Annotated in this window: 54 protein-coding genes and 2 pseudogenes; 10 read left to right on the forward strand and 46 right to left on the reverse strand. The window is 42.8% G+C overall.

Annotated features, from left to right (window positions below; all coding sequences use genetic code 11):
- Window positions 1-27: 27 nt before the first annotated feature.
- The 34 genes and pseudogenes from NBH01_RS20650 to NBH01_RS20810 form a co-directional block, all read right to left on the reverse strand.
- Window positions 28-825 carry a polysaccharide biosynthesis/export family protein gene (locus NBH01_RS20650; RefSeq protein ID WP_221647449.1) on the reverse strand — a complete coding sequence of 266 codons (798 nt, stop codon included), beginning with the start codon at window positions 823-825 and terminating at the stop codon, window positions 28-30.
- A gap of 19 nt (window positions 826-844) precedes the next feature.
- Entirely contained in the window at window positions 845-1,921 is a 1,077-nt protein-coding gene (locus NBH01_RS20655; protein WP_250700258.1) for a GDP-L-fucose synthase family protein, read from the reverse strand.
- A gap of 2 nt (window positions 1,922-1,923) precedes the next feature.
- Window positions 1,924-3,012, reverse strand: a complete 1,089-nt coding sequence (gmd, locus tag NBH01_RS20660; RefSeq protein WP_029425586.1) for a GDP-mannose 4,6-dehydratase — start codon at window positions 3,010-3,012, stop codon at window positions 1,924-1,926.
- A gap of 204 nt (window positions 3,013-3,216) precedes the next feature.
- Window positions 3,217-3,459 carry a hypothetical protein gene (locus tag NBH01_RS20665; RefSeq protein ID WP_250700259.1) on the reverse strand — a complete coding sequence of 81 codons (243 nt, stop codon included), beginning with the start codon at window positions 3,457-3,459 and terminating at the stop codon, window positions 3,217-3,219.
- Between the two features lie 245 nt (window positions 3,460-3,704).
- Entirely contained in the window at window positions 3,705-4,289 is a 585-nt protein-coding gene (locus NBH01_RS20670) for a WbuC family cupin fold metalloprotein (protein WP_250700260.1), read from the reverse strand.
- 134 nt (window positions 4,290-4,423) lie between these two features.
- Window positions 4,424-5,737 carry a DegT/DnrJ/EryC1/StrS family aminotransferase gene (locus tag NBH01_RS20675; RefSeq protein WP_250700261.1) on the reverse strand — a complete coding sequence of 438 codons (1,314 nt, stop codon included), beginning with the start codon at window positions 5,735-5,737 and terminating at the stop codon, window positions 4,424-4,426.
- Between the two features lie 19 nt (window positions 5,738-5,756).
- A complete protein-coding gene (locus NBH01_RS20680; protein WP_250700262.1) occupies window positions 5,757-6,167 on the reverse strand; it encodes a hypothetical protein in 411 nt (136 codons plus the stop codon).
- A gap of 214 nt (window positions 6,168-6,381) precedes the next feature.
- On the reverse strand, window positions 6,382-7,602 hold the full coding sequence (locus tag NBH01_RS20685; RefSeq protein ID WP_221647446.1) for a glycosyltransferase family 4 protein: 1,221 nt from the start codon (window positions 7,600-7,602) through the stop codon (window positions 6,382-6,384).
- Window positions 7,599-8,795 (reverse strand): ATP-grasp domain-containing protein, encoded by a 1,197-nt coding sequence (locus NBH01_RS20690; protein WP_048696380.1) that lies wholly within the window; start codon window positions 8,793-8,795, stop codon window positions 7,599-7,601. Before NBH01_RS20690 ends, NBH01_RS20685 begins: the two co-directional genes overlap by 4 nt.
- Before the next feature lie 22 nt (window positions 8,796-8,817).
- The gene (locus NBH01_RS20695) at window positions 8,818-9,885 is read right to left on the reverse strand and encodes an aminotransferase class I/II-fold pyridoxal phosphate-dependent enzyme (protein ID WP_250700263.1); all 1,068 of its coding nucleotides are present in this window, start codon (window positions 9,883-9,885) and stop codon (window positions 8,818-8,820) included.
- 5 nt (window positions 9,886-9,890) lie between these two features.
- The gene (locus NBH01_RS20700; RefSeq protein ID WP_048696376.1) at window positions 9,891-10,484 is read right to left on the reverse strand and encodes a sugar transferase; all 594 of its coding nucleotides are present in this window, start codon (window positions 10,482-10,484) and stop codon (window positions 9,891-9,893) included.
- Window positions 10,485-10,549: 65 nt separating this feature from the next.
- A pseudogene (locus tag NBH01_RS20705) lies at window positions 10,550-11,527 on the reverse strand (aminotransferase class I/II-fold pyridoxal phosphate-dependent enzyme).
- 78 nt (window positions 11,528-11,605) lie between these two features.
- Complete coding sequence (locus NBH01_RS20710) at window positions 11,606-12,247, reverse strand: CatB-related O-acetyltransferase (RefSeq protein WP_053088282.1); 642 nt, start codon at window positions 12,245-12,247, stop codon at window positions 11,606-11,608.
- Window positions 12,247-13,077 carry a hypothetical protein gene (locus NBH01_RS20715; RefSeq protein ID WP_221647444.1) on the reverse strand — a complete coding sequence of 277 codons (831 nt, stop codon included), beginning with the start codon at window positions 13,075-13,077 and terminating at the stop codon, window positions 12,247-12,249. Before NBH01_RS20715 ends, NBH01_RS20710 begins: the two co-directional genes overlap by 1 nt.
- Window positions 13,078-13,081: 4 nt before the next feature.
- On the reverse strand, window positions 13,082-14,257 hold the full coding sequence (locus NBH01_RS20720; RefSeq protein ID WP_221647443.1) for a glycosyltransferase family 4 protein: 1,176 nt from the start codon (window positions 14,255-14,257) through the stop codon (window positions 13,082-13,084).
- A gap of 13 nt (window positions 14,258-14,270) precedes the next feature.
- Window positions 14,271-15,794 carry a murein biosynthesis integral membrane protein MurJ gene (gene murJ / locus NBH01_RS20725; protein WP_250700264.1) on the reverse strand — a complete coding sequence of 508 codons (1,524 nt, stop codon included), beginning with the start codon at window positions 15,792-15,794 and terminating at the stop codon, window positions 14,271-14,273.
- Window positions 15,795-15,960: 166 nt separating this feature from the next.
- On the reverse strand, window positions 15,961-16,974 hold the full coding sequence (locus NBH01_RS20730; RefSeq protein ID WP_250700265.1) for a Coenzyme F420 hydrogenase/dehydrogenase, beta subunit C-terminal domain: 1,014 nt from the start codon (window positions 16,972-16,974) through the stop codon (window positions 15,961-15,963).
- Window positions 16,958-18,076 carry a polysaccharide pyruvyl transferase family protein gene (locus NBH01_RS20735; RefSeq protein ID WP_221647441.1) on the reverse strand — a complete coding sequence of 373 codons (1,119 nt, stop codon included), beginning with the start codon at window positions 18,074-18,076 and terminating at the stop codon, window positions 16,958-16,960. The genes NBH01_RS20730 and NBH01_RS20735 overlap by 17 nt, the downstream gene beginning before the upstream one ends.
- Complete coding sequence (locus NBH01_RS20740) at window positions 18,066-19,274, reverse strand: hypothetical protein (RefSeq protein ID WP_010538357.1); 1,209 nt, start codon at window positions 19,272-19,274, stop codon at window positions 18,066-18,068. The genes NBH01_RS20735 and NBH01_RS20740 overlap by 11 nt, the downstream gene beginning before the upstream one ends.
- On the reverse strand, window positions 19,274-19,807 hold the full coding sequence (locus tag NBH01_RS20745) for an acyltransferase (RefSeq protein ID WP_250700266.1): 534 nt from the start codon (window positions 19,805-19,807) through the stop codon (window positions 19,274-19,276). The genes NBH01_RS20740 and NBH01_RS20745 overlap by 1 nt, the downstream gene beginning before the upstream one ends.
- 6 nt (window positions 19,808-19,813) lie before the next feature.
- Window positions 19,814-20,854, reverse strand: coding sequence for a nucleotidyltransferase family protein (locus NBH01_RS20750; RefSeq protein ID WP_221647439.1), 1,041 nt, complete (start codon window positions 20,852-20,854; stop codon window positions 19,814-19,816).
- A gap of 5 nt (window positions 20,855-20,859) precedes the next feature.
- Window positions 20,860-21,567, reverse strand: coding sequence for an acylneuraminate cytidylyltransferase family protein (locus NBH01_RS20755; protein ID WP_221647438.1), 708 nt, complete (start codon window positions 21,565-21,567; stop codon window positions 20,860-20,862).
- 21 nt (window positions 21,568-21,588) lie between these two features.
- Window positions 21,589-22,686 carry a UDP-N-acetylglucosamine 2-epimerase gene (gene neuC / locus NBH01_RS20760; protein WP_048696359.1) on the reverse strand — a complete coding sequence of 366 codons (1,098 nt, stop codon included), beginning with the start codon at window positions 22,684-22,686 and terminating at the stop codon, window positions 21,589-21,591.
- A 1-nt stretch (window position 22,687) separates the two neighbouring features.
- Window positions 22,688-23,698 (reverse strand): N-acetylneuraminate synthase family protein, encoded by a 1,011-nt coding sequence (locus tag NBH01_RS20765; protein WP_250700267.1) that lies wholly within the window; start codon window positions 23,696-23,698, stop codon window positions 22,688-22,690.
- Window positions 23,698-24,342 carry a PglD-related sugar-binding protein gene (locus NBH01_RS20770; RefSeq protein WP_157998592.1) on the reverse strand — a complete coding sequence of 215 codons (645 nt, stop codon included), beginning with the start codon at window positions 24,340-24,342 and terminating at the stop codon, window positions 23,698-23,700. Before NBH01_RS20770 ends, NBH01_RS20765 begins: the two co-directional genes overlap by 1 nt.
- Window positions 24,343-24,357: 15 nt before the next feature.
- Window positions 24,358-24,764: pseudogene (gene mce, locus NBH01_RS20775) on the reverse strand (methylmalonyl-CoA epimerase).
- 24 nt (window positions 24,765-24,788) lie between these two features.
- On the reverse strand, window positions 24,789-26,003 hold the full coding sequence (locus NBH01_RS20780) for a LegC family aminotransferase (RefSeq protein ID WP_250700268.1): 1,215 nt from the start codon (window positions 26,001-26,003) through the stop codon (window positions 24,789-24,791).
- Window positions 26,004-26,059: 56 nt separating this feature from the next.
- Window positions 26,060-27,268 (reverse strand): UDP-N-acetylglucosamine 4,6-dehydratase, encoded by a 1,209-nt coding sequence (locus NBH01_RS20785; protein ID WP_221647436.1) that lies wholly within the window; start codon window positions 27,266-27,268, stop codon window positions 26,060-26,062.
- A gap of 225 nt (window positions 27,269-27,493) precedes the next feature.
- On the reverse strand, window positions 27,494-27,715 hold the full coding sequence (locus tag NBH01_RS20790; RefSeq protein WP_221647435.1) for a hypothetical protein: 222 nt from the start codon (window positions 27,713-27,715) through the stop codon (window positions 27,494-27,496).
- A gap of 505 nt (window positions 27,716-28,220) precedes the next feature.
- The gene (locus NBH01_RS26610; RefSeq protein ID WP_260458571.1) at window positions 28,221-28,349 is read right to left on the reverse strand and encodes a hypothetical protein; all 129 of its coding nucleotides are present in this window, start codon (window positions 28,347-28,349) and stop codon (window positions 28,221-28,223) included.
- 34 nt (window positions 28,350-28,383) lie between these two features.
- Window positions 28,384-30,309 (reverse strand): polysaccharide biosynthesis protein, encoded by a 1,926-nt coding sequence (locus tag NBH01_RS20795; RefSeq protein WP_250700269.1) that lies wholly within the window; start codon window positions 30,307-30,309, stop codon window positions 28,384-28,386.
- Window positions 30,310-30,362: 53 nt separating this feature from the next.
- Window positions 30,363-30,716 (reverse strand): UpxZ family transcription anti-terminator antagonist, encoded by a 354-nt coding sequence (locus NBH01_RS20800; RefSeq protein WP_250700276.1) that lies wholly within the window; start codon window positions 30,714-30,716, stop codon window positions 30,363-30,365.
- A gap of 7 nt (window positions 30,717-30,723) precedes the next feature.
- Window positions 30,724-31,302 (reverse strand): UpxY family transcription antiterminator, encoded by a 579-nt coding sequence (locus NBH01_RS20805; RefSeq protein ID WP_008763899.1) that lies wholly within the window; start codon window positions 31,300-31,302, stop codon window positions 30,724-30,726.
- Between the two features lie 350 nt (window positions 31,303-31,652).
- Entirely contained in the window at window positions 31,653-32,609 is a 957-nt protein-coding gene (locus NBH01_RS20810; protein ID WP_008765099.1) for a tyrosine-type DNA invertase cluster 3b, read from the reverse strand.
- Between the two features lie 87 nt (window positions 32,610-32,696).
- On the opposite strand from NBH01_RS20810, the gene NBH01_RS20815 reads away from it, so the two are divergent.
- The 3 genes from NBH01_RS20815 (at window position 32,697) to NBH01_RS20825 (ending at window position 34,500) form a co-directional block, all read left to right on the forward strand.
- On the forward strand, window positions 32,697-33,095 hold the full coding sequence (locus tag NBH01_RS20815) for a DUF4119 family protein (RefSeq protein ID WP_129655178.1): 399 nt from the start codon (window positions 32,697-32,699) through the stop codon (window positions 33,093-33,095).
- A 227-nt stretch (window positions 33,096-33,322) separates the two neighbouring features.
- The gene (locus NBH01_RS20820; protein WP_008765097.1) at window positions 33,323-33,688 is read left to right on the forward strand and encodes an SH3 beta-barrel fold-containing protein; all 366 of its coding nucleotides are present in this window, start codon (window positions 33,323-33,325) and stop codon (window positions 33,686-33,688) included.
- Between the two features lie 26 nt (window positions 33,689-33,714).
- A complete protein-coding gene (locus NBH01_RS20825) occupies window positions 33,715-34,500 on the forward strand; it encodes a DUF4373 domain-containing protein (RefSeq protein ID WP_008763177.1) in 786 nt (261 codons plus the stop codon).
- A gap of 94 nt (window positions 34,501-34,594) precedes the next feature.
- Here the strand turns inward: NBH01_RS20825 and NBH01_RS20830 are convergent, their stop codons facing one another.
- Entirely contained in the window at window positions 34,595-36,046 is a 1,452-nt protein-coding gene (locus NBH01_RS20830) for a DUF3078 domain-containing protein (protein ID WP_011107340.1), read from the reverse strand.
- Between the two features lie 184 nt (window positions 36,047-36,230).
- Here NBH01_RS20830 and pyrG point away from each other — a divergent pair, with 184 nt between their 5' ends.
- The 4 genes from pyrG (at window position 36,231) to dpp5 (ending at window position 43,327) form a co-directional block, all read left to right on the forward strand.
- Window positions 36,231-37,844 (forward strand): CTP synthase, encoded by a 1,614-nt coding sequence (gene pyrG / locus NBH01_RS20835; protein ID WP_008763175.1) that lies wholly within the window; start codon window positions 36,231-36,233, stop codon window positions 37,842-37,844.
- 62 nt (window positions 37,845-37,906) lie between these two features.
- On the forward strand, window positions 37,907-39,763 hold the full coding sequence (gene yidC, locus NBH01_RS20840) for a membrane protein insertase YidC (protein ID WP_008763174.1): 1,857 nt from the start codon (window positions 37,907-37,909) through the stop codon (window positions 39,761-39,763).
- An 85-nt stretch (window positions 39,764-39,848) separates the two neighbouring features.
- Window positions 39,849-41,180: a multidrug efflux MATE transporter BexA gene (bexA, locus tag NBH01_RS20845; RefSeq protein WP_250700270.1), complete on the forward strand. Its 1,332-nt coding sequence runs from the start codon at window positions 39,849-39,851 to the stop codon at window positions 41,178-41,180.
- Between the two features lie 47 nt (window positions 41,181-41,227).
- Window positions 41,228-43,327, forward strand: coding sequence for a dipeptidyl-peptidase Dpp5 (gene dpp5 / locus NBH01_RS20850; protein WP_011107338.1), 2,100 nt, complete (start codon window positions 41,228-41,230; stop codon window positions 43,325-43,327).
- A gap of 145 nt (window positions 43,328-43,472) precedes the next feature.
- Here the strand turns inward: dpp5 and NBH01_RS20855 are convergent, their stop codons facing one another.
- From NBH01_RS20855 to NBH01_RS20875, 5 genes are all read right to left on the reverse strand, one after another.
- Complete coding sequence (locus tag NBH01_RS20855; protein ID WP_172681272.1) at window positions 43,473-44,177, reverse strand: hypothetical protein; 705 nt, start codon at window positions 44,175-44,177, stop codon at window positions 43,473-43,475.
- Between the two features lie 104 nt (window positions 44,178-44,281).
- Window positions 44,282-44,791, reverse strand: a complete 510-nt coding sequence (locus tag NBH01_RS20860; RefSeq protein ID WP_008765093.1) for a flavin reductase — start codon at window positions 44,789-44,791, stop codon at window positions 44,282-44,284.
- Between the two features lie 19 nt (window positions 44,792-44,810).
- Window positions 44,811-45,809 (reverse strand): MBL fold metallo-hydrolase, encoded by a 999-nt coding sequence (locus tag NBH01_RS20865; protein ID WP_008765092.1) that lies wholly within the window; start codon window positions 45,807-45,809, stop codon window positions 44,811-44,813.
- Window positions 45,810-45,962: 153 nt separating this feature from the next.
- Window positions 45,963-47,057, reverse strand: coding sequence for a PspC domain-containing protein (locus NBH01_RS20870; protein ID WP_022471437.1), 1,095 nt, complete (start codon window positions 47,055-47,057; stop codon window positions 45,963-45,965).
- Window positions 47,058-47,078: 21 nt separating this feature from the next.
- Window positions 47,079-47,405, reverse strand: a complete 327-nt coding sequence (locus NBH01_RS20875) for a PadR family transcriptional regulator (protein WP_032813353.1) — start codon at window positions 47,403-47,405, stop codon at window positions 47,079-47,081.
- Window positions 47,406-47,572: 167 nt separating this feature from the next.
- Between NBH01_RS20875 and NBH01_RS20880 the strand changes: the two genes are divergently transcribed.
- On the forward strand, window positions 47,573-48,070 hold the full coding sequence (locus NBH01_RS20880) for a GNAT family N-acetyltransferase (protein WP_250698744.1): 498 nt from the start codon (window positions 47,573-47,575) through the stop codon (window positions 48,068-48,070).
- A gap of 90 nt (window positions 48,071-48,160) precedes the next feature.
- Here NBH01_RS20880 and NBH01_RS20885 read toward each other — a convergent pair whose 3' ends face one another.
- From NBH01_RS20885 to uvrA, 3 genes are all read right to left on the reverse strand, one after another.
- On the reverse strand, window positions 48,161-49,675 hold the full coding sequence (locus NBH01_RS20885; protein ID WP_118201943.1) for a peptide MFS transporter: 1,515 nt from the start codon (window positions 49,673-49,675) through the stop codon (window positions 48,161-48,163).
- A 75-nt stretch (window positions 49,676-49,750) separates the two neighbouring features.
- Window positions 49,751-50,230, reverse strand: coding sequence for a Cys-tRNA(Pro) deacylase (ybaK, locus tag NBH01_RS20890; protein ID WP_008763164.1), 480 nt, complete (start codon window positions 50,228-50,230; stop codon window positions 49,751-49,753).
- Window positions 50,231-50,272: 42 nt separating this feature from the next.
- On the reverse strand, window positions 50,273-53,098 hold the full coding sequence (uvrA, locus tag NBH01_RS20895; RefSeq protein ID WP_032813763.1) for an excinuclease ABC subunit UvrA: 2,826 nt from the start codon (window positions 53,096-53,098) through the stop codon (window positions 50,273-50,275).
- Between the two features lie 157 nt (window positions 53,099-53,255).
- On the opposite strand from uvrA, the gene NBH01_RS20900 reads away from it, so the two are divergent.
- Both NBH01_RS20900 and NBH01_RS20905 read left to right on the forward strand, forming a co-directional pair.
- A complete protein-coding gene (locus NBH01_RS20900) occupies window positions 53,256-55,022 on the forward strand; it encodes a muramidase family protein (RefSeq protein WP_250700271.1) in 1,767 nt (588 codons plus the stop codon).
- A gap of 7 nt (window positions 55,023-55,029) precedes the next feature.
- Complete coding sequence (locus NBH01_RS20905) at window positions 55,030-55,752, forward strand: porin family protein (protein WP_054960183.1); 723 nt, start codon at window positions 55,030-55,032, stop codon at window positions 55,750-55,752.
- A 130-nt stretch (window positions 55,753-55,882) separates the two neighbouring features.
- On the opposite strand, the gene NBH01_RS20910 is transcribed toward NBH01_RS20905, so the two are convergent.
- From NBH01_RS20910 to NBH01_RS20920, 3 genes are all read right to left on the reverse strand, one after another.
- Entirely contained in the window at window positions 55,883-56,326 is a 444-nt protein-coding gene (locus NBH01_RS20910) for a DUF4293 domain-containing protein (protein WP_011107333.1), read from the reverse strand.
- 106 nt (window positions 56,327-56,432) lie between these two features.
- Entirely contained in the window at window positions 56,433-56,768 is a 336-nt protein-coding gene (locus NBH01_RS20915) for a DNA-directed RNA polymerase subunit omega (RefSeq protein ID WP_004299989.1), read from the reverse strand.
- A 14-nt stretch (window positions 56,769-56,782) separates the two neighbouring features.
- Window positions 56,783-57,586, reverse strand: coding sequence for an outer membrane protein assembly factor BamD (locus NBH01_RS20920; RefSeq protein ID WP_008763159.1), 804 nt, complete (start codon window positions 57,584-57,586; stop codon window positions 56,783-56,785).
- Window positions 57,587-57,671 lie beyond the last annotated feature (85 nt).

Consider the following 57,671-nt stretch of genomic DNA (forward strand, 5'->3'; position numbering starts at 1 on the left):
ATTTTCTTCCTTCATAACCCTTTCTTTTTATTTCAAGATGTTAAACAATAAACTGGCAATAGAAACAAGGATCGAAGTAGCAGAGAACCACAAGCTTGTACTAGTGCCGATATCCGAATTTCGAGCTTTTGCCTTATTCGGAGTTACGTAAATAATATCATTCTGTTGCAAATAATAATAAGGAGAAAGGATAGTCTCCGCTTTATTCAGATCCAAAGGAATAATTTCCTGTTTGCCATTGGCATTCTCCCGTATCAGCTTTACATCATCACGCAGACCATATACGGTCATATCACCTGCCATAGCCAAAGCTTCCAAGATGTTCACCTTTTCATTGGAAATCGTGAATGTACCGGGACGGGCAACTTCACCAATCACGGAAATCTTATAATTTACCATACGTACCGTTACAATAGGAGTTTCCGTAATATAAGGTTTCAACTTTTCCACAATCATTTGTTCGGTCGCCTTCTTGGTCAATCCGCCTACATGAAGCTCACCTAATACAGGGAAATTTATATTACCGTCATTATCCACTAGATATTGTTGTAGGACTGGCTGAGTAGTCGTATAATTCAAAGCAGCATTACTCTGCGTAGCCACTGTCAGATTAAAAGGCGCAGCCAGTTCAGGACTGGTACACGACACTACAATAGTCAACAAGTCTTTGGGCATGATCTTTGCATCATATAACTGTTCGTTCTGCGTACTATACAAAACGACTTCTGCATCCTGCAAGTAAGGCACCTTTTTATAAGACTGACAAGCTGTAAGAAGCAGGATCAACAACAGTATTAAAACATTCCTTCCGTTTAATTTTTCCATAATATATAAATTATAAAATTTAGACACCTTTCAAATACCATTTATAAAGACGCTCGATTCCTTCATCAATCTCAACCTTATGATGCCAGCCTAAACTGTGTAACTTCGATACATCTGTTAATTTACGCATTGTACCATCAGGCTTTGAACTATCCCAAAGAAGGATACCTTTAAAGCCAATTTCCTTCATAATTATTTCGGCAACTTCACGGATACTAACTTCCTTACCTGTACCAACATTGATATGACAGTTACGAATGTCTCTACTACCTTCCGTATAGGTATTCTTGAAATCAACGTTCAATAATACATGAACACTCGCATCAGCCATCTCTTCGCTCCACAAAAACTCACGCATAGGTGTACCGGTACCCCAAAGTGTAACCGATTCAGGAGTAATACCAAATTTTGCCAATTTATCCAATATTTCAGCATCAGACTCACTACCGGTCACACCTTCCACAGGACGCAAGTCAAGGTCTCTACGAACGGCCTTCCAGTCATCTTCGTTTAAACATTTAGCCAGATGAATCTTGCGAATCATGGCAGGAAGAACATGACTGTTTTCCAAATGGAAATTATCATTCGGACCATAAAGGTTGGTAGGCATCACAGCGATATAGTTCGTGCCATACTGAAGATTGAAGCTTTCACACATCTTCAAACCAGCAATCTTGGCAATGGCATAAGGTTCGTTCGTATATTCCAAAGGAGAAGTCAGCAAAGCGTCTTCCTTCATTGGTTGTGCGGCATCACGGGGATAAATACAGGTACTACCCAGGAAAAGCAGTTTCTGTACGTTATGACGGAAGCTCTCACCTATCACATTCTGCTGAATCTGGAGATTCTGATAGATAAAATCGGCACGATACTGCAAGTTTGCAAGGATACCACCGACGTGCGCAGCGGCAAGGACAACTGCATCAGGCTGTTCTTCATCAAAGAATTGTTTTACGGCTACGCCATCAAGAAGGTCCAGTTCTTTATGAGAGCGTCCTACAAGATTCGTGTAACCACGACGCTGCAAATTATTCCAGATAGCGGAACCCACCAAACCATGGTGTCCTGCTACATAAATTTTCGTATTCTTATCCATTCTTATTCTTCTCTATTCATCAGTTCTTTCATGTGAAGCTTCTTCACAAACTTCATATCATGCGATACCATGATTTTTACCAGTTCGGGGAAAGAAGTCTTGGTAGGATTCCAGCCAAGTAACGTACGAGCTTTGCTAGGATCACCCAGTAACTGCTCAACTTCAGCAGGACGGAAATATTTAGGATCGACTTCAACCAAAACCTCTCCCGTCGATACATCAATGCCTTTCTCATTCACACCTTCACCATCCCAACGAAGTTCAATACCGACTTCTTTGAAAGCCAGTGTCGTAAATTCACGTACAGTGTGGTATTCTCCCGTAGCAATTACAAAATCTTCAGGAGTATCATGCTGAAGGATCAGCCACATACACTCAACATAGTCCTTAGCGTATCCCCAGTCACGAAGTGAGTTCAAGTTTCCCAAATAAAGTTTGTCCTGAAGACCTTGCGCAATACGGGCAGCAGCCAATGTTATCTTACGGGTTACAAAAGTCTCCCCTCTACGTTCACTTTCATGATTAAAAAGGATTCCGTTTACAGCATACATGCCATAGCTTTCACGATAGTTCTTGGTTATCCAAAAACCGTATTGTTTGGCTACTCCATACGGGGAACGGGGATAGAATGGAGTAGTTTCCTTCTGTGGAACTTCCTGGACCAAACCGAATAGTTCAGAAGTGGAAGCCTGATAAATCCTTGTCTTCTTCTCCATTCCAAGGATGCGGACAGCTTCCAGCATGCGAAGTGTGCCGATAGCATCCGCTTCGGCTGTATACTCCGGTACATCAAAAGAAACTTTCACATGGCTTTGTGCGGCCAGGTTATAAATTTCATCCGGTTGTACCTGCTGGATTATACGGATCAAGGAACTGGAATCCGTCATATCTCCATAATGAAGATTAACCAAACGCTCCTTTTTCATGTCACGTACCCATTCATCTAAATAGAGATGTTCGATACGTGCGGTGTTGAAAGAAGAGGAACGACGAAGGATACCATGGACTTCATATCCTTTTTCTATTAAAAACTCGGCTAAAAATGAACCATCCTGACCGGTGATTCCTGATATTAAAGCTATCTTTTTCATTTTATTCATTAATATTTCATTTATAGTATATACATATTTAATCAGCCATACCCCCATTTTTCCTAGCTAATACAGCAAATAGTCCCATTCAAAAGAGTCAAAGTCAACCTTCTCACCATTAAAGCGAACATTACTATAACTCTCCTCAGAACGCTTCAAGAACATATCTTCCTTCTTGATGAATTTATAGAAGCCCTAAACACTTTAACTTAAGAATTGCAATGAAGGTCGCGGACAACCTTCACCAGAATCAGAGATCATTGAATATTTTGTCGTTTGAGAAAGCTTTAGGTTATCATCTAGAGCGTCAGGATCATCGTCATCAAAGTAACCGGCAGTCAGTAGGTCATCATCCAAGATATGCTCAAAAAAGCGTTGGAACATATCATCCGGTGCCATTCCGTCAAAGTCATCTCCATCTATTTTTGAGAGTTGAACAACCGACATATCCGATTACCACCAAATCTCTCTCTTAGCCCTACTTGTGCTGACAGATAAACATTACTTCTTCAATGCTTCGAAAGTTTCAGCGGCATCTTCCTCGGCAATCCGCATGCAGCGAGCGACGTAATCCTGATGTTATTAACTGCATTGAACCCGAACGCTACTCCATTTCAACAAAGTCAGCTACTCGTTTTTTCAATTCTTCTGTAATCATAATAAAGTATCAATTAAGGGGTTAAATTATTCTATCAAAGCTCTTTCATAACTTGCTCACATCTTCGAGTGGGAACATTGAGCATACGAGAAACGTATAAAGGGGGAGTTGCATCCATTGAGCCAGATTGACGTTCCATACCAATGAGATACTCGATGTTTTTCTTTAGGTCACCAAGTGAGTTTGAAAATGACTTGTTATCGGTTGTTTTTCCAGTCAGCTTTGCTCTGTAATCGTCAAGTGTTTCACTGCCATCCTCGCCATACTTACTGTCTTTTGCTTTGTAGATAACAGAAGGGTCAAGAATCTCTACAGTATGCCATGCTCCAGTAGGTACTACACAACCAAAACTTCCTACGGTAGGATTCAGATGAATACGGTCTTTCTCGTTGCCATCATTATCATAGATAATCTCCACAAGCTTGCCACAAATTAAGATATCATTTTCGTTTGAATTGGGATAACGATAAATCGGTACACTGGTTCCTAGCATGAGAGCATTGAGCATACGCTGCCCACTATTATCTGGATTACAAAGATCAAAACTATGACGAAGGCGAGGATTTACCAAAGCCCTGTCAAACAGTTCTGATATTAGTTTCTTATCTATGTGCATCATAGTTATCCGTTTTTTCTTGCAGTTGTACAATCATCGTAACGAGACTTATCTGTCTTTTGAGACCAGAAAAGGTATATGTTAATTTTGCAAATACCTTCCATAAGTTTTTTGAAATTGGGCACAATGCCAATAGCTTACAACGATTTGACGATATCCACGAAATTCTCCATTACATACTCGACATCCTCCATGGTCATGCAAGTGTTGAGCGGGAGGGTGATCTCATTCTCGAACAAGTTATAGGCATTAGGATAGTACTTGATATCGAAGCCGAGAGCCATGTATGCAGTCATCATAGGAAGTGGCTTGTAATGTACATTAGTAGCAATGCCTCGCTCTGCCATCTGCCCAATTACATGGTTAGCCTCTTCACGGGTGCGACCTTGCAGACGCACCAGATACAAGTGATGCGATGAGCAATGATCCTCAGCCTTATGGTTCAGATAAGCTACCTGATGGCTAGTGTCAAGGTTAGCGTTAAGACCATCAATAGCCTTATTCATATAGGCCACATACTCTTCACGCTTCTTCAGCATCTCAGAATAGCGTTCGAACTGTACCAAACCCATAGCAGCCATTATGTCTGTCATGTTGCACTTGTACCATGGGCCGATAATGTCGTACTCCCATGCACCTAACTTAGTCTTAGCCAATGCATCCTTGTTCTGACCATGGAGAGAGAAGAGTTGTGAGAGGCGGTAAATGAACTCATTCCAGCTTTCATCCTCGATAAACGGCACAAGACTTCCGCAATACATCTGCTGACGCTCTACCTTCTCACTACCGAAAGCCAAGTTCCAAGTCATTGCGCCACCCTCTGCTGTCGTGAAGTTCTTCACCGCATGGAATGAGAATGAAGAAAAGTCCGCAATCTCACCTGCCATCTTGCCGTGGCGAGAAGCGCCAAACGAGTGCGCACAATCGTTAGACACCACGATGCGACCAATCAATTTCTGTATATCATTCTTAGGAGTGAATTTTGCCAAAATCTCAGGACGAGTCACAATCTCCTTGATCTTATCCACATCTGCACAAATACCAGCCAAGTCAACAGGAACAATCACCTTAGTGCGTTCCGTGATAGCTGCAGCCAACGTCTCGTAGTCCATCTCAACATTGTCCTTCTGCGAGTCTACCATCACGATGGTAGCACCTACATGCTGAACAACCGAAGCTGATGCTGTATAAGTGTATGCAGGCATGATAATCTCATCGCCAGGCCCCACACCCAACACACGCAACACCATCTCCATGGCAGCCGTAGCAGAGTTCAGACATACCGTCTTATCTGTGTGAACGTATTCAGAAATTATCTTCTCCAGTTTCTTAGTACGAGGACCAGTCGTAATCCAACCACTCAGGATTGCATCACGAACTTCATTAGCTTCAGCTTCCGTCATATCTGGAGGCGAAAAAGGAATATTCCTTCTTCTCAAATTTATACTCATTTGTTATTTGTTTTTTAAGTTATTGATCAAATTTGTTTCTATTCTTATTTCCATCCATTCCGCTTCCGAACTTGTTTTGCAAACGCTCGTTCTTACGATAGTTGAACAGCACTATAGGGCAGAAATACACTTCCACATCGGGGAATATATGATGGTCAATGTGATGGTACTGCATACGGATATAGTCATCCTCCCTGTCTATCAAATACTTAGTCACTAGCTTTCTATCTTCAAACAAACCCTTCGAGGCAATGGGACTGCCCCATATATCAATATTTCCTGAAGTACGTAACTTGGGCTGTGGATAATAGCAGGCATTAGCTTGCTCCTTCAGAATACAACTCCTAAAACTATCCTCCGCTAGCATACGAGTAGTCTCCTCACAACGCTCGTCCACCAACAAGTTTTCTTCCTGAATGTATGCTTCCATTCCAAGCCACTGCATTTTCAGGCCGATGGGCAAATAGACAGTTTGCTCAGAGTATTCCTTATACAGCCTTTGCCTACCATGAAACGAAATACTTGTTAGCCCTTGCTTTTCCGAAAGCTCATTTATCTCCTGCCATTCCATTGCCGAAGGAACATGCGACAATACATCGCGCGTACCTATAGCAACTGGAGTAACTCGAAAAATAATTCATTCATTAGTCTTTCACTACAGACTTTATCACATCCACATACTTCTGTGTACCCACCTCGCGAGTGAGATTATTCAATACGAACTGCCGACCGTTCTTGCCGTACTCTTTACAGAGTTCGCGATTGAGATACAGTGTAAGTATCGACTTTTTAAACTCCTCTTTATCGCCCGCCTTAGTGAAGATGCCACAGCTATTATCTTCAAGGATGCTCTTGAGTTCATTCTCATCGAAATTGGCCAGTACAGGACGACTTGCCGACATGATGCTCCATGTCTTTGAAGGTACAGATGCCGAACCTGTTCCGGGCTTAGAAATCACGAGAGACGCATCACCCAACGAGAATACATGACTAATATCCTCATATGGTTGGAATGGAAGTATATGTACATTATCTATATTTCTCTCAGCCACCATTCTCTTCACCTCGTCCAAATAAACCCCCGTACCCACAAGAACAAAGTGGATGTCAGAATTGGATGTTTTTAACTCCTCAGCCACACTTAGCAGCATATCCATGTTCTGAGACAACCCAATGTTGCCGTTATATGTGACATAGAATTTACTCCTGTCTAATCCATACATCTCGAACAGTTTGTTCTTCTCCCTCGGAATATCTACCACTGCATTCTGATCCACCCAATTATACACCACAACAATCTTCTCCTCAGGAACACCCTTCGCCAAAAGATTTTTCTTGAAGTCCTCAGAAATTACGATAATCTTATCTGCATATTTGTAGGTAATCTTCTCCACGATACGACCAATTTTCCATACAAGACTCCCCCCCTTCGACAGTCCGTTGTTCACTAGGGAGTCAGGAAAAATATCCTGAGCATTATATACCGTTGGCTTTCGCTTCAGCCACTTAATCAGTGGCATCTTTAATCCTTGTATTGGTGGAGTCGAATCGATAAACGCAACATCATATTTCTTCCATATACAGTAGTGAAGTAACATCGCCTCACCTATCACATAGCGCAATGCTCTCAAAATAGGATTTTTACCCTCGCCATACAAATGGAACCGGTGGATGCGCAACTTACCATCCACATCTGTTTCATATCGCTTCCATTTTGCACCCTCTGGCACAGCTCGCGTAGGGGTAGGCGTGTATAGATCCACCTCTAAGTCCTGCTCGGCACAAGCATGAACGATGTTGTCCGTCAAGTAGAGGCTTGCTGCCGTCTCAGGCAAGTAATATGAACAGGGGAATACTGCTTTCATACTGTCTCCATCTTTACTTCGTTAATCAATCTCTCCGCCAACGCAATGGCTTTTTGGGGAGTCTCTTCGGTCACAATCACGTGACCGCTTCTGCATAGACTGCTCGTCACCTCTGGAATCATATCGCCCTCCTTGTGGTAAATCTCCCAAAGATACACACGAGAATCATCCAGCACCTCGGCGTTCTGTATACTTACCAATTTTCCAGGCTTCGGGCAGAAATAGCGGATGCAGACTCCATGTTTCTCCTCTGAAGGCTCAAGACATGGCGCTATACCGAGTGCGCAATTGATAGCAGCAGCCACCATATCTACACCCGTACTCAAATGGGTCAATTCAGTAGAAATGAAATCACCACCAAGGCGAGCTCCAATCTCCATGATATAAGCCTCACCGTTCTGAACTTTTACCTCTGCATGGCATGCACAGTTCATCACGCCCAAAGCTTTCACACCAGCTACTGCAGCGTCCTTAATTGAATCCACAGTATATTGAGGGAAACAAGAAGGCTGATTATGCCCCAACTCCACAAAATAGGGAGCCTCTGTTGTCTTCTTATCTGTTACTGTCAGCACATTTACTTCACCATTCCAAGCAATGATTTCCACAGAGAACTCAGGTCCCTCAACAAACTGCTCAAGCATAACACTCTTATCACGTGATTTCTCTCTAGCACGATTGAATAATTCAACAAACTGAACCTCAGAGAGTCCTTTCTGTATCTTTGCAATCCCACGTGAACCACTATTTCGAGAGGGCTTAAGAATACCATCCTTAGGCAATTCCTTACAGAAACACTTCCAAGCTTTATTTGCATCCTCAAAACAGAAAGACTTCGGCGAAGGGGCATTGCCCCTCTCAAATGCCTCACGCATTAGATGCTTGTTCGTCGCACGAATCGCCTGTAGCTTGGTGATGCCCGACAACCCTAACTCCTCATTGAGACGACCCATCACATTCATGCTCACCTCCGAGCAAGGATGAATCACACCATCAATACGTTCCTCACGTGCTACACGAAGCACATCCTCCTCACTGGTGATGTTCACCACCACAGCTTTATCTGCATATTGCAAACCTACGGCATTCGCATCGCCATCGGCAGCAATTACATATATTCCCATATCCTTAGCCTTCTTGATGACAGGCACTTGCAAGATGCCTGCGGCCAATACCAATAGTCTTTTTTGCATAATATTCTTATATTATTTAGTCCTAAACATTGAGCACATTACAGATGATGCCTGCCATATCCTCAATGTCATCCCATGAATATCGTTGGTCAATAGATACACTCAGCATTCGAGCATCCATCATCTTCGACACGCTACACACCTGCTGAGCCTCCTCGCAAATAGGCCACAACAACTGCGTATAGATACCTCTTTTAGCCAAGGTACTTTGCACCTCATCGCGATTATCTATAAGGATAGGCAATGAGAATGGAGCCCCCTCCATGCATCGTTCCAATCCCGGAACCATCTCCACCTTGCCATTCAGCAATGACCACAAGTGGCGCATATTCTTCCTACGAGCATAGGCAATCTCCTCACCATTCACTTGAGCCAACTGCTTTCTTGCACGATCTGAGATAGGGCGAACAGACGTAAACTCGTTGATGATCCCTTCACACTCGCGTATTGTACTGAGGAATTCACCTTTCTTCTCTTGATTTTTACTGTAGGTATAGCGTGCCTTATCCGTCTGAGCTACAAAGCGCTTGTCAGCAAAATCCTTTTGTTCCTCTTGTATGTACTGGGTAGGTAGCGGCTCTTTGCTTAATATCACAGCCCCATCACACACACCTATCGATTTTCGTATGCTCGACACGTATATATTAACCTTTGGATTGTGTATCAACTTGAGCGAAAAGGTACAATGACTGAAGTCCTCAATGACCTTTATGTCTTCATCGCAATCCTTAATCATACGTACAGCATCGTCTGTCGAAGCACTACCATAGAAGTTCATTGTCAGTATTGCCTGTGGCTTCTCCTTTTCTAACAGTTGTCTCAGATAGTCAATATCGACAGTCAGATCTTCCTTCAGGCGGTAATAAATCACCTTCCAGCCCGCCTTCTCAAAAGGCGCACTCATTGACCAACAGCAGTAGGCAGGAAAGAGTATCGTTTTGTCTTTTTCTGTAGAAGCAGCTATTGCTGCCAACAGCAAAGCTTCACGACCACTTCTCATGAACAACACCTCACGACCATATTCCTCCATCGACTCAAAATAGCCATCTGGGAGCACAATGGCAGGATGCTCACTTCCGTATTCTCGCATAGTAATTATTCTCTTGTTACATTAACATTCTCGCGGAACAACACTGTCTTGATGGTTTTCAAAATTATCTTCACATCAAGGGCGAAACTGATGTTCTTTGCGTAATACACGTCATTGTCAATCTTCTCCTGTGCATCGGAACTATTACGATAGTATGCCTGATTATAGCCAGTGATTCCGGGATGCACATTCAGGAAGACCTTCTCTTCCTCTTTATACTTGTCCAGCCAATCTAACGGATCAGGACGAGGACCAATCAGACTCATGTCACCCTTCAGCACGTTTAAAATCTGAGGTATCTCATCTAAACTCGTCTTGCGAATAAAACGGCCAAGCTTTGTTACACGTGGATCATCATCACCATTGTAAGTTGAACCATCCTTCAGACGAATATCTGGTGCATTCACCTTCATTGAGCGGAACTTATGCATAGGGAATGGCTTGCCATACTGTCCCAGACGCTTTCCAGAATAGAACATCGGGCCTCTATCCATAAAGAAATAGAAAGGAGCTAATACAATGTAAATTACACAAAAGAAAGGAAGCGCACACAACGCAACCAGAAAATCTATGACTCTCTTAAAGAAATGTACGTACATATCAATTATTTGTTATTCAATATATCATATTCATCTAAAACTTTCTGCAATATCATAAGTGTCCTCTACAAATCTTCTTTACAAAGCACATACGCTAGTCTCACTTGATCTTTTCCCAAATCAGGCGAAGTATAGAATCCAGCAGCAGAAGCCTGCATAATCGTCTCGCCAACCACTGGCAGTTTTGCCACCTTGTAGAACGCGCCCATAGGCACCGAGGGTATAGCAACTGGGGGTACGATTCACACCATCAATCATACATTTCCGACGTTTCACATACTCGTCGTACACCTCGCGCGAATACTGCTCCGTTCCTTCGAGATGGAAGCCTCTGCCACTAGCTGACCCAACAATGGAGGACTCAGTCGCGTCTGACAGAACTTCATGACGGTCTTACTCACCAGTTCGTTCTTCGTGATGAGAGCACCAATACGAATGCCGCACTCTGAGTAACGCTTCGACACCGAATCAATCAGCACCACATGCTGCTCGATACCCTCCAATTGCATTGCCGAAATGTAAGGCGATCCAGTATAGATGAACTCGCGATACACCTCATCTCCTTCTGCGTATAGAGGTAGCCTGTAAGATTGTTTGGAGTGCAAATCAGAATCGCCTTTGTGCGCTCGTTGATCAGTTTCTCAAACTTATCTACATGAGACAAGCAGAATCCTTCCTCAATGGTAGTTGCCACCGTACGAATCCGCACCCGCCGAAATAGCGAAGCTCATGTAGTTCGCATATGCAGGCTCTGGAACTATAATCTCATCCGCATTCAACTTAATTTGGTAGCGCTCGTAGTAGTTTACCAGCGTCTCACGAAGCGACCTATAACCTTGCGAAGGTGAGTACTCTAGGGTGGTACGATCCACATTCTTTAGCACATCCATCGCCTTCTGCGGAGTAGGCAGATCCGGCTGACCGATATTCAGTCGGTAAATCTTCACGCTCTCATCCTCAGCCGCATATGCCAAAAGAGCCAACTTACGGATTGGCGATTGTGGCATTTGATACCCTCGTTGTGATATTTGCAATTCACTCATAATTTGATTTCATTCTTTTTTCCGTCCGTTGGAATTGCACCATGAGCTTACACTTCACTTGTTCGGGCAGGTTTCATATTAGCAACAAAGTTCTTCTAGATCCTCAATCCTTATATTTTCTTTTTGGAATAATGCGATGTATGACTTAAGTTTCTCCTCTGGCATATCCCACCATTGGATTTCCTCTAGTTTTGAGATAACGTCTTCAGGGAAACGATAGCGAATGACTTTTGCAGGAACGCCACCTACAATGGCGTACGGAGGAACATCCTTAGTGACTACGGCACATGCTCCTACGACTGCACCATTTCCGATAGTTACACCTCCCATAACAACCACTCTGCTGCCAATCCACACATCGTGTCCTATACACACAGGTTTGAAGGGCTTTACTACAGTTTTGGAAGTCCAACTCTTACCAACCGCATTATAGTATTCTGTGAAAATTGGAGAGGAAGATATTTGACTAAGAGTATGTATTCCAGGACCAAGAATTACATCATCAGCAATAGAACAAAATTTTCCAATTTTAGTACAAATCACTTGCGTTCCACTTGCCACATACGAGTAGTCATCAATTTGTGACTGATAAATCTGTGTCTTGCCATATACCTTTGCTTTTGGACTAACCTCTGAAACATCATCAATACGCGATAGAAATGACACTCCTGAATTCAAGAGATTTCTTAGCCCACCTTTAATGTATTTTAAAGCTCCCATTACTTATCAACACCAGTTCTATATAAAGTTTCATCAACATTCATAGGATACGCATCAATTAGCGATCCTTTAGTAGAATTGATGATCTCAACGCCCAATGTTCTAGCATATTCTGCCAACTGCACATGGACAGATGCATCGAAGCAATAGCAGAAGAGCTCATAACTAAGAGATATTCTTCGTACAGCCTTGTTTTCCTTACCGCCATCATAGCAATGAACCTCATGAGGGAAGGCAAAAGAATTGAAATCACATCCCAGAAGGACTATCTTCTTATATCCTGCACCTATGGCAAATGCAATAGCAGCACAAACGACATTACCAAAAGCCGGTATGACCTTAGTAAGCTCAAATTTCTTAGGATCGATGTAGTAGCCATTGTACATCGCAAGGAAAGTCTTTTTACAGTCCAAGTTGATCAAATCGGGATTGATGTTCAGAAAGGAGGTATTCCAGACAAAAGTGGTATCTTTCTTATACATTTCAACAGCCTTGTTGAAAGCCTCAATATGCTTTGGTTTCATGAATCCGGCATCAGCCATCAGATAGTAGGTTGGTCTCAATTTTGTCTTCTCAGCCATCTTGAAAAAATGGTTCACGACCAAGGTATCGGTATCTTTGTCTATCAACCTATCCAAATCCACATCTGCCAGCGAAGGACCAAGTCCACAGATGTAGATGGTGTCGTGCTTACGGGTCGCAATAATCTTCTCGTTTGTCTTTAGTAATTTCTTGGTCTTACTCAATGAAGAAAGGCGGAGTAGATATTTTACTTTACCACCCGCGTTGATAAACAGCAAATTGAGACGATATAAACTTCTAAAATCCATTGTTTCATTTTTTTATTAGTGATGCAAATTGTGCTTCATATTCTTTAGCGATATTGTCCCAAGTATAGGAGATGATAGACTCTGAAACTGTTTTTCTGTCCCATTTACTTTCCTGTAGTGAAGGCAATACAGCCTCAATAGCCTTTGAGCTACTGTCTGCTATACTAATGGAATTACTCTCGTTAAGGATATCCCCCTCCTGAGCCAAGGGCAAGTGCTGAGGAATGATAACCGGCACGCCACATGCGATGGCTTCGAGATAGACTAGACCAAAGCCCTCTGATGAGCTTGGCAGAATCATATAATCACATTCAGCAAGTATTTTACGAATTTCAGTCGGTTTCTTCACACCCAGCCACTCAAAGTCCAATCCTTTTGCTTTCTCTTCGAGCATCTTCTTGTTCTCCTCAGAGATATGACCGATGCACAAATAGCGATAATCGCATCCGCTATTCTTCATGGCCTCAATGACGCGCTCTTGACCTTTACGGTCGGAATAAGAAGCAATAGTACAAAGAGTGAGTTTTTTATTATTCTTTTCTGTCAGGTAGAATACCTTATCATCGTAGGCATTGAGTATTATCTTTACAGGGGGCACAATTTCACCATACTCAGTTATAAAAATGTTTTCCAACATGGACGCTATGAGGCAAAGCTTATCAACTCTATTAGATTTCATCAAGTCTTTTTCCAACTTAGCATAAGTCTGATAGTTGACGATGTTGGCGTCATCGCCTACGTTGCCATGGAGTGTAACAATCACCTTTACATTATTTGGAATAAGAGGTAAGTAAAAAGGCGAAATTGCTCCATGAAGATGCAGCACTTGTGGCTGCACCTTCCGTATAGCATAATCAAGTAGCAAACTCTTGAAGAAAATCCCAAGTATGGATACCAATGGAGAATACTTAGTTTTGCAACAAAATGTGTTGACTAATATCTTTGCCCCTACAACAGGATGCATCAGAGCGTGTTTTATCAGCATCCCCTTCGTCCAGCCTAAGATAGTTAACCCATCCTTATGCAACTCAGGCACAAACACATCAGTAGCAGCCAAAATCATTTCCACCCCATTCAGTTTTGCCACATGATAAGCTAACTGATAGATGACATTCGCCAAACCGCTACTTTGCCGACCTCCGAAATTAGAAGGAATATAGCCAAAAGATAATATTTTCATGATCTGTCGTTTTTTATTTCTTCTTTCTCTTAATCATATCTGCAAACATCATGAATATCGGAATGCGCATTACCAACACACAAAACAAGTAGGTTATTATACAGCACAAACTACCTAAGCTGAATTGTAATAGTATCGAATAATCTCCCATCAAGTATTTATTTGTCAACATCACCAGCGCGGTAATGAACGATGCGATGACAATCCCTTTGAAGTTCTTAAAGAATCCTTTGAGGTGGAACTCCTGATGTTTCTTCAGCAGTAAGATGACCAACATAGTCGTAATGTAGATGGCAGAGAGTGCTGTAGCCAGAGCAAGACCATTGATTCCCATAACAAACGGTAACGTAAGGTTCAGCACAAGGTTGATAAGAACACCGACAGTTGCGTTCTTGGCCGGCGTGGTACTGTCTTTCAGCGAATAAAACACATTCGTGACCGTACCTCGCAACGATAGGAATAGCAATCCGAGCACATAGAAACCTAAGAGTTGCTGAGTCAAATCGATGGCAGAAGCATCAAAGGCTCCTCGTGCAAATGCCAACGTAACAACCTCACGCTTGAAACATAACAGGAATGCCATCACCGGCACAAGGAAGAATGCATAAACCGACATCGTCAGGTTAATGCGACTATTGAGTTGTTGCATATCCCCCTTGGCTGCCGATTCCGCATAGAGGGGATATACGATGGTAGCAATAGCCGACGTGAAGAAGGATATAAAGATGGTGTTCAACTTCTGAGCATAACTAAGTGCAGCAATTGATCCTACGAATAGGAATGAGGCAACCATACGATTGATCATTGCGTTCAATTCAGCCACACTGATACTCCAAAACACAGGTAAGGACATCTTCAAGGCTTCCTTCATTTTCTCTTCCTTCGGATTAAAACAAAACGAGAAAGTAAAGTACTTCCTAATCAGCAATGCTAAGAAAACAAACTGAGCCAAAGTACCGACAATCTGACCAAAACACGCAGCCACAATACCGTATTGGGCTTGAAGCACCACAATGGTGACAATCAATCCAATATTAAGAAGCAGCAATCCCAACTCAGGAAATACACATTTTTTATTGACATTTAAAATGGCTGTATAGACCTTGATAACCAACGAAAAGAACACTGTAGGAAGAGTTATTCTCAACAATGTAGTTGCAAGGTCATGCACCTCTGAACTGAAACCAGGAGCAAATAGGTAAATCAGTCCACTCGCGAATGTCTCGCCCAAAAGGAAGAGCAACAAGACAAACAATGTGACGATGATGATCAGATTGCTGGCAAACTGATTGGCATTGTCTCGACTCTGATTGTAAAGTATATCTGAATAAATAGGCACTACCACCGACTGGATGGCTACAGCCACAAACGAGAAAAGAATAACAGGAACCTGTATAGCAATGGTATAGGCATCTACTTCGGGCGATACCCCAAAGTAGTAAGCAACTACCGCTTCCTTTCCGAACGAAAGGAGGTAACCTATGATCATCACGAAGGTTACACCTATCGCGGATTTTGCAATATTCTTTTTACTCATTTCTTTAAATGCAGGTGGTATAATACGGAGTTCAACAATTTTTGCATTAGGGTAATATGTGGATAGAGATCTTTGTACATTATATCAAACGTGTGAGTAGCATAGTCCGCTTCAAACTTATGCATCCGCTCTATTTCCATCACTTTACGTTCTTCGGTAGTCTTATCTACCCCCCCTTGATGACCTTCAAGGCAGAAGAGGCATCTATCTCCTTCTTGGTTATCTGACAGTCTGCAAAGAACGACTCGCCGGCTGGCGAATTGATGATAACAACCGAAGCTCCGGCCTTCACGTCAAGCGTTGGTTCGATGTTTTCAATACCCCAGAAGTCGCCAATGATGATGTCCGAATAGCGATTGACAGTTCTGTACTGACACCTGAGGCAAGACTCGCGAAGCATGAAGTGCTGTCCAAACCAATGGTGGAATATGTTTTGGTAAGCAGGAACATCCACCTCCTTGCCATTTGCCAATGTATAGGCTACTCGCAGCTTACCCCATCCATAACTCTTGGAGCGGAAATTATAGATGGCTATTGGAGACTTGTGGTAGTTCTCCAAGTGATGTCTGTAATCTTCCCAAACCTTGGGTGAATTGACACCATGGCAGATAATCTCACAAAGAAGCAGATTCTCTCGCAGCCTCACAGGAACGCAATTGTTCAAAGCATCGGCCTGGCAAGGAGTACCAATAAACAGCATCTTCTCACCTTCGTCCAAGAGTACTTTAATCTTTGCATATACCCCATCCATATTACTCTGTAGATATTTAGAGCCCCTAATCTGCTCTATAATGGATTTATCGTTTGATACGATGTGAGATAGATGCCAATCCTTATCAAAAGCAGCTCCACACACATACCACCCGTTTCTCAACGCCAGTTCAGCCATAGCACCAGCAACGCCTCCCGAAGTGGCAGCATATCGTTCTGCTGCATCTTTATTCCAGGCACAGTAATACTTGGACTTTACTTCTATACCGGAAGGATGCTTTATATCCCATTGAAGAGGCGAGCATACACTCATGCACTTGCCACAACGGATGCAGGTGTCCTCATCTATCGTAGGGTAATAGTGCAACCCGTTCAACTCAAACTTAATGCTCGATGTGGGGCAAGCATTGGAACAAGCTCGACAACCTGTGCAATGCGCTTTCTCCACCAGTTTAATTTGGTTCTCCATAAAGTGCGTTGTTGAGGTATTGTAAAGACTTCTCCTTAAATGGAGCGAACTTTTCGTCAGCCTTAGAATAATCTACAGTCATCTGTTCAATGGTCATGACATCGATCAGCTCTTGCGTAAACATGCGATTGTTCAGACCGAACATCTCCTGCAGGCTCTCCATACGGGCATTGGCAAAACCCTTGGGAGCTACAAAGTAGTTCTTGCGGAAGATGATAGAGAATGCAGAGCAATGGAATGAGTTGGTACAAACGTATGAAGCATTCTTGATGAGACCGATAAACTGCTGAGGAGAGACAGCACGCAGGTTGTAATCCGAATTAAAACGATCGCGAGCGTTCAGATTCAAGTGGACAATCTTGAAGCCGGTAAGTTGCTTCACCTTGTTTACCAGATTAACAGCCAAATCATTTGTACCAAGGAAATAGCAGAAGATATAGTGTTCCTTGATGTTCATGTCCTGCGAGAGGTTGTCCCAATACTCTCTTGTCTTCAAGAATACAGGATCTACGACGTGCGTAACCGGCTTGCCTGAGAGTTTCTCAACCACTGGCACATCGCTCTTTTCACGAACAGAGATGATATCCATATGAGAAAGATACCCCTTGAATTCCTCCCACCTTGACTTTGGCCATGGGTCGGCAATGCTTGGTGCATAACCAATTCGCTTGACATTCTTCATTGACTTTGTAAAATCGAAGAAGTATGTAGGATCGTCAAAACACTTGACAAAGTTCCAAACTTGGTCACTTCCGCAAATGTAGGCATTGGCAGTAGGGGGGTGCTTTAGGATTGATTCACGAGTATATCTTTCTTTAGTAAGAGGCAGAAGTTCTGATATAGCTTTCTGCATGACCTGATTCTTTGCCCTAAATTCTCGCTTAAACTTGATATTGAAAAAAACAAAGATATTGCGTAGAATTACTTTCGGTTCAAATCCTCGATAATACATATTCCATGAGGCGTCACTTCTCTCTGGCCAATACTGAATAATCTCACACTCTTCATGGAGATCATTCTTTATATATGAAGATAATGCGTGCGCCTGCAAAATTGCACCATAGTTTTTAGCAAACTGAAATGTAAGGATATTAATTTTCATAACTGTTACTGTATTCTAATTGTTCGTCGTGCTTCTGATTGTAGGATATGAAAACATACATTATCATAAGCTGAAAAACGTATGATGCACCCAAAATATCCGGATTGGAGAAAAGGCTGATTATTATACAAATCAAGTATGGTGATACTGCCTTATTCTGCTTAAATATTCCCCAATAGACGTTCATGAAGAAGAACAATCCTATCAAACCTTGACAACACAAGCACACCCAGAAAGCGGAAACAAACACGATACCATCAGCCATTACAATAATATTTCGAGTAATGTACCCGGCTTCGTAAGCATCCTGCAAGTTGGCAAATGGTACTCCAAAAATGAGATCAAAGAAATTCATATCTTGAGCAATCAAAAGACCATTAATGGTTCTGTTATTTTCTTCCAGATTAGTATTCTCTAATTTTTCTAGTCCTGATGATGTGAATGATGAATATAAGAAGAAATACACCAGACCTATGATTGCCGCCACACCAAGAACCCGATACCATATCTTCTGCTTTTGCGTCAGTAGGAAGAAAGCAAGCATGAACATTGCCATCAAGATACCTGTAGTAGAGGTGGAAACAAGCATGGAAGCAGCCACAAGGAAAGCAAAAAGCATTTGTCTCTCCCTAAGCAGGAAGAAAAGAGGCACCAACATGAAAGAAGCATATGACTGAGGTTCCCAAAAGAAAGAGGTAGGACGATCCAAATAGGCATAAAGTCGAGACTGTGATCCCATTTCAGGCATAAACGGCAACTTAATAGGCTGAATGGAATGACCAGTCTGTATCATCAGCACATGGTAAATCATACCAACTATACAAACGACAGCCACTATGTAGATAGAATTCTTGAGCTTAACAAAGTCCAAGTGTGGGACTATCAGTACTATTGAAACAAGATAAATAACATCGGCTATGCATGAATTCACAAAATAACTAGGTACCGACTGTAGCAAAAACAGCCACACTGTATTGTGCAATACAACAAAGGCTAAGTATTGGTATAACTGTCTGAACGACACGTTTGATTGCCTCATACGTCCAATCAAACAAACATCAATAATCAAAAGAAAGCCAAAAGCCAATTTAAAAGAACCATAGCCATATCCTGCAATGATAGGATATAGCGCAATTGCCATTTCTAATAACCCGACATTGAAGATACCTTCCTTATTTTTTGATAATAATCCAAACATTAGTCTAATTGTCTTATTTCCTTTGCTGGCACTCCAGCGTATAATCTATTCGTCTTACATGTTCCTTTTACCACACTTCCAGCAGCAATCACGCATCCTTTCTCGATGATAGTCCCAGGAAGTATAGTACTATTGGCTCCTATCCAACAGCCATCATGAATATCAATCGGTGAGGGCTGGTTTTCACCTCCCCGTTTATCACAGTATTCCATTGAATGATTGGCAGTTATGAGTGTTACTTTATATCCGATAGAACAGTTCCTTCCGATGGTTATCATCGCATTATTGTCAATAAAACAATTGCGGTTGATGAAACTACCTTCTGCCAATTGTAGTTTGGTTGTCAGTATGGCGCTATGTCTATGTAATGCTCCCTTGATCTTCGCACCCATGAAGTTGAGTATGAAGCGACGAAAACCAACTGGAACAAGATAAGACATCAGAAATCCATTAACAAACAGATTCCACCAATACTGCCTCAATCCTTGCATATAGGAAGAGTGAATTAATTTCTTGAATATTCTATTTTCCATTGCTCATTACTTCAAATGTTTCACTAATTCCTTTGCTCTCTCATACTCCTGGTACGTGCCAATGTCTATCCATGTGCCATTGAGAGGATAGCGGATGACTTTCTTACCCTGGGCAATGAGCTTCTCTACAAGGTGAGTGGCATGGAAGAAAGTATCTTCTGGAATCTCAGCAAGAGCGCGTTTCTTGATCAAGTAGATGCCTGCATTGGCATAGTAGTTATACTTGGGTTTCTCGATAAGTCCCTTAATGTTGTGGCCATCGAGATCGAGGATACCGAGTTCGATGCTGATGTTGTAAGGAACTGCTGCTACCGACATCTCTGCATCATGTATTTGGAAATGCAAGAAGAAATCCTCATAGTCAATGTTGGTGAAGAGGTCGGAGTTCATCACAAGGATGGTATCGTTGTAGAAGATATCTACAAACTTGATGCTACCAATAGTACCCAAGAACTTTGGTTCACGGAAAGTGCGAACCTGTACGCCATCGTGAGGAGTATCAAAATGTTCCTCTATCTGTTCACCAAGGTAGTTGACAGTTACATTGACGTGCTCCACTCCATAGGAAATGAGGCGATCAACATTATGGTCAATGATGCACTTACCTCCTACTTCGAGAAGAGGCTTTGGTGTCTTCTCAGTAAGCGGACGAAGGCGCTCTCCCTTGCCACCTGCCATCAGGACGGCATCGATGGGAAGTTTCGACTTAAACTTCTGGAGATTGACCACATCCACCACATGATTCTCGCCATCGAGAATTGGGATGAACATGATGCGACGATCGCGGAATGAGCGCAAGTTTGCTACTGTAAACTCCTCTTGACGGATGAACTTGTAGTCACGATGCATCACCTTGTCGAGCGTACAGTCAAGACCATGACCGTTGACCAAAGCGCGACGGATATCACCATCGGTGAGCGTTCCAATGATTTGTGCGTTGTCGTTTAATACGAAGAGGGTAAGTGTTGCATTCCTCAGATTGTTGAGAGCAATAAGAGCATCCTTGATGGTAAGGCTGCTGTTTATGCAATGGGATTCAAAAGTCATATTCCTTAGAGTTGTTTTGTAAGTTGTAGATAGTAAAGTTTGGCTTCTGCCTCAATGAAATCCTCCTCGGTATCAATATCAGTGGAAAGGAGGTCGGGCATGACATACTTCTTGCGTTTAAAAGCACCCATACCTTTTTCGAGTAGCGATGTAACCTTCATGGCATAAATGGAGCCATTGAACTCGAAGTATTCACTCTTGAAGTCCTGACAACGACCATAGTTCTTCTTGAGTGTAGGTGTAAGGAAACCATTCTCATTCTCATGGCACATAACGGATGCTGCATGAGACTTGCGAACAGACACTACCATATCGCACGTATCATCAATCAAGGAGAGGACATTGGTGATGTCCTCCTTACGACGAAGAGGTGAGGTGACCTGAAGAAGCACCAGATACTTGTAGTCCTTACCCAGTTGCTTGTAATAATTGACAGCATGAACCAATACATCGTTGGTAGTAGCTGTATCGGATGCCAGTTCATCGGGACGCTTAAAAGGGACATGATAGCCACAATCACTCACTACAGAGATGATGTCATCGCTATCGGTAGATATGCAGATGTTACCATCATCAGTCAGCTGACGAGCAATATCCAGACTATAACAAATAAGTGGTTTGCCTGCAAGAGGTTTGATGTTCTTCTTAGGTAAACGCTTACTACCCCCTCTTGCTGGTATGACAAACAGTACCTCATTTATATTGATTTCCATACACCAATACTTCGGAATAATTTAGAATTTGATGGATTTGAGGACGCGAATAATCTCGGCAATGCTTTGGCCTCGCCCATAGATGTATTCTTGCTCGGGAACCGATAGCTTGCCATCAATAATATCACAGATAGTAGATTGCAGAAGTTCGATGTCGGATTCTGTATTGATAACCGACTTGGGAGCATTGCGTCCACTCTGGCGCTGGCCTACATTGACGGTGAACTTGTCGAAATAAGGCACCTCAATCACGCCACTGCTAGAGTTACCGATAACGAAGAGACAATTATCGATGGCAGCATGATAGTTCTTTACTCCCAAATTAGGAATGACAATGACATTCTCGTTACTGCTCCATCGGTTGATAACATCGAGGATAACCTCTGAACCATCGTCATTGTTTGGATAAGTAATCAATATGCGCTTGTCCTTCTCGATGATCGTGCGGATAGAAAGTTCCATAGCAGCGGGAATATCGAACGAGCCTACGGTCTGAGAGTGGTAAGTCATCAAAGCAAACGAGTCCCTTTCGAGACGAGGATCGAGGTCGGTCAAGTCGCGTGGGGTCTTGAGGTAGTTGACGATATTATCCACAGCCGATGAGCCTACGAGATGAATGGTGTCGTTCTCTATGATAGGTATCTGCTGAAGTCGCTCATACGCATACTTATTGGTAACGAAGTGAACAGATGAGAAATTGGAAATGTTGTAGCGGTAGATATTGTCAACAGCCCCCTTGGTGATCTGACCTCCGGCAAAGTGTGCTACAGGTATGCGCAAGAAATGAGCAGCCAAAGCACCTGCGTATGCCTCTAGACGGTCGCCAATGAGATAGAGTATGTCAGGACGATTAGATATGAGACCTGCAGAAATAACATCAATGAGTGCTACGAAATCATCTTTCTTATCTCGCTGCTTCTCGGTATAGCAAGGCATCTCTACGATGAGCCCAAAGTTATCAGCTTTCAGTTCGTTGATGGTTAGACCATACTTCTGCTGAAAGTGCATACCTGTGGCATAGATAACCAAAGTAAAGAAAGAGTCCTCAGAGACGCGCTGGATGAGCTGACGCATAACACCATATTCAGAGCGTGCTCCTGTTAAAAATCCTATTTTCATCTTAGTCTATGAATTCCTTGCGAATAACACGATCTGCCTCAATATCTACCAACAGGCGATGACCGATAACCTGATCCTGCTCGATAGGCAAGAATCCGATACCGGGACGCTTGAAGCAGAAATCCTCTTTGGTAATGATGTCACCAGTCTTCATCGGGTGCTTGGTGATAAGGCTCTTGCGCGCCACACGGCTGATCTCACGCTGGCTCTCGCTGAACTGACGTTCGAAGCTGCCCAAAGCCATCTCAACGTGACGAACAGCCGATATCAGAGAGGTGAGCTCAGGGATGTCGATAGATGCCTTGTGGTCGGGTCCATTGGCATTCTTATCAAGGGTGACGTGCTTCTCAATCATAGTAGCACCCATGGCTGCAGCTGCAATAGCACACTCGTTGCCTACGGTATGATCTGAGAAACCGACCTTGCAACCGAACTTCTCCCCAAGAGTGAGCATATTGCGAAGGTTGACTTCCTCGTACTTGGCAGGATAGTTGGAGATGCAATGCAGAACGGTAATGTCCTTCTGCGAATGACGATTGAGCAATGCAAGTGCCTTCTCAACCTCCTCGTATGTAGCCATACCAGTAGAGAGAATGATAGGCTTATTCCGCTCACTGATGTAGCCAATCATATCGAGAGAGAAAATTTCACCCGATGCAATCTTGTAGTAAGGCATGTCGAAATGCTCATCAAGATAGAGCAGACTTTCGAGGTCGAATGCCGAACATACATAATCCACCCCACACTCTTTACACTTCTCGAATAGAGGGATGTGTGCCTCACGCTTGAGCTGGTAGCTCAGGGACATTTCGCGAGCACCCTTTGCTTTGTCATTCTTCTTCTGATAAGAAGCCTTGAAAGAATCATCACTATAGAGCAGATAGGGGTCAGTCATCTGAAACTTAACGCAATCGACACCGGCTTCTGCCATTTTTTCAATCATAGTAAGTGCAGTTTCTACACTACCATTGTGGTTAGGACCTACCTCACCAATCAAATACACCTTATCCATTATTTCTTTTCTACTAATTTAGCAGGACTACCGAAATAAGTGCGCCCTGCCTCTGTACAGTTTCTGTTTACAAGACTCTTTGCGCCAATGAGCACGTTATTAGTAATTTGTACGCCATTGAGGACGGTACTGCTATTGCCGATGAGTGTACCTTTGCCAATGTAGCAGTCACGTCCGATGCTGGAACCGGCTACGATGTGTACGTACTCGTCAACTACAGTATCGTGACAAACGAGCACACGATCACCGATCATAGCATGTGCCTTTACCACAGCACCTGCCTGAATGATGGCACCATTGCGTAGGATAACACCTTCCTCAACGATAGCACCTCTCTGAACCACAGAGTACTTGCCATTAATAACAGGAAGGATGAAACCGTAAGACTTAACTTTGTTAGTGATCTTCTCTTTGATAGTGCAGTCGTTGAGGTGATTGCCTGCTCCTACTACGGCATATTTTACACCTTCTGCAAAGAGCTTAGACAGCACTTCCTCGTCCTTGCCGAGATACTTGTAGCCAAGGATGTCGCCATTGTCTTCAAGGTCGGTATAACCTACGATCTCGTACTTCTCTTCGTCTTCTATGTAATTGATGGTGCACTTTGCAAATGGACCACCACCTACTAAAACAAGCTTTTCCATATTCATTATAAGAATTTATGATTCACACAATTCAGTTAATACACCACCAGAACTTTTTGGATGTAAGAAAGCAATCTGCAGACCTTCGGCACCCTTATGGGGACTTTTATCGATTAGACGAATGCCAGATTCTTCGCATTGTTACAAAGCCTTGCCCACTCCTTTTTCAATGGCGTATGCGATATGAAGTGCCCCCGGGCCCTTGGTGTCCAAGAACTTTGCTATCGTGCAGTCTTCGGATATGTGGGTTCGAACTGTTCTATCTTCACATCGCTAACCTTCAGAAATGCGGTACGCACCTACTGGTCGACTACCTCTTCAAGATTGTAGCACTTGAAGCCCAAAACACCTTCGTAGAAAGCCAGCGACTCCTCGATGCTCCTTACGCCAATACCCATATGCTCAATCTTATCAAATTTCATAGTGGTGGGATGTACTATGTTGGTTTAGAGATCTTCAAGACGTACGCTAGAAGGGATATTTACTACACGATCAGCGAAGTAGATGGTATTCTTGAGACCATCGTTCTGGCAGTTCTCGAACATAGGTAAACGGTTCATGAGCTCCCAGATAGGACGGGTCATGACACCATTGTCGTTGGTCTGCTGTAGGAAGTCGAGCTGAAACTCCTTATCCTTGAGCACCACGGCTGATAGCCAGTAGTTAGAGAAGGTATTCTCAGGTTCTGCGAAGAAGTCGATGCCATCTACGTTCTTAAAGTGCTCGATGTATTCAGTAGCTACCTTGCGCTTGCTAGCTACATATTTGTCGAGGTTCTCCAACTGAGCGCAACCAAGGGCTGCATTGATATTAGGCATACGGTAGTTGAAACCGATGTGGTCGTGACGGAACTCCCAACAATGAGGAATCTTGGCCTGAGTGGTGATGTGTTTTGCGTAGGCCCCGAGCTCTTCGTCCATGAAGAGCATCATACCGCCCCCACCGGTGGTGATGGTCTTGTTGCCATTGAAAGAAATTGCTCCAATACGTCCAAAGGTACCGGTGTGCTGCCCCTTGTAGGTTGAGCCTATAGACTCAGCCGCATCCTCAACGAGTTCGATGTGCCACTCCTTACAAAGAGCTGCAATCTCCTCGATACGAACAACATGACCGAAGGTGTGCATAGGTACGCAAGCCTTGATGCGACAACCGGTATACTTGTTGTAGCAAGCGAGCTCGTCCTCACGGAAAGCGAAGTCCTGTGACTCTGGGAGTTCTGCGATGCGAGTGTTCTTACGAATCTCTGCATTTGCCTGCAACCACTCCTTCATAGCATCAGGCGAAAGGCCCATAGTGCTCTTATCAACATCAAGGAACACAGGATGTGCACCAATGTATGAAAGGGCGTTACAGGTGGCGATGAAGGTGAGAGCCTGAGTGAGCACCTCATCGTCCTTCTTCACACCTGCGAGCAGGAGCGACATGTGGAGGGCGTTGGTTCCACTCACGCACACTACGGCACGCTTTGCGCCTGTATATTTAGCCATATCTTCCTCAAAGCGATCGACGAACTTACCTACCGACGAAACGAAGGTGGTGTCAATGCACTCGTTGAGATATGCTTTTTCATTGCCTGCGAATACAGGAACAGCAAGAGGAGTGAACTCCTTGTTGCCATAAACGGACTTGATAAAGTCTATAGTGGATTTAAAATCTGCCATGATCTTGTTTCTTTAAAGCACAAATTATCGTAAAATACCCACGAATTATCCGTGAATTACATTTTCTGATCAAGATTCTTTCCCTTCTCCTCATGCTCGAAGTTAGGGATAAACTTTTTAATGGATTCTACAACGTCTGTCTTGGTGAAGCCTTCGTTCTGGAAAATGCCCTCGAGTTCGCCAAAGAAAGCGTTCACCTCATTCATTGGTCGACGGGTACTTTCGCAAACTACACCGAGACTCATGAAGCGCTCCATATCAACCTTCTCACCAAGTACATAGAACTCCTCGTATGCCTTTTCACCGGTAGTATCGCTCTTGAAGTAAACAACAGGATAAGTGTCAGACTCATACGACATCTGAGCTGCATACTGCTTAGCCTCAAGATCATTCTTGCACTCTACCTTGGTGAAGCCTTCTGCCTTCACGAAGTCATCGCAGATAGCTGAAAAAGTGAGCATCTGGTCTTCGCCCAACTTTGGAAAGAACACCTCGCCACTATTACCGAGGATACAAGCGAGCATACAAATCTGACCTGACTCCTCAGGACTGACAAAGTAACGTTTTACATCTGAAGGTGCTGCCAAAGGTTGCTTCTTCTGGAAGCGATGGATCCAACCGTCAGGAAGTGAGCCATTGGAGAAAGCAACATTGGCAAAGCGTGCGGTAGTGACCTTGAAGTGGAAGTTATATGCCATCACGAGGTCTTCCATGATGCGCTTGCTAGCACCCATTATGTTCACAGGATTTGCAGCCTTATCGGTGGAAACACAGAAGAAATGCTTAGGCGGATATACACAAAGAAGATCCATCAGTTTCTTGGCCTTGATGTCGTTATTTTCAATGAGTGCCTGAACAGAGTACTTGTCTTTCTCTGAACGTACATGCTTGTGAGCAGAGAAGTTGGCAACGATATCGAAGCCTTTTTCCTCACGGAAAATGCGCTCGAAAATAGGATCTGCAAAGTTGAGGGTGTAACAACGAAACTCATCGGGTACGTAAAGACCTTCGGTTGAACGTACGTCACGAACGAGTTCAGCCAAACCATTCTCATTGAGATCAATAACAACAACTGAAGCGGGTTCGAAACGGAGAACTGCCTTGATAAAACTAGAACCGATTGAACCGGCACCTCCAATTACGCACACTTTCTTATCTTTTATCTCAGCGATAAGAGTCTCCTTGTTTGCCTCAATATCTGTAGCAAACATGCTGACTGGACGATAAGTCACTGAATCAGCGATGAATTTCTGTAAATTGAACATATAATTAATGTGTTATTATTGTCTGCGAAATGTATATCAAATGCTTCGTGATGCTCGTTGATGAACTGTTGTGCACCTTTGACAACAATCGCGAGATAACCACCACCTCCTGCTCCAGAAATCTTCCAAGCAAGAACATTCTCCAACGAGCTATATGTATCGACAGTTTGTTGGATATAGCTATTATCAAGTTTTGGATGACCAACATAAGTAGAAGTTACCATACTAGGGGAACATAGCTATCTGTGCATTGAAACTAGCCATATAAGATGTTGCAAACTTATCAAGATCATGAGCGATAATAGTATCCCAACAATCACTTGCTGCTTTTGCAAGAGCTTTTACCTTATCTGGTGTAATGTCTTTTCCTTCGACAACGGAGCAACCCGTTTTGCGAGGCTCCATAGGTCTCATAACTAAATGCTCTTCAAGGAAGCGCAGAGCCATCTCATCATTAGTGTATTCTATCTTTTGAGGCCCAAAGTTCTTGTCGTAATAATGACAATAAAAACCTGGGATGCAGATTCCAATAGAGTCCTGTGCCCAGAAGTATGTCCGTCTTCACGTTCAGAATTGTTCTCAAAGCAGAACACGAGTCATGCGAGCATCTTTAGGTCCATCATTGGCAACTTCACCGGCCATATCTTTTGAATCATCTTGCGTGTAGAGGTAGAGAGTCCACAGCGGTCACGAACCTCAAAAGTTGGTTCAAAGAATATAGTTAGCGCCCATCCTGGGTGATACTGACTAATATATGGTTGGTCTATCCATGTACCTGCAAGATCCAAACGAGTAGGAATATCCTGTTAGCAATCCTAACGTAGTCACGATTAGTCAATGATACTACAAACTGTGGATGCCCCTTGCACAAATCTAATGCTGTTATTGTCATAGTCGTATTGAGAAGAATATGGAATTCAGAATGATCTGATGAGTGGTCACCCTTCTATTTTTATTCATATGTGTGGAACCAGGGCACATCGACTGCCGTCACCCAGTGATGCTGCGCCCAAAGCGTTGCTATACTAGGACCAACATAGCCGGTACCTGCAACAGCAATCTTCAATTCTTTTGTATCCATTGTTGATTTATGTTAGTGTTATAGATTATTCTGGTTATTTATCCAAAACTTCAAATCTCGGTGAGTTCTTGGATTTAAACTCAGGTACCACTTTCTTCATCAGCTTCACTGTATCCATGATCTTTACCGTACGGGATAACTTCTCGAACTCTCCATAGGTATCAAGGATATCAGTGTATTCATAATGACGTACCTTCGCTATCATTATCTTCTTATTCTCAGTAGGGATTGTGTTCTCTTTATCACTCAGGACTTCTTCATAAAGCTTCTCACCCGGACGCAATCCCGTAAACTCTATCTCAATATCCTCACCCGGACGATAACCGGCAAGTTCGATCATACGGGTGGCCAGATCAACAATCTTCACGGCCTTACCCATTTCAAAGACAAAAATCTCATTGCCTTCACCCATCATAGCAGCTTCCATTACCAAGCGACAAGCTTCGGGGATAGTCATAAAGAAACGAATGATATCGGGGTGAGTCACTGTGACAGGACCGCCATTCTCAATCTGTTCCTTAAAACGGGGAATGACAGAACCGTTACTACCCAAGACGTTACCAAAGCGGGTAGTGATAAATTTGGTACGACCTTTTACTTTTCCCTCACGGATAGCACAGCCCAGACTCTGTACATAGATTTCGGCTAATCGTTTCGAGCATCCCATGACATTGGTAGGATTCACCGCCTTATCGGTAGAAACCATGATCATCTTCTCGGCTCCGTATTCAACTGCCATATCGGCAACCTGGCGAGAACCGACAACGTTGACCAGCACAGCTTCACAGGGATTCTCTTCCATTAACGGAACATGCTTATAGGCAGCGGCATGAAAGATGATCTGAGGCTGATAAGTTTCGAAGACCATACGGAGACGTTCTTTCACACGGACATCTCCAATGACAGGAACAAAATCAAGACCGGGATAATTCTTCTCAAATTCCAGACGGACATTATGCAAAGGTGACTCGGCGGAATCAAACATGATCAGCTTCTTGATGCTCATCTGAGCCAGTTGCCGGCAAAGTTCACTACCAATACTACCGGCAGCTCCTGTCACCAACACAACCTTACCACAGAACTCAGTCATCACCTCCTCCATATTGATATGAATTTCTGAGCGACCCAGCAAGTCTTCAATCTTGATAGGGCGTACCCATTGGTGGAAACTGCCGTTTTCGTCAGCCTCACTGATACTCGGAGCAATCAACGTTTTCAATCCACTCCTTTTACAATACTGAAGCAGGCGGTCTTCCTCTTCACGGGTATTCTCGTAACGGGCAAACAGGATGCCGCCGATACACTTCTTATGAATAAGCTTGTTAAAGCACTCTTCATCCTTAAATGAATAAACGGGAAGATCAGCCACACGCCGGATGGAGTCGCCTGTTCCGTAGATACAGAAGCCTACCACTTTATAGTGGGAGCTGTTCATTAGCCGAACTTTCAATGCCACACTCTTATCATCAATACCATAGATCAGAATATGCATATTCTTCTTATTCAGCATATTCAGCAGGAGTTCATAAACCAGAATCAGCTGAATACGGAAGCCTACCATGGCAATAAAAGTAAGCATACCATCAAACAGTACAAAGACTATTTTCTGACTATTATGCAGTCCCGTCTGAGGCAGAAAAAGCCAGATAGCCATTGCGATACAGACAGCCTTTATCAGTGCACTTCCGGCAATTCTCCATAATTCCTTCAACTGGGAAAAACGGATCGTATTACGGTAGGTATGAAATAAAAAGGAACCTAAGACACTGGAAATCACAGAAATCGCCAAAATATGGAAGAGAGAAGTGATTTCTTTAGAAGTCTCCGTTATATAATGAATGCCAATAAATGACACCCAGGTACAAATCAAAGCTATGAACGTATCAATTCCTAATACAATCCAATAACTAAAATAGTTTTTCTGCAAATATTGAACAAAACGGTCAAATGCGTGTTTCATAATTTAAATACCCCAATAAATTATAAAGTCTTTTTTCAAAAAAAGTAGATTTACTATGACAATAGTTTATCGTAGATTGTGTGTAACTGAATTTTCAATGGTGAAGGCAATTGGTTTTTCAGAATCATTTGCGAACGCCTCAGAACAGTTTCTTTCTTTGCCTCATCCTCTGAATTGGCATACATAGACACACTATATCCCATCAGAAGAGACAGACACAAAGCAGCTTCCTGCTCGGCTGTCTTACCGTGACAAGGATACAGATCATTGATCTGTTCATGGATTTCTTTATTCAGTAGTGAAAGATCATCAACATACACACCCGCCATATAATTACTTTTATGGAGCAGAGCATGAACAGTATTTTGAAGTTTATCGATTTTTTCTTGTAAACAGGAAGTCGTCATTACCCACTTAGTTCTTTTCACCTATAGGCTCAACATAGCCAATCGGCATGTCTACGCAGGCGCAACCAAGCATGTTCAGTCGAACAGCAATCTTACTTTTACCATCTACATTGACAAGCTCACCCACAAGCCCCTGCAGAGGTCCTTTAATTACTTGAACTTTCTCACCACGTGCCAAAGGAGAGCTATTCATACAGATTGTTTCATCCGAATAATCAAGCATGAAACGAAAACGTGCCATCTGGTCGTCAGGAATAACAGCAGGACTGCTTTCGCCGCGCATCACCATATAGCGGCTCACAGTAGTAAAATTCAGGACTTCCATACGTTCTTTCGGATCAGCGTGTACAAAAACCATCATCGGAAGAAGAACGGATTCAACTAATTTACGGCGATCACTCCATTGATGGATTTCCTTCTGAACAGGTACAAAATTCTCAATCCCCACCTTGTTCAAATACTCGGAAACCTTCTTTTCATGATGCATACGAACTAATGCAACATACCAGCGTTTTGAGTGTGCTACGCCTTCCCCTGTCCCATAAATAGGCCCAGCATTTAGTGATTTCTCTTTTGTTAAAATCATACTTTTTTACCCCATGTTTTTCCGTTACTTCTTAGGTAACGGAAAAGTACACTTCATAATAAATCGGGAGGAAAAAGTCGAAAAGTACCGACTAATGAGGGTTGAGAGCATCTTGGCTTTAGAGAAAGTAGAGATTCTTAGGAAAATTGGGCATATAAATTCCTAAGCATGAAAATAGGCCTTTTTCATGTTCAGATACATTTTTTTTCAAATTCAGGGTTAAATCGAAAAAAAAGTAGGTTTTTATTTGTTTAATACATGTGTTTTTGTCTATCTTTGCGTCAAATTTAAATCCGTTACCTAAGAAGTAACACACCAGAATCAGTGCTGATTATCAATATTTTAACCATTCAAATTCGACCTAGAGGGCAAGTCTTCACGTAATGCAAATTCTTACGATTTACCTCTGTACGCTCTTTCAACTCAAACCCCTTCAGATAAATTTGTGTCGTCTTTATAGACTTATGCCCTAAAGATTCACTGATCATTTCAATTGGAACTCCACGGAACTTTGCAGTAGTTGCCCAAGAATGGCGAATCGTGTAAGAAGTTACCGGAGAAGTTAGGTGCAAAGCCCTCGCCAAACTTTTCAAATGATTATTAAACCGGCGAAGTGCAGACTGATATTCACGATAAGCACGTTCATCCTTACGTTTCTTATCACCGGAAAGGATACTAAAAAGGTAATCGGGGCAACCCGGACGCGATGACTGGGAATTGCGAAGCTGATTCATCATTTCCTTAGCTGTATCCAAAACTTCCACACTCATTGGAGTTCTGGTTTTAATTCGATTATATCGGAGCACATTACAATCTAAAGCCGACTTTTCCAAATGAGCAAGGTCAGCAAAAGACATCCCACAGAATTGAAACATCAAAGCAGCAATCGATTGTGTGCGCCGCAAACAATCCGTCTTGGGATCTTCGTAAAGAAGCCGTCGGAGTTCACTCACCGGAAGAGCCCTTTTCTGACGGATATCCACTCCTGTATACACATCACGGAACAGACCATGTACATAGGGCGCACTACCCAACTCTACCCCACGGTTATAGATACTGCGAAGCATACGCATATACGTTGATACCGTATTCGGTTTTAAGCCCGAATCATACAGATGTTCCCCGTAACGACGCAATCGGTCACGAGTGACTTGCCTGAAAGATACACTGGCATTACCACAAAATTTATTAAAAGAGAAAAGAGCATTTTGATAGACATGTGCCGTAGAAAAACGACCTTCTTTTCGTAAAAGGCCGATGTATAGTTCCCCACATCGGCTAAATCCATTTTTATTCATTATTTGCATCACTAGTTATTTTATATACAATTATAGGGCGAAAATTTGGAATTTCCATCTTAATGCCATTTATTAATTTTATTTAAATCAAAAGAAATGACAACGACAAAAAAATGCCTAAAAAATGCAACTGGCACACAAAAGAAGAGAAGTCTTGAAACTGATTATCAGGATGATGACGAAATTATTGACATCGAAGAGGTCAGAAAAAGAAATGGCATCACAGGTGAAAAAAAACACTATTTCATTGCCTGTCTTCGCACTTATTACGAAGATGACGAGTTTAATTCCTACGTAAAATCTTTAACAGGACTAGCCAAGTACATTGCAGACTGGAGAATCTTTTACGTAAACACACATCATGGATATAGATTAATGAAATTCAGGAGTATACTCAGCGAAATTAGCAGTTTAAGCAAAGGAATCGGAATAATTTCGAAGCACGAAAAAGAAGAGAAAGAACAATACAAATCAAAGTATCACAGTAGAAAATAGCAAGAATAATTGGAGCGAAAAAATACAACTTATACTTTTGCCCCCGTTTTTTAGATAAAGAAATGAACGAACTATCCTGCAGAAATTATAGTGTCACTATAACAGCAAGATAGTGTCACTATCCCGGCAGGATAGTGTAACTATCATCGCACGATAGTGTAAGCATCCTACAGATAGTTCCGCCTTTTCTTTAAATATAACTATTTTACTAACAAATTTATAATGTAATGACAAAAGAAAAACGGCTGATAGCCACTAACAAAACAGAAGAAGAAAGAGATCGATTAACAGAAGTATGGAAAAAACGTATCGTATCAGAGAAAGGTTATTCGGAAACGATCGCAGAACGAATAGCCGAAAAAGTGAAATCACTGGCAGACTACATGCAATATGGCCATGCCATCATCGCATATTACAGACAGAACGGTAGTTTTCAGTTAGTTACAGGCACTCTTATTTCTTATTCCAAAGACTTTCACCACTCTTATGACATGAAGCAGGTACACAGTACCTTCATATTCTGGTGCATGGAAGAGAAAGGATGGAGAACCTTTCAGATTGAGAATTTTCTCGATTGGAAACCAATTGTATAAACTTAAAAACAAACAATAAGACTGATATGAGTACAACTTATTTAAGCGTAGACTATTTCCCGCTTACTGTAAACTTTTTCGACAGAGATGCCATTGAACTGGCTGAAGCCAAATATGGCATCAGAGTGGATGGAGCTGTATGCAAACTTCTATGTAAAATATTCAAAGAAGGATATTACATCCCATGGGGTGAGGAACAATCGTTGATTTTTGCCCGCAAACTGGGAGGAGAACTGAAAGGAAAAGAGATAGACGGAATCATTCAAATTTTGCTTGACAAAGGATTCTTTGACAAAGAAAGCTATGAGAAGTTTCAGATATTGACTTCCCTTGAAATTCAGCACATCTGGATAGATGCTACCTGCCGCAGGAAAAGAAAGTTAGAAGATTTGCCCTACCTGTTAGTCAATGACACCCAAAAACAGGAAAAGGAAAATAATACAAAGGATGCAAACAATTCGTCAGTACAAGGTGAATTGAAACTGGAAAATGAGAACATTTCACCCGAAATTGCTGACATTTCCGGACAAAGTAAAGGAGAGAAAAGGAAAGCAGAAGAGGAAGAAGACAATACGGCTTCGCCTTCGCTCGAAATCCCCGGTTATGCCTACAACAAGAGTACGCACAACGTCAAAGGACTTCTGGACAGCCTGGCACAACATGGAGTAACAAACAAGAAAGAAATTACAGCTATTCTCAAGCTGTCGGATTACGGAAAGAAGGGGACGCAGATATGGATCACGCTGTCTACCACCAAGTGGGGAAAGATTGATAATCCGGGAAGGTATATCATTTCAACGTTGAGGACATAGAGATAAAATAAGGCACGGATTATACGAATTAACACGGTTTTTAGTTACTCAATTCCTGAAACCGTGAAATCTGTGTAATCCGTGCCTAAAAAAATTACCACTTATAGTTAATACCGAAGCTCAGCAATTCCTTCAGCTGGAAGAAGCTGCCATTTTCAACGGTTGGTTTTGAACTGTCGTCAAAACGGGCGTGTACGTAAAGTTTAGTAGAAAGATAGCGGTTCAAAACAAAGTTGAATGTATTCTCCCACTCCACACGTACCCATTCGTAATTGGTCAGATAGTTCAGACGGGATTCCAGCGAAACAGCCGAAATGATTTTCCAGTTGAACGTTGACTGCAACTGAGAACCGAAGTCGTTTTTAGAGCATTTGCCTTTCTCCAGACCGAACTTGGTTTCATCTACTTCCGAATTGTCGATATATCGCAAGTTATAAGTCAGCGGACCGATGAAAACAGAAAGATTGAATTTCTGCTTATTCAATTTGTAGTCCATACCGATACTGACTGCCAAATCCGCCGGAGACAGGAATGCGGAAACAAGTTCTTCGCTATTGGCTTTGTAACCGTGGCAGAACTGAGTCTTAAACTCGGAAGAAATAGTATAGTACCAGTTCTTTAACGCTCTTAATCCTAACTTATTGTACAGACGGAACTGGTCGGTATTAATCAGGTAATCATGGAATTTATCCGACGGTGTGGATGTCATACCCAGTTTAGCCTCCAACTGATTTTCGAAAAGGACTTTCTCATTATCATTGTAATTGGCATAAAGCTGCAAGGTAGCCAGACCGGCAAAGTTACTTTCTCCTCCCTTGTACCAGTTCTCAGAAAGGTGGTTCTGGCTGATTTGCAAAGAACCGTTACCTCCGGTAACCCACCAGTTAGGACGGCTGATTTTCATTTTTGCCTTGCCTACATCGTTGCTCATTTCTTCCGGCTGGAAAAGATGGACAACAGATGCCTTCGGAGAAATCTTCGGTTTCACATCCCTACGGAAGACATCACGGCTCATGATACGGTTTTCCGTGGTGACAACCAATTCCGGATGATTGAGATAAAGAGCCATCAGTGCTTTATTGACCGATTGATTGGCACGCTCGGACTTCGTATATGCCAAAGTATCATAAGGAAGAAGTTCCGCTGTCAACTTTTTCAAGTTGTCGGGCAAAGAGTCAAACTGTACCGGTTTCCAATCCACCTTTGAATACTGCGCCATCGGAGCATAATAATAGGCTAACGGAGTAAACAGACGAAAATAGTCAGGATCGGACGGAATATAACGTTCCGGTACAGACGGGTCATTCAGGTAGTCCAACTGACCGATATACTTATTATATAAGATTGATACAGTGTCCAATTTAGGAGTTTCTCCGGACAGATTCAATTTAAGCATTAAATACTTCTGAAGTTCTGACGAAAGCGTGTCTGCCTTCACAATTTTCGCTTTTGCCACTACGGTAGAAGGTTGAGTGGCGGTCTGTGCTGAAAGCGATAAAGATAAAGTCGAGGTAAAAACTACGAATGATAATAACTCTCTTCTCATAATATTCCTAATTTGGTGCAAATCTACATTATTTTGTTTAGAAAACATAGGAATCTTTCAAAATTGCATTTTTTAATAAAATTGTAGAGGGGAAAGTCTGCATTCTTCCCCTTTTTTTTATAATTTTGCGCTTTTTAAGTTCGTAAGAAACTACTAAGTAAAAATAATTAAAACAGTTATAGCTGTGGGAGAAACAAAGTATATTTTCGTCACCGGTGGTGTTGCCTCTTCTTTAGGAAAAGGGATCATCTCATCCTCCATCGGTAAATTGCTGCAAGCAAGAGGTTACAATGTAACCATCCAGAAGTTTGACCCGTATATCAACATCGACCCGGGAACATTGAATCCTTATGAGCATGGAGAATGCTATGTGACCGTAGACGGCCATGAAGCCGATCTTGACCTGGGACACTACGAACGTTTCCTGGGTATTCAGACTACAAAGGCTAACAACATCACTACGGGACGTATCTACAAAAGTGTTATTGACAAAGAACGCCGTGGAGACTATCTGGGTAAGACGATTCAGGTGATTCCTCATATCACGGATGAAATCAAACGGAACGTAAAATTGCTCGGTAACAAATACAAGTTCGATTTTGTAATTACCGAAATCGGTGGTACGGTAGGTGATATCGAATCACTCCCCTACCTCGAAAGTATCCGCCAGTTGAAATGGGAGTTGGGTAAGAACGCTCTTTGCGTACACCTGACATATGTGCCTTATCTTGCCGCTGCCGGAGAGCTGAAAACCAAACCGACACAGCATTCTGTCAAGGAACTCCAGAGCGTAGGAATTCAGCCGGACGTATTGGTGCTTCGTGCCGAACACCCGCTGAGCGACGGACTCCGCAAAAAAGTAGCTCAATTCTGTAATGTGGATGACAAGGCTGTCGTGCAGTCTATCGACGCAGAAACAATTTATGAAGTACCTCTCCTGATGCAGGCACAGGGACTGGACAGCACAATCCTTGAAAAGATGGGGCTGCCCGTAGGAGAAACTCCGGGACTAGGTCCGTGGCGTAAATTCCTGGAACGCCGCCATGCTGCTGAAACGAAAGAACCCATCAACATCGCATTGGTAGGTAAATATGACTTGCAGGATGCTTACAAGTCAATCCGTGAAGCATTGTCACAGGCAGGTACTTACAACGACCGCAAAGTGGAGGTTCACTTTGTGAACAGCGAAAAACTGACAGATGAGAACGTAGCCGAAGCCTTGAAAGGCATGGCAGGCGTGATGATCGGTCCGGGATTCGGTCAGCGTGGTATCGACGGTAAGTTCGTTGCCATCAAATATACACGTACACATGATATACCGACTTTCGGTATCTGTCTGGGTATGCAATGTATCGCTATCGAATTTGCCCGCAACGTATTGGGATATGCCGATGCCGACTCACGCGAAATGGATGAAAAGACTCCGCACAACGTGATCGACATCATGGAGGAACAGAAAGCGATCACCAATATGGGAGGTACGATGCGTCTGGGCGCTTACGAATGTGTGCTTCAGAAAGGATCAAAAGCATACCTTGCTTACGGCGAAGAACATATTCAGGAACGTCACCGCCATCGCTATGAGTTCAACAATGACTATAAGGCTCAATACGAAGCTGCCGGTATGAAATGCGTGGGTATCAACCCCGAATCGGATCTGGTGGAAATCGTTGAGATCCCGGCATTGAAGTGGTTTATCGGCACTCAGTTCCATCCGGAATACAGCAGTACGGTATTGAACCCGCATCCGTTGTTTGTGGCTTTCGTGAAGGCAGCCATCGAGAACGAGAAGAATTGACAATTGACAGTTGGCAATTGACAATTTATTATTCAAAAATTTATAATTCATAATTAATAGGAATGGATAAAAACACCATTACAGGTCTCGTTTTAATAGGTATATTATTGGTAGGATTCAGTTATCTGAGCCGTCCAAGCGAGGAGCAGATAGCTGCGCAGAAGAAATACTACGATTCTATTGCCGTGGTGCAACAGCAGCAGGAAGCGCTGAAAGCAAAAACAGAAGCCGCACTCGCCAATGAAAACAAAGGTGCAGCGGCCGCAGCAGATTCTTCTGCCCTGTTTTTCAACGCGATGCATGGAACTGATTCCAAAGTAAGCATCCAGAACAGCGTAGCGGAAATCACTTTCACTACGAAAGGCGGACGGGTATATTCGGCTATGCTGAAAGAATACAAAGGACAGGACAAGACAAACCCTGTCGTACTGTTCGACGGTGATGATGCTACCATGAGTTTCAACTTCTACAACAAGCAAGGAGCCATCCAGACAAAGGACTATTACTTCGAAGCTGTCAATAAGACAGACAGCAGCGTAACTATGCGTCTGGCTGCGGACAACGCCAGCTACATCGATTTTATCTATACGCTGAAACCGAACAGCTACCTGATGAACTTTGAAATCAAAGCAACAGGCATGGAAGGCAAACTGGCCAGTACGGAGTATGTAGACATCGACTGGACACAGCGTGCACGCCAGCTGGAAAAGGGATTCACTTACGAAAACCGCCTCTCAGAGCTGACTTATAAGGTAAAAGGTGACAATGTAGATAATCTGTCGGCTGCCAAGGATGACGAAAAGGATCTGGGCAATACAGCGATAGACTGGGTAGCATTCAAAAACCAGTTCTTCTCTTCTGTATTCATTGCAGACCAGGACTTCAACAAGGTTTCTGTGAAGTCAAGAATGGAACAACAAGGAAGCGGATATATCAAGGATTATTCTGCAGAAATGAGTACCTTCTTCGATCCGAGCGGAAAACAACCGACAGAAATGTACTTCTACTTTGGCCCGAACCACTTCAAGACCTTGAAGGCACTGGACAAAGGACGTACAGAGAAATGGGAACTTAACAGACTGGTATATCTGGGCTGGCCGTTAATCCGCTGGATCAACCAGTTTATCACGATCAACGTATTCGACTGGCTGTCGGGCTGGGGCTTGAGCATGGGTATCGTACTGTTGATTCTGACAATTATGGTGAAGGTGGTAGTTTACCCTGCTACCTGGAAAACATACATGTCTTCTGCCAAGATGCGTGTATTGAAACCGAAAATCGACGAGATCAACAAGAAGTATCCGAAGCAGGAAGATGCGATGAAGAAACAGCAGGAGGTGATGAGCCTTTACAGCCAGTATGGCGTGAGCCCGATGGGCGGTTGTCTGCCAATGTTATTGCAGTTCCCGATCTTGATGGCATTGTTCATGTTCGTACCGAGCGCTATCGAGTTACGTCAGCAGAGCTTCTTGTGGGCGGACGACTTGTCCACTTACGACGCGTTCATCACATTCCCGTTCCATATCCCGTTCCTGGGCAACCATCTCAGCTTGTTCTGCTTGCTGATGACGGTAACCAACATCCTGAACACAAAGTATACAATGACGATGCAGGATACAGGAGCACAACCGCAAATGGCTGCGATGAAATGGATGATGTATCTGATGCCGATTATGTTCCTGTTCGTACTGAACGACTATCCTTCGGGATTGAACTATTATTATTTCGTGTCAACACTGATTAGTGTAGGAACCATGATTTTGTTGCGTAAAACTACAGACGAAACAAAATTACTGGCTATTCTGGAAGCTAAGAAAAAAGACCCGAAACAAATGAAAAAGACCGGATTTGCTGCACGCCTGGAAGCTATGCAAAAGCAACAGGAACAGTTACAGCAGCAAAAACAGAATAAACGATAAGAAATTATCCGAAGATATATTCTGAGAAAGCCGGGCAACCGAAAGGGGTTTGTCCGGCTTTCTTTCTCTAAAAAACAAACTTAATATGAAGACCAAATATACTTATAAACAAATCTGGACGATCGCCTACCCTATTCTGATCAGCCTGATTATGGAGCAGCTGATCGGCATGACGGACACGGCCTTTCTTGGACGTGTCGGGGAAATTGAATTAGGGGCATCCGCCATCGCCGGGGTTTACTACCTGGCTATTTTCATGATGGCATTCGGATTCAGCGTAGGAGCACAGATATTGATCGCCCGTCGCAACGGGGAAGGAAACTACAAGGAAATCGGACCGATTTTCTATCAGGGGATTTATTTCCTGGTAGTGGTTGCTGCGATTCTGTTTACACTTTCCATCGTATTCTCGCCATTTATTTTAAAGAATATCATTTCGTCCCCTCACATTTATGATGCTGCGGAAAGTTATATTCATTGGCGGGTGTACGGGTTCTTTTTCTCATTTGTCGGAGTGATGTTCCGTGCCTTCTTTGTCGGTACGACACAGACCAAGACGCTGACGCTGAACTCCATCGTGATGGTGCTTTCTAACGTGGTATTCAACTATATCCTGATTTTCGGTAAGTTCGGTTTCCCACAACTGGGCATTGCCGGTGCAGCCATCGGTTCATCCCTCACCGAGCTGGTATCGGTGATTTTCTTTATCATCTATACCTGGAAGCGGATCGACTGCAAGAAGTATGCACTGAATATCCTGCCGAAATTCCAAAGCCGGACATTGAAGCGGATTCTCAATGTCTCCGTGTGGACAATGATTCAGAACTTCGTTTCTTTATCTACCTGGTTTATGTTCTTCCTGTTCGTGGAACACCTGGGAGAACGGTCATTGGCTATCGCGAACATTATCCGGAATGTGTCGGGTATCCCGTTTATGATCGCCATGGCTTTTGCTGCAACCTGCGGATCTCTGGTCAGCAACCTTATCGGTGCGGGCGAAAAAGATTGTGTACGGGGAACCATCAATCAGCACATCCGTATCGGATATGTGTTCGTACTGCCGATATTGATATTCTTCTGTCTGTTTCCCGACCTGATTCTGCGCATATACACGGATATGCCCGATTTGAGGGATGCGTCCATCCCTTCTTTATGGGTGTTATGCGCAGCCTATGTAGTGCTGGTACCAGCCAATGTGTATTTCCAGTCGGTATCGGGAACAGGTAACACACGCACGGCACTGGCCATGGAACTTTGTGTACTGACAATTTATGTAGCTTACGCTACTTATTTTATTCTTTACCTTAAAATGGACATTGCGTTTGCCTGGACAACAGAAAGTGTGTATGGAATCTTTATCCTCCTCTTCTGCTACTGGTATATGAAGAAAGGAAACTGGCAGAAAAAGCAGATTTAAATCCTTTTTTCATTATCTTCGCAAGAAAATAAACATTTTTATAAAATATGAGACAAGCAAATCTATTTATGATGTCGGCAGCAATGTTGTTAGCTGCCTGCGGCGGAACAAAAGACGCGGGCAAAACGGATCAGGTGCTTATCGAAAAATCCGATATTAAGATCGAAGGGAAGCGTATGACGCCTGAAGCCCTTTGGGCAATGGGACGTATCGGAGGACTGGCGGTATCGCCCGACGGAAAGAAAATTGCGTATACGGTAGCATACTACAGTGTACCGGAGAACAAGAGTAATCGCGAAGTTTTCGTCATGAACGCGGACGGCAGCGATAACCGGCAAATCACCCGCACTCCTTATCAGGAGAATGAGGTGACCTGGATAAAAGGAGGATCGAAGCTGGCTTTCCTGAGCAACGACAACGGAAGCAGCCAACTATATGAAATGAATCCGGACGGTAGCGGCCGTAAACAACTGACCAACTACGACGGTGACATCGAGGGTTATTCTATCTCACCGGACGGCAAGAAACTACTGTTCATCTCGCAAGTGAAAACCAAAGAAAGCACTGCCGATAAATATCCGGATCTGCCGAAAGCTACAGGTATTATTGTCACCGACCTGATGTATAAGCACTGGGATGAATGGGTGACAACTGCTCCGCATCCTTTCGTGGCAGACTTTGACGGTAACGGTATTTCCAATATCGTGGATATACTGGAAGGAGAACCATACGAAAGTCCGATGAAACCTTGGGGCGGCATTGAGCAGCTGGCTTGGAATACGACTTCGGACAAAGTGGCTTATACCTGTCGCAAGAAAACAGGGCTGGAATATGCTGTTTCTACCAATTCGGATATTTATGTGTATGATCTGAATACAAAGAAAACGGATAATATCACCGAAGAAAACAAGGGGTATGACACCAATCCGCAATACTCTCCGGATGGCAAGTACATTGCATGGCAAAGCATGGAGCGCGATGGATACGAAGCTGATCTGAACCGTTTGTTTATCATGAATCTGGAAACCGGAGAGAAGCGTTTTGTCAGCAAAGCATTTGAGTCTAATGTGGATGCGTTTGTCTGGGGCAACGATGCCAAGACCATCTATTTTACAGGTGTATGGCACGGAGAAACTCAGATTTATTCTCTTGACCTGACGAATGATTCTGTAAAGGCGATTACTTCGGGTATGTATGATTATGAAGGGGTAGCACTCTTCGGTGACAAACTGATTGCCAAACGTCATTCGATGAGTATGGGTGATGAGATCTATGCGGTAGCATTGGATGGTTCTGCCACTCAACTGACACAGGAGAACAAGGAGATTTATGATCAGCTGGAAATGGGCAAGGTAGAAGGTCGCTGGATGAAAACGACGGATGGCAAGGATATGTTGACATGGGTGATCTATCCTCCCCAGTTCGATCCGAACAAGAAATATCCGACATTGCTGTTCTGTGAAGGTGGTCCTCAAAGTCCGGTAAGCCAGTTCTGGTCTTATCGCTGGAACTTCCAGATTATGGCTGCCAACGACTATATCATCGTAGCCCCGAACCGTCGCGGATTACCGGGATTCGGAGTGGAATGGAACGAACAGATCAGTGGTGATTATGGTGGTCAGTGTATGAAAGACTATTTCACTGCTATCGACGAGATGGCAAAAGAATCGTATGTAGATAAAGATCGTCTGGGATGTGTGGGCGCAAGTTTCGGAGGATTCTCCGTATATTGGTTAGCCGGTCATCACGACAAACGTTTCAAGGCATTTATCGCTCATGACGGAATCTTCAATATGGAAATGCAGTATCTGGAAACAGAAGAGAAATGGTTTGCCAACTGGGATATGGGCGGCGCGTACTGGGAAAAACAGAATCCGATAGCACAACGTACTTTCGCCAACTCCCCTCACCTCTTCGTGGAAAAATGGGATACTCCGATTCTCTGTATTCATGGAGAAAAAGATTTCCGTATTTTGGCTAATCAGGCTATGGCTGCATTTGATGCCGCTGTAATGCGTGGTGTACCTGCAGAGTTGCTGATTTATCCGGATGAAAACCACTGGGTACTGAAACCACAGAATGGCGTCTTGTGGCAACGCACTTTCTTTGAGTGGCTGGATAAGTGGCTGAAGGCTCCTGCAAAATAAATCTTTGATATAAGACAAATAATGAAGGCTCTGTTCTCAAATCAAATTGAGTTCAGAGCCTTCTGCATTACATCTAAAATCCGCTAGACTTTACTCATGATATATATTTTCGATTGCTACTATATACTTAGATAAGGTCTATGATTCAATCTAGACCTGTTTCATAATCCTTTTCAAATAGCTCAATCGGAGCCTCCATTAAAACAGTTTTTTCAGCACCTTTTTCGTCTGATAAATCAATTAATCCCATTTTTTGCTCCCTTAATTGTTCTCCAGTCCATCTGCCTTTTAAATGGTATTCTTCCCCTTTATTTACGGCCTTCAGTACCAAATAAAAAGTTAAGGTACATCGATATCCACATTCTTGTTTTGTTAACTCATAAGTTGAATAGGGAGGTATCTCATACTTTACATTTCCAATAGAACGTGATCCATTCTTTACTTTTAATGTTTCTCCAAAAATCAACGGAGTCTTCGCACCCGTTCCGTCTATAAAAAGCTTACCTCCAGCATCAATGAAAGGAACAGGAATCTTCAAATCCGCCAAATTTTCAGCATTAACAGGCAAAGAACCTTCAGTCAATACAAATAAAGAGTTCTCTTCCTCTTCCACATCCCATGCATATATCATTGGAAGAGGTTCATCTTTATCATTTACTTTATGTTGCAAGACTACTACAGGATATTCAACCCGCTCTACTACATCCGTTTCCTCCTGCACAAACTTATAGGAAACAACCTCTAATATCGCCGGAGTATTGGATGGAGAAGAAGACACATCATCCGAATCACTACTACAAGCTGCGAGTGCAGCACAGATACCTGCAAGAAAGAACATTTTTGTTTTCATAACGCTTAGTTTTAGTTGTGTTACAATAGTTTAGTTTAAGGCAAATGTATAATATTTATATCACTTATCAAAGCTTTACCGATAAAAAATAAAAAAAGGGAGAATTAATCTCCCTCCCAAATATTTTCGATTTCTACTATATACATTTTATGAAAACCTCCATGAGCATCGTCATACCATTTTTCCAAGGACTCTTTATCCAAGAAACATTCGGGTTTAATAGTATCTGTATAGAGCTTCTTGCATTCCAAACTTAGACGGGCTTGTTCGAAAAGCACATTCCCCTGTTCTGTGAAGACCGGCTTCAATCCGGTTGCTTTCACCTTATCCGTATCACGACCGGACTTTGAGCCACAGACCGCATGAATCTTCTTATTTGCTTCGCCCAAAAAAGAAAGTGTCAGATAATCACTTTTCTCGATGAACTCATACGTATATCGTTCGGGGCGGACAAAAACAAAAGCAACGGGCTTATTCCAAAGCCAGCCAATACCACCCCAACTGGCAGTCATTGTATTGAATTTCTCTTTGGTGCCGGCAGTAACCAACATCCATTCTTTGCCAATCGCCTCAAAGAAATTTTCTTTCAGGTCTTTTACTTCTAACTTCTTCATCTCTCAGTTTATTTTATAATTACTTTCTTTTACTCAGTTTTACGATTTCTCCCAGATAAGGGATTTCCACACGAATCTTTCTTTTCTTTGCTTCTGCCGCAAATACTTTAGGCGGATCATGCAAGGGTTCATCAGACAAATCAAATGTACCGTAGTGCATCGGAATGGTTATTCCTGCATGCATCTCTTCGGAGGCAGTCAGTGATTCATAAGGGGAAATATGATTGGGACGCATGAACCAACGGGGTTTATATGCACCAATACCCAACAAGGCATAGTCCGGAGCTCCGAACAGATCCGGGATTTCCCTAAAATGGGTAGAATACCCTGTGTCTCCGCTATAATAGAGAGAAACACCATTCCCCTGCAGCATGAAAGCTCCCCACAATCGCTGCCCTCCATCACGTACGGAACGTTTGCTCCAATGCTGTGCCGGCAAGAAAGTTATTTTCAGCCCTTCATCTTCCAGTTGCTGATACCAGCCGGCCTCGATCACTCTCATTTCCGGAAACCAGCTCTTTATCAGTTCTCCGGTTCCCAAACCGCAAAACAGTTTCATCTGCGGATTATTATTCAGCAAACGGGTGATACTTTGCTTGTCCAAATGATCAAAATGGTCATGACTGATAAGCAGGTAATCAATTTCTGTAAAAATGTCGGGATTGGCAGGAAACTCACTCTGTCGTTTCACAAAAGGGATATTGCCGAAAACCGGATCGAACATGATTCTTTTACCTGCCAGCTGAAGGAAGAAGGAATTATGTCCCAGCCATATTAAAGAATCTCCCACCACAGCATCCAGCGAACGAAGGTAACAGACTTTCGGGTCCCACTTCACCGTTTTCTTTTCTTTCCGCTGAGGATTGGGGGACAACCGCCATTTCAACACACTTCCCATACCGGGGCGGAAACGGTGCTGCCTGTTAAAAAAACGTCCGCGTACCATCGGATTTCCTCTCCAATAAGGATTGACGGTAGCCAAACGTTCGTTTCTCCTGAAACATATATGTTCACCCATTTTCTTTATCTATTGAATAAGTCCTCACAAACTTAATTAAAAATCTCGATTTACAAAGAGGGACAAACAAAAAATGTACCCCGGACACACTATCGGGGCACATTTCTCAGAAAAAGAATAAATATTATTCTTTTTTAATAGAACGATCTTATATTAAAAGCAATGCAGTCCATACAACGGCAACTGCCATCCGAGAGCTGACAAATTGATAATCACGATGACCAGTCCCAATACCCATAGGATAAACAGTGACCATTTCAAGCCGGTCCCCATCGGTGACCAATGGAACAACTGACGCATTATGGTGTACAGAAAAGCTCCTAATGGAATGGCAATGAGTGCAATTCCTGAAATGGTGCCAAGCAATGTCATCACAGGAGATATGGTAGCTATGGGCGTCCAGTCAATAGCCGGAAGCATTTCATAAAGCAGAGCTCCGCCACCAACAAGCGCAGCAATCACCGCAAACACAAGAGCTACTATCACCACAGCGAGCACGAACAATACCGGACAGCAAATGATGACAAGAGCTACCAGGAATATCTTAAGAATGATAGCGGCGATCGTCACAAATACATCTCCTACTTTCTGCAGAAAGGTACGCGGTTTGTCCGAGTTCACAAAGTTATTGACCCCGTCGGCAACCCGTTCAAATCCGTCCGTCACCGTTTTGCCTATATTTTCTATAGTTACCGCTTCGCCACGCATACTCAGTTTCTCAGCTGCCGTACGTGCTTCGGGAATGATAATCCATCCTATAATATAAAGGATAATCATCGGGCAATAGGGAACAAACAATAATACGATCATCAGGATACGCACCAGCGTGATATCCCAGTCAAAATAAGCAGCCAGTCCGGAAGCTACTCCTCCAAGCAACTTATTATCCGGATCACGGAACAGGCGACGGGCTGTAGTGGTCCGTGTATATCCCTGACCGGAAGAAGCTGTCTGTTCCTTCTTATGCGGTTCGGATTCGTCATCAGATACACCAAAATCTTCCGGCTTGCCTACCCGGGCAATTATTTCTTCCACATCGGCAATGGTAATGACTTGCTTCCCTGCGGACACTTTCTCGGCAAACAGCTCGGCAATACGAATCTCGATATCATTCACAATCTCTTCCGCCCCCTCCTGTTTGCGAAAAAAATGTTTCAGGTTGGCCAGATAGTCGTCCAGCAAGCGGTAGGCATCATCATCTATATGATAGACAGTTCCTCCCAAATTTACAGTCAATGTTTTTTTCATTATTATTTCTTCTTTATCGAATTATCTACTAGCAATATGATTCACGGTTTCGTTCAGTTCCTTCCAGGATATCTCAAGCTCGCCTAAAAAGGCCTCTCCTTTTTCTGTGAGCTTATAATACTTGCGAGGAGGTCCCTGCGTGGATTCTACCCATTCATAACTCAACAAATCGTCATTCTTCAAACGTGTCAGCAATGGATATAAGGTACCTTCCACCACAATCAGCTGCGCCTCTTTCAACTTCTGAATAATATCAGAAGCATAAGCCGGCTCTTTGTGCAGTAAAAGCATGATGCAATACTCTAACATGCCTTTTCTCATCTGAGATTTTACATTGTCTACATTCATTGTTATTTTTCTTTTTGACAGGACAAATATATGCATTACTTTAGTACCTTGCATTGCAAAGTACTATAATTTAATAATAATTAATTCATTAAGAAGTTTTCTCCTTATTATAAAAAGAAATAATAGCTATATTTGCAGCTCATAAAACCACAAAAAAGAAAATACGTATGTTTACTATTCGAAAAGCAGGGATAGATGATTGCGGTCTGATCAACCAAATGGCCGGTGAAGTATTTCCCGCCACTTACCAAGAGATCTTATCTCCCGAACAACTGGACTATATGATGGACTGGATGTACTCTCCCGAAAATATCCGGAAACAAATGGAAGAAGAAGGTCATGTTTATTTTATTGCGTATGAAGGGGATGAGCCCTGTGGCTATGTCTCCGTACAGCAACAGGAAGAGAATGTATTCCATCTGCAGAAAATCTATGTCCTCCCCCATTTTCAAGGCGCACACTGCGGTAGTTTTTTATTCAGAGAGGCTGTCAGATATATCAAGGAGGTGCATCCAGAACCTTGCTTAATGGAGCTTAACGTGAACCGTAACAACAAGGCTTTGCTGTTCTATGAACGGATGGGTATGAGAAAATTGCGGGAAGGGGATTTTCCGATTGGCAACGGGTACTATATGAATGATTATATCATGGGACTGGATATCTGAAAAGTAAGGTAACCATATACAAAATGCCCCGGAACGGATTGTTATTCAATCAATGTTCCGGGGCATTCGTTTATTTATTACCAAGCGGGCTTATTTCGCTACGCGTTCCAGCCATTTCAGCATGAAGATCATGGTAAACATTGAAATAGTACAAGCTACCACAAATACTGTCCATGTCATCCAGATAGGAATGGATTCATACAAAATAGCACCGATCACCAACAGCTGATTGCCAAGTGCAGTCGCACCTAACCAGCCTCCCTGCATAATACCCTGGTATTTCGGAGGAGCTACTTTAGACACAAATGAAATTCCCAACGGAGAAATATACAATTCAGCTACCGTCAAAATCAGATAAGTCAGCATCAACAAGAACGGAGTCACTTTCACCGGTGAAGTTCCTACAGCGATAATGTCCTTGTGCAAAGGCAGATTGGCAAAATAAGAACCGACAGCCATTACGATAAAGGCCAATGCGGCAATACCCATACCAATTGCAATCTTCTTAGGAGTAGAAGGCTCTTTTCCACGTCTGCGCTGGCTGGCAAAGATTGCCATAATCACAGGAGTCAGGAAAACAACAAAGAACGGATTCAACGACTGGAACAACTCAGCGGAAATAGGCATACCAAACAAGTTAAGGTCAGTGTATTCCTTTGCAAAGTATGTCAAAGTCAAACCATTCTGATGGAAAGAGAACCAGAAGAAGATAACAACTCCGAACACTGCGAACAGGGCATACATACGTTGTTTCACTTCCTGAATACTCATTTCTACAGTAGCCGAAGATGCTGAAGACGCAACGGCTTTCTTGCTGGGATCGGGGAAGTTTCTCTTATTCAGCAAATAGATAGTCAAAGAAATGACCATAGCAATGATAGCTACTCCAAATGCATAATGGAAACCTGTAGTAAAGACGTTCAGGTAATCGGATGCAAAAGCTGTATAATCCTGTACCGGAGCGTTGGAAGCTTTCTCTACCAACGTATGATAAGTTTCAGTAGCTTCGGGCGACAAAGTACCAGCCAAATGACCGTGACATAATGCAGGAAGATCAGCATCGTAATTATAACCGAAAGTAGACAACCACCAGTTACGTACACCTACTGCTGCAAACGGAGCAAAGATTGCACCGATATTAATGAACATATAAAACAAGGAGAAACCGGAGTCACGCATGCTGGCATATTGAGGATTATCGTACATCTGCCCTACCAGAGCTTGCAGATTTCCTTTAAATAATCCATTACCAAATGCAATCACAAACAAGCTGGCGCAAGTAATGACCAGATAAAAGGTCTTATTGTCTACCGGAGTCTTGGATGGAATAGCCAACAACAAGTATCCCACTGCCATCAGCACAATTCCCGTGAAAATAGTTCCTTTGTAGTTTCGTGTCTTATCGGCGATAATACCTCCAACCAAAGCAAGAATGTAAATGGAAAAATAGAAAGTTGAATAAATAAATCCCGCTTCTTTTCCATTCATTCCAAACTTAGCTTGCAAGAAAAGCACGAGGATCGCCATCATTGTATAGAAGCCAAAGCGTTCACCTAGATTGGCTAAAGCGGCTGCTATCAGTCCTTTAGGGTGTTTGTCAAACATAGATATAAATTTATTAATTAATGATTGATAATTTTTCTAATGACATATATTCTGCAAATATATACTTTTTTGGATTTATTCCTCAAATAAACGGCAAATTTCTGCCCTCGATTCGCGGATTAAATCACCCGGCGCAAGCTTTATCTGCAGCCCCCGTACACCGGCACTTACATAAATATACGGAAATTGCCGGCAGGTTTCATGAATATAAGTAGGAAAATGTTTCTTCATGCCAATAGGCGAACAGCCGCCCCGGATATATCCCGTCAGCGGAAGAAGTTCTTTCACCGGTATCAGATCACACTTTTTATTGCCGGAAGCCTTTGCTGCCAGCTTCAGATCGACTTCGTGCTCACCCGGAATGACGCAAACAAAATAACCGCTTTTGTCACCGTGAAGAACCAGTGTCTTAAATACCTGTTCTATATTCTCGCCTAAGCTGGCAGCTACATGAATGGCACTCAGATCGTTTTCGTCAACTTCATAAGGAATCAGTTCATAAGCTATTTTAGCTTTATCCAGCAGACGCGCCGCATTCGTTTTATTGATTTTCATCTTGTTGTTTCTTTTTAGTAAGCCGACACTTATACTTCAATATTAAAGTCCTAATTCCTCGCGAAGAAACTTAGGAGTATAACCTTTCTGGCTCTTCGCAACCTCTTCCGGTGTTCCGTAGCTAAGGAGTACTCCCCCGCCCTTACCACCTTCAGGTCCCATGTCTATGATATAATCCGCCATCTTGATAACGTCCAGGTTATGTTCGATTACAATGACGGTATTACCTTTGTCCACCAACTTATTAAGTACCCCCATCAATACACGGATATCCTCAAAGTGAAGTCCGGTAGTCGGTTCGTCAAGAATGTAAAGTGTTTTACCGGTATCGCGTTTGGACAATTCTGTCGCCAGTTTTACACGCTGGCTCTCTCCACCGGAAAGCGTAGTAGATGACTGGCCCAATTTGATATAGCCTAATCCGACGTCTTGCAGAACCTTAATTTTATTCAGAATCTGCGGCACATTCTCAAAGAATTCGACAGCACGGTTTATAGTCATATCAAGCACATCAGCAATAGACTTTCCCTTGAAACGTACTTCAAGCGTTTCGCGATTATACCGCTTGCCGTGGCAAACCTCACAAGGCACATACACATCCGGCAAGAAGTTCATTTCAATTGTCTTGTATCCATTTCCGGTACAGGCTTCACAACGACCGCCCGATACATTAAAAGAGAAGCGTCCGGGCTTGTAACCGCGAATCTTAGCTTCCGGAAGGCTTACGAACAAGTTACGGATATCGGAAAATACACCTGTATAAGTGGCCGGATTGGAACGGGGGGTACGACCAATCGGAGATTGATCCACGTCCACTACCTTATCTATGTTTTCCAGTCCTTCAATAGAATCGTATTCCAGAGGATCTTGCAAAGAACGATAGAATTTCTGTGAAAGAATCGGCTGCAAAGTCTCATTAATCAACGTCGATTTACCACTTCCGGATACTCCGGTCACACAAATCAACTTCCCTAATGGAAATTCAACATCTACATTTTTCAGATTATTTCCCTTCGCTCCTTTCAGCCAGATAGATTTTCCATTTCCTTTTCTTCGCTTGGCGGGTACTTCTATTTTCATCTCTCCGTTCAGATACTGCGAAGTCATCGTTTCGGTTTGAAGCATTTCTGACGGGGTTCCCGAGAAGACTACCTCCCCACCCAGACGACCGGCTTTAGGCCCCATATCAATCACATAATCGGCAGCCAGCATCATATCTTTATCGTGTTCAACAACGATAACCGAGTTTCCCATATCACGAAGCTCTTTCAACGAGCGGATCAAACGCAGATTGTCACGCTGGTGCAACCCGATACTCGGTTCATCCAGAATATAAAGCACATTCACCAATTGCGAGCCGATCTGTGTAGCCAGACGAATACGCTGACTTTCACCACCGGACAGGCTGACCGAGCTACGGTTCAATGCCAAATAATCCAATCCTACATCCAACAAGAATTTCAAACGCGTACGAATTTCTTTCAGAATCTCGGCTGCGATTTTCTTTTGTTTATCGGACAGAAATTGATCTACGTTCATCAACCAGTCATATAGCTCATTGATGTCCATATTGGCCAAGTCATTGATGTTCTTGTCATGAATACGGAAGTGCAATGCTTCTTTATTCAACCGGGCACCTTTACATTCCGGACAAACAGTGGTACGGGCAAACTGCTCCGCCCACTTCTGCGCGGTAGCAGAAGCATCCTTTTCCTGAAGCATCTGGATATATTTTACGACTCCTTCATAGGTTACAAAGTAATCAGAAGAAGTTCCTATCAGCGAACTCTTGATCTTGATCCGGTCGTCCGAACCATACAGTATTTCTTCAACCGCATCATCCGACAATTCCTTCACCGGAGTTTTTAAAGTGGCTTCATACTTCTCCAGCAAAGCACCGATCTGCCAAAAAATCATGGCATTCTTGTATTTTCCCAAAGGTGCTATCGCTCCTTCATAGATGGAAAGTTCACGGTCGGGAATCACTTTATCGACATCAATCTGATTGACCACGCCTAATCCTTTACATTTCGGGCACGCTCCCTGCGGAGAGTTGAACGAGAAGTTATGAGGAGCCGGTTCCCGATAAGACAGTCCGGTAACCGGACACATCAGGCGTTTACTGTAATGACGGACACTTTCTGTCTGCGCATCAAGAATCATCAATAAACCATCACCTTGGCGCATAGCAGTTGCCACACTCTGTTTCAGGCGTTTATCATCTTTCTCGGCTACTATCAGTTTATCAATGACTACCTCAATATCATGATTCTTGTAACGATCGAGTTTCATGCCGTGCGTCACTTCACGCAGTTCGCCGTCTATCCGTACATAGAGATATCCTTTCTTTCGCACCTGTTCGAAAAGTTCTTTGTAATGTCCCTTACGTGAGCGAACCAAGGGCGCGAGCAAGTATATTTTCTTTCCTTTATAATCTTTCAGAATTAAATCCAGAATCTGTTCTTCCGTATATTTCACCATCTCCTCTCCTGACAGGTACGAATAAGCAATACCTGCACGGGCATAGAGCAGACGAAGATAATCGTATATTTCCGTTGTTGTTCCCACGGTAGAACGGGGATTTTTATTCGTAGTTTTCTGTTCGATAGAGATAACCGGACTCAGCCCTGTTATTTTATCGACATCCGGACGTTCCAGATTCCCCAAAAAGTTGCGGGCATAGGCCGAAAAAGTCTCGATATAACGGCGCTGTCCCTCGGCAAATATCGTATCGAAAGCCAAGGAAGATTTACCACTACCACTCAATCCGGTAATCACTGTCAAACTGTTACGGGGAATTTCAGCATCAATATCTTTCAAATTGTGCACACGGGCACCATACACATTAATATATTCTGTTTCTTGCATATTCATATCCTTCATAAACGGTACAAAATTAATGTTTCCGCCCGAAATATGCTCCAAAAAAAGCACAATATTATTTTCTTAACTCAAATCTTATGAAGATATAGGGCATTATTCGTACCTTTGTTCCTTGATTTCAAGAACCAATAGTTATAAATTGATGAAACCGATAAGCCGAATATTCTTATTTTTGCTTTTTATAAGCGCCTCATACGCTATTAGTTATGCACAAGAGAACCAATCTTATTTCTTGCATACCATCGAAAAAGGACAGAGTTTATACTCCATTGCCAAGATGTATAATGTCACAACAAACGACATCATACGTCTGAATCCCGGATGTGATGAGAAAATTTATGCCGGGCAAGCCATAAAAATCCCTAAAGGAAAAGAAAGCCAGAAAGGGGAAACATTCCATACGATTCAAGCCGGAGAAACTTTATACAAACTGACTACCATTTATAATATATCTGCCAAAGCCATTTGTGAAGCCAATCCGGGATTAAGCGCCGAAAACTTCCGTATCGGTCAGGTTATTCTCATTCCGTTGGAACAAGAGCAGGAAACGGAAGCTACGCAAACACCGGCTGAAAAACCTGCTATACAGGGGCCTGTACAATCCAGATGCAAAGATATGCATAAGGTAAAACGCAAAGAAACCGTATTCAGCGTAAGCCGCGAATATGGAATCAGCGAACAGGAATTGATTGCAGCCAATCCCGAACTGAAAAAGGGAATGAAAAAGGGACAATACCTCTGTATCCCCTATCCCAGTGCAACCACCATGCAACCGACGGCTCCCAAAGAGGATCCGTACGCTATCCCACCCAGTAACAATGAGCTTTTCCGCAAGAGTAAAGAAGCCCCTCAGGCAATCTCTACTATCAAAGCGGCCCTGCTATTGCCTTTCCAGGAAGACAAACGTATGGTGGAATACTACGAAGGTTTCCTGATGGCGGTAGACAGCCTGAAACGTACGGGTACTTCTATTGATCTATATGTATATGACTGTGGAAAAGATGTTTCTACATTAAATACTATTCTGGCGAAAAATGAGATGAAGAACATGAATGTCATTTTCGGTCCGATGCACCAGCAACAGATCAAACCTTTATCTACTTTTGCAGAAAAGAATGATATACGACTGGTGATTCCTTTCTCTTCGAAAGGGGAAGAAGTATTTAATAATCCTGCCATCTACCAGATTAATACCCCGCAATCCTATTTATATTCGGAAGTATACGAACACTTTACCCGTCAATTCCCCAATGCTCATGTCATCTTTATTGAACCAACCAGCGAAGATAAAGAAAAAGCCGAGTTTATCAGCGGCATGAAACAAGAGCTGAAGAGCAAGGGAATGTCAATGAAAACCGTCAATGAAAACGCAACCAAGGATATGCTGAAGGAAGCTCTCCGCTCTGACAAAGACAATATTTTCATTCCGACTTCCGGCAAAAATGTCATGTTAATCAAGATTCTTCCTCAACTGATTCTACTGGTCAGAGATACTCCGGAGCAGAATATTCATCTGTTCGGTTATCCCGAATGGCAGACATATACCCGGGATCACCTGGAAAGTTTCTTTGAACTGGATACCTATTTCTATTCATCATTCTACACAAATACATTGTTTCCGGCTGCCATACAGTTCACCAACAATTATCACAAATGGTATAGCAAGGACTTGGTGAGTAAATTTCCAAGCTACGGAATGCTTGGTTTCGACACAGGCTTCTTCTTCCTGAAAGGCTTGTCACGCTATGGCTCAGAACTGGAAAACAATTTGCCGAAAATGAACCTGACTCCGATACAGACAGGATTCAAATTCGAACGTGTCAATAACTGGGGAGGATTCATTAATAAGAAAGTATTCTTTATCCGCTTTACGAAGAATTTTGAATTAGTAAAACTTGACTTCGAATAACACGAAAATGACAAAGATAAAATCACTTCTGATTGCCGCTTCCCTGATGATGGGATTTGCGCTTCCTGCCACCGCACAGATTGGCGAACCACGCCAGAACTTTTCTGTCGGATTTAATGGAGGTGTCAACTTAAACAGTGCTTCATTCACTCCTAAAATCAAACAGAACTCATTGATGGGTATTACCGGAGGTTTGACGGCACGCTACATTTCCGAAAAGTATTTTGCAATGATCTGTGGTGCGCAAGTAGAGTTAAATATCTCACAGCGCGGCTGGGATGAGTTATTCGAAATCATGGATGAAAATGGGCAGACCGTAGAAGATCCTACCCGCAAGTACACCCGAAAGATGACCTATCTCGACATTCCCTTCCTCGCACACTTGGCTTTCGGTAATGAAAAAGGACTGCAGTTCTTTATCAATGCAGGTCCTCAGATCGGCCTTCTGATCGGTGAATCTGAAAGCATGGAGAATATAGACATGAATACCCTGACAAACACACAAAAAGCTGTTTACGGGGATAAAATCCAAAACAAATTCGATTATGGTATAGCCGGAGGCGGCGGAATAGAATTCAGAACAAAGAAAGTCGGTAGTTTTCTGCTCGAAGGACGCTATTATTTTGCTCTGTCAGACTTTTACAGCACAACGAAGAAAGACTATTTCTCCCGTGCGGCTCATGGCACAATTACAGTGAAGCTTACTTATCTATTCGATTTAAAGAAATAAGAAGCAGTACCCAAAAAGATCAGGCGCGAATTTCGCTCGAACCTACGGTTTATATTTCCGTGAGTCTGCGAAATTCGCGCCTGTTTTTATTCTATCAGGAACTCCCAATGCGAGAGCTTCCCGCGCATTCTTATCGAAGTCTGTCTGCAGCCTTTACCATCACCTCGTCACGTCCGATAGCACGAATAGCCAGCACATTCAGAACGATAGACACCAATGGTAAGCAAAGCGCCCAACCAATACGGAACAGATTGGCATCGCTCTTCAATGCAAAATAGAAAGCAATGAAGGCAATATAATAGCCCACCAGCAACAAGCTATTGAAGATTGACATACGAATCTGCAACATTCGGTTCTTATACAGAAAAATAGTCGCAAAAGCTACCAGAGCGCTCAGCATCAGAATACCAAATATCCCCCAAGTAGACTGGAAAATTCCATTCACGTCTATCCCCAGTGCTTTAAAAGGATGTTCTCCTGTAGTGTCAATAAAATATCCCATCGGTAAACACATTGCTGTAATCAGCAACCCTGTTACAATCAATAAGTAAAAACTTTGAATTCGCTGAATCATAAGTATTCTATAGTAGTTAAGTTAAACAATAATAGCCAAGCAATAAGGAATAGGAAAATGCTTCCCGCTTACTACTTGACTATCAATTCTTTCGTTAGAAAATAAATTACTGAAGTTTTTCTTTCTCCTTAGCCGGATTTCTATAATAAATTTTCCCTTCGATGTATTCCTGTGTAGCAATCAAGTCAGGTTTCGGCAATTTCTCATAATAACGAGAAATTTCGATCTGTTCTCTATTCTCGAATACTTCTTCCAAATTATCGTTGTAAGAAGCAAACTCTGCTAATTTCTTAGAAAGATCGTTTTTAATTTCCACACTAATCTGGTTAGCACGCTTACCAATAATGGCAACAGTTTCATAAACATTCCCTGTGTCAGCACAGAGTTCCATCATGTCACGGGTTACCGTCGTAGCGGGAGCGTTCGTTTTTTTGTAGTCCATAAATCTATTTAAATTTAGTCTTTAATTACTTTCTGTGATTCATTGAATATTTTTTCAGCCTCTTTCAGGTATTTACTTTCCGGAAACTCGTTCTTGAAAGCATAATATTCATCTATCGTTTCACGGTAACGATCCATCTTCTTGTCTTCTACACTATAAATGGCCATTTCATGTCTGGCACGCAGAATCAATATGGAAAGTTCTTCGCGATAATCTGTATAAGGATAATCTTTCAGAGCATTCTGAGCTGTAATTACACAGGACTCATAGTTATTACCCAGATAGTTACCCAGATTATAATACAACTTTGCAGAATAGAGTTCTTTCAACACCAGTTTATCCTGCAAAGCAAAAATCATATCTTGTGCTTCCTGCTTCTTGGTACTGTTCGGGAAATATTCCATAAACATCTGCAGTTGCTGGATAGCCTGATAGGTGCTTGATTGATCCAAACGTGGTTCCGGAGTATCCAGGAACAGGGATTTACCTGCATGGAAACGTGCCAGTTCAGTGAAAGTACCACGGGGATAAGTGTTGAAATAGGTGATAAACGTCTGGGCGGCTGTCTGATAATCTTTCTGATTATAGTAACTCATACCCAACATATACAGAGACTCCTCCGCTTTATCGGTTCCCTTAAGGATTGTAATCAATTCGTTCAGCAAGGTAGCTGAGCGGTTATACTGCCCTTTAGCAAAATAGTTTTTGGCGGCCTCGTACTTATATTCGTAATCGGTACTTTTCAGCAATTTATTGTACTCTCCACACGATGTCAGAGAGGCTGCTGCGAGCAAAGTTATAATGATATTTTTCTTCATCCTTTTAAAAAATATTGCGCAAAGTTACTTATTCGCGGGGAATTAACCAATTAATCTATGTTTTTTAATACATAAAAGGCGTTAA

Source organism: Bacteroides sp. B1-V-101 (genome assembly GCF_023656585.1).
Taxonomy (GTDB): domain Bacteria; phylum Bacteroidota; class Bacteroidia; order Bacteroidales; family Bacteroidaceae; genus Bacteroides; species Bacteroides thetaiotaomicron.

Excerpts from the sequence above, each read along its gene's own strand:
- murJ (WP_250700264.1), bottom strand. The coding sequence starts at position 15,794 with ATGAGTAAAAAGAATATTGCAAAATCCGCGATAGGTGTAACCTTCGTG.
- neuC (WP_048696359.1), bottom strand. The coding sequence starts at position 22,686 with ATGAAAATAGGATTTTTAACAGGAGCACGCTCTGAATATGGTGTTATG.
- ybaK (WP_008763164.1), bottom strand. The coding sequence starts at position 50,230 with ATGAAAATCAATAAAACGAATGCGGCGCGTCTGCTGGATAAAGCTAAA.
- NBH01_RS20695 (WP_250700263.1), bottom strand. The coding sequence starts at position 9,885 with ATGCGAGAATACGGAAGTGAGCATCCTGCCATTGTGCTCCCAGATGGC.
- NBH01_RS20785 (WP_221647436.1), bottom strand. The coding sequence starts at position 27,268 with ATGTTCAATTTACAGAAATTCATCGCTGATTCAGTGACTTATCGTCCA.
- NBH01_RS20700 (WP_048696376.1), bottom strand. The coding sequence starts at position 10,484 with ATGTACGTACATTTCTTTAAGAGAGTCATAGATTTTCTGGTTGCGTTG.
- gmd (WP_029425586.1), bottom strand. The coding sequence starts at position 3,012 with ATGAAAAAGATAGCTTTAATATCAGGAATCACCGGTCAGGATGGTTCA.
- NBH01_RS20665 (WP_250700259.1), bottom strand. The coding sequence starts at position 3,459 with ATGTCGGTTGTTCAACTCTCAAAAATAGATGGAGATGACTTTGACGGA.
- NBH01_RS20875 (WP_032813353.1), bottom strand. The coding sequence starts at position 47,405 with ATGAATGTAGACAATGTAAAATCTCAGATGAGAAAAGGCATGTTAGAG.
- NBH01_RS20910 (WP_011107333.1), bottom strand. The coding sequence starts at position 56,326 with ATGATTCAGCGAATTCAAAGTTTTTACTTATTGATTGTAACAGGGTTG.
- NBH01_RS20870 (WP_022471437.1), bottom strand. The coding sequence starts at position 47,057 with ATGAAAAAAACATTGACTGTAAATTTGGGAGGAACTGTCTATCATATA.
- NBH01_RS20750 (WP_221647439.1), bottom strand. The coding sequence starts at position 20,854 with ATGACTTTTGAATCCCATTGCATAAACAGCAGCCTTACCATCAAGGAT.
- NBH01_RS20650 (WP_221647449.1), bottom strand. The coding sequence starts at position 825 with ATGGAAAAATTAAACGGAAGGAATGTTTTAATACTGTTGTTGATCCTG.
- NBH01_RS20795 (WP_250700269.1), bottom strand. The coding sequence starts at position 30,309 with ATGAAACACGCATTTGACCGTTTTGTTCAATATTTGCAGAAAAACTAT.
- NBH01_RS20730 (WP_250700265.1), bottom strand. The coding sequence starts at position 16,974 with ATGGAGAACCAAATTAAACTGGTGGAGAAAGCGCATTGCACAGGTTGT.
- NBH01_RS20715 (WP_221647444.1), bottom strand. The coding sequence starts at position 13,077 with ATGGATTTTAGAAGTTTATATCGTCTCAATTTGCTGTTTATCAACGCG.
- NBH01_RS20815 (WP_129655178.1), top strand. The coding sequence starts at position 32,697 with ATGACAACGACAAAAAAATGCCTAAAAAATGCAACTGGCACACAAAAG.
- NBH01_RS20830 (WP_011107340.1), bottom strand. The coding sequence starts at position 36,046 with ATGAGAAGAGAGTTATTATCATTCGTAGTTTTTACCTCGACTTTATCT.
- NBH01_RS20920 (WP_008763159.1), bottom strand. The coding sequence starts at position 57,586 with ATGAAGAAAAATATCATTATAACTTTGCTCGCAGCAGCCTCTCTGACA.
- NBH01_RS20885 (WP_118201943.1), bottom strand. The coding sequence starts at position 49,675 with ATGTTTGACAAACACCCTAAAGGACTGATAGCAGCCGCTTTAGCCAAT.
- NBH01_RS20855 (WP_172681272.1), bottom strand. The coding sequence starts at position 44,177 with ATGAAAACAAAAATGTTCTTTCTTGCAGGTATCTGTGCTGCACTCGCA.
- NBH01_RS20745 (WP_250700266.1), bottom strand. The coding sequence starts at position 19,807 with ATGGAAAATAGAATATTCAAGAAATTAATTCACTCTTCCTATATGCAA.
- NBH01_RS20790 (WP_221647435.1), bottom strand. The coding sequence starts at position 27,715 with ATGGCTCTGCGCTTCCTTGAAGAGCATTTAGTTATGAGACCTATGGAG.
- NBH01_RS20755 (WP_221647438.1), bottom strand. The coding sequence starts at position 21,567 with ATGGAAATCAATATAAATGAGGTACTGTTTGTCATACCAGCAAGAGGG.
- NBH01_RS20820 (WP_008765097.1), top strand. The coding sequence starts at position 33,323 with ATGACAAAAGAAAAACGGCTGATAGCCACTAACAAAACAGAAGAAGAA.
- bexA (WP_250700270.1), top strand. The coding sequence starts at position 39,849 with ATGAAGACCAAATATACTTATAAACAAATCTGGACGATCGCCTACCCT.
- NBH01_RS20915 (WP_004299989.1), bottom strand. The coding sequence starts at position 56,768 with ATGGACTACAAAAAAACGAACGCTCCCGCTACGACGGTAACCCGTGAC.
- NBH01_RS20710 (WP_053088282.1), bottom strand. The coding sequence starts at position 12,247 with ATGGGAGCTTTAAAATACATTAAAGGTGGGCTAAGAAATCTCTTGAAT.
- NBH01_RS20800 (WP_250700276.1), bottom strand. The coding sequence starts at position 30,716 with ATGACGACTTCCTGTTTACAAGAAAAAATCGATAAACTTCAAAATACT.
- NBH01_RS20860 (WP_008765093.1), bottom strand. The coding sequence starts at position 44,791 with ATGAAGAAGTTAGAAGTAAAAGACCTGAAAGAAAATTTCTTTGAGGCG.
- NBH01_RS20685 (WP_221647446.1), bottom strand. The coding sequence starts at position 7,602 with ATGAAAGCAGTATTCCCCTGTTCATATTACTTGCCTGAGACGGCAGCA.
- NBH01_RS20670 (WP_250700260.1), bottom strand. The coding sequence starts at position 4,289 with ATGATGCACATAGATAAGAAACTAATATCAGAACTGTTTGACAGGGCT.
- NBH01_RS20720 (WP_221647443.1), bottom strand. The coding sequence starts at position 14,257 with ATGAAAATATTATCTTTTGGCTATATTCCTTCTAATTTCGGAGGTCGG.
- NBH01_RS20675 (WP_250700261.1), bottom strand. The coding sequence starts at position 5,737 with ATGAGTATAAATTTGAGAAGAAGGAATATTCCTTTTTCGCCTCCAGAT.
- uvrA (WP_032813763.1), bottom strand. The coding sequence starts at position 53,098 with ATGCAAGAAACAGAATATATTAATGTGTATGGTGCCCGTGTGCACAAT.
- NBH01_RS20690 (WP_048696380.1), bottom strand. The coding sequence starts at position 8,795 with ATGCAAAAAAGACTATTGGTATTGGCCGCAGGCATCTTGCAAGTGCCT.
- NBH01_RS20735 (WP_221647441.1), bottom strand. The coding sequence starts at position 18,076 with ATGAAAATTAATATCCTTACATTTCAGTTTGCTAAAAACTATGGTGCA.
- NBH01_RS20780 (WP_250700268.1), bottom strand. The coding sequence starts at position 26,003 with ATGGCAGATTTTAAATCCACTATAGACTTTATCAAGTCCGTTTATGGC.
- yidC (WP_008763174.1), top strand. The coding sequence starts at position 37,907 with ATGGATAAAAACACCATTACAGGTCTCGTTTTAATAGGTATATTATTG.
- NBH01_RS20825 (WP_008763177.1), top strand. The coding sequence starts at position 33,715 with ATGAGTACAACTTATTTAAGCGTAGACTATTTCCCGCTTACTGTAAAC.
- NBH01_RS20765 (WP_250700267.1), bottom strand. The coding sequence starts at position 23,698 with ATGGATAAGGTGTATTTGATTGGTGAGGTAGGTCCTAACCACAATGGT.
- NBH01_RS26610 (WP_260458571.1), bottom strand. The coding sequence starts at position 28,349 with ATGGATACAAAAGAATTGAAGATTGCTGTTGCAGGTACCGGCTATGTT.
- NBH01_RS20880 (WP_250698744.1), top strand. The coding sequence starts at position 47,573 with ATGTTTACTATTCGAAAAGCAGGGATAGATGATTGCGGTCTGATCAAC.
- NBH01_RS20905 (WP_054960183.1), top strand. The coding sequence starts at position 55,030 with ATGACAAAGATAAAATCACTTCTGATTGCCGCTTCCCTGATGATGGGA.
- NBH01_RS20900 (WP_250700271.1), top strand. The coding sequence starts at position 53,256 with ATGAAACCGATAAGCCGAATATTCTTATTTTTGCTTTTTATAAGCGCC.
- NBH01_RS20810 (WP_008765099.1), bottom strand. The coding sequence starts at position 32,609 with ATGCAAATAATGAATAAAAATGGATTTAGCCGATGTGGGGAACTATAC.
- NBH01_RS20655 (WP_250700258.1), bottom strand. The coding sequence starts at position 1,921 with ATGGATAAGAATACGAAAATTTATGTAGCAGGACACCATGGTTTGGTG.
- NBH01_RS20770 (WP_157998592.1), bottom strand. The coding sequence starts at position 24,342 with ATGGAAAAGCTTGTTTTAGTAGGTGGTGGTCCATTTGCAAAGTGCACC.
- NBH01_RS20680 (WP_250700262.1), bottom strand. The coding sequence starts at position 6,167 with ATGGAAGCATACATTCAGGAAGAAAACTTGTTGGTGGACGAGCGTTGT.
- NBH01_RS20865 (WP_008765092.1), bottom strand. The coding sequence starts at position 45,809 with ATGGGTGAACATATATGTTTCAGGAGAAACGAACGTTTGGCTACCGTC.
- NBH01_RS20740 (WP_010538357.1), bottom strand. The coding sequence starts at position 19,274 with ATGTTTGGATTATTATCAAAAAATAAGGAAGGTATCTTCAATGTCGGG.
- NBH01_RS20805 (WP_008763899.1), bottom strand. The coding sequence starts at position 31,302 with ATGATTTTAACAAAAGAGAAATCACTAAATGCTGGGCCTATTTATGGG.
- dpp5 (WP_011107338.1), top strand. The coding sequence starts at position 41,228 with ATGAGACAAGCAAATCTATTTATGATGTCGGCAGCAATGTTGTTAGCT.